This is a genomic window from Rothia sp. HMSC061E04 (assembly GCF_001813685.1).
GTDB classification, from domain to species: Bacteria; Actinomycetota; Actinomycetes; order Actinomycetales; family Micrococcaceae; genus Rothia; species Rothia mucilaginosa.
In genome coordinates, this window is sequence record NZ_KV813701.1 from 57,372 (window position 1) to 103,355 (window position 45,984).

At 59.8% G+C, this 45,984-nt stretch carries 38 protein-coding genes, 1 tRNA gene and 1 riboswitch; of the genes, 24 read left to right on the forward strand and 15 right to left on the reverse strand.

Features of this window, described 5'->3' with window-relative positions; all coding sequences use genetic code 11:
- Positions 1-923: 923 nt before the first annotated feature.
- The 3 genes from HMPREF2927_RS04765 to HMPREF2927_RS04775 all read right to left on the reverse strand — a co-directional run bounded on the left by HMPREF2927_RS04765 (position 924) and on the right by HMPREF2927_RS04775 (position 4,281).
- Entirely contained in the window at positions 924-1,679 is a 756-nt protein-coding gene (locus tag HMPREF2927_RS04765) for an HAD family hydrolase (RefSeq protein WP_070685990.1), read from the reverse strand.
- A 203-nt stretch (positions 1,680-1,882) separates the two neighbouring features.
- Positions 1,883-3,304: an FtsX-like permease family protein gene (locus tag HMPREF2927_RS04770; protein ID WP_070685992.1), complete on the reverse strand. Its 1,422-nt coding sequence runs from the start codon at positions 3,302-3,304 to the stop codon at positions 1,883-1,885.
- Entirely contained in the window at positions 3,304-4,281 is a 978-nt protein-coding gene (locus HMPREF2927_RS04775) for an ABC transporter ATP-binding protein (protein ID WP_070686064.1), read from the reverse strand. The genes HMPREF2927_RS04770 and HMPREF2927_RS04775 overlap by 1 nt, the downstream gene beginning before the upstream one ends.
- A gap of 265 nt (positions 4,282-4,546) precedes the next feature.
- Between HMPREF2927_RS04775 and HMPREF2927_RS04780 the strand changes: the two genes are divergently transcribed.
- The 7 genes from HMPREF2927_RS04780 (at position 4,547) to HMPREF2927_RS04810 (ending at position 12,962) form a co-directional block, all read left to right on the forward strand.
- Entirely contained in the window at positions 4,547-5,836 is a 1,290-nt protein-coding gene (locus HMPREF2927_RS04780) for a histidine phosphatase family protein (RefSeq protein ID WP_070685994.1), read from the forward strand.
- Positions 5,826-6,290, forward strand: coding sequence for a VanZ family protein (locus tag HMPREF2927_RS04785; protein ID WP_070685996.1), 465 nt, complete (start codon positions 5,826-5,828; stop codon positions 6,288-6,290). Before HMPREF2927_RS04780 ends, HMPREF2927_RS04785 begins: the two co-directional genes overlap by 11 nt.
- A gap of 422 nt (positions 6,291-6,712) precedes the next feature.
- Entirely contained in the window at positions 6,713-7,504 is a 792-nt protein-coding gene (locus HMPREF2927_RS04790) for a DeoR/GlpR family DNA-binding transcription regulator (protein ID WP_005504500.1), read from the forward strand.
- Entirely contained in the window at positions 7,504-8,454 is a 951-nt protein-coding gene (locus tag HMPREF2927_RS04795) for a 1-phosphofructokinase family hexose kinase (protein WP_070685997.1), read from the forward strand. The genes HMPREF2927_RS04790 and HMPREF2927_RS04795 overlap by 1 nt, the downstream gene beginning before the upstream one ends.
- A gap of 191 nt (positions 8,455-8,645) precedes the next feature.
- The gene (locus HMPREF2927_RS04800) at positions 8,646-10,655 is read left to right on the forward strand and encodes a PTS fructose transporter subunit IIABC (RefSeq protein WP_070685999.1); all 2,010 of its coding nucleotides are present in this window, start codon (positions 8,646-8,648) and stop codon (positions 10,653-10,655) included.
- A gap of 100 nt (positions 10,656-10,755) precedes the next feature.
- A complete protein-coding gene (ptsP, locus tag HMPREF2927_RS04805; protein ID WP_070686002.1) occupies positions 10,756-12,450 on the forward strand; it encodes a phosphoenolpyruvate--protein phosphotransferase in 1,695 nt (564 codons plus the stop codon).
- A 233-nt stretch (positions 12,451-12,683) separates the two neighbouring features.
- Positions 12,684-12,962, forward strand: a complete 279-nt coding sequence (locus HMPREF2927_RS04810; protein WP_005504506.1) for an HPr family phosphocarrier protein — start codon at positions 12,684-12,686, stop codon at positions 12,960-12,962.
- A gap of 82 nt (positions 12,963-13,044) precedes the next feature.
- On the opposite strand, the gene HMPREF2927_RS09025 is transcribed toward HMPREF2927_RS04810, so the two are convergent.
- Positions 13,045-13,281 (reverse strand): hypothetical protein, encoded by a 237-nt coding sequence (locus HMPREF2927_RS09025; protein WP_141754877.1) that lies wholly within the window; start codon positions 13,279-13,281, stop codon positions 13,045-13,047.
- 99 nt (positions 13,282-13,380) lie between these two features.
- Here HMPREF2927_RS09025 and HMPREF2927_RS04815 point away from each other — a divergent pair, with 99 nt between their 5' ends.
- Positions 13,381-15,519 (forward strand): threonine/serine exporter family protein, encoded by a 2,139-nt coding sequence (locus HMPREF2927_RS04815; RefSeq protein ID WP_070686004.1) that lies wholly within the window; start codon positions 13,381-13,383, stop codon positions 15,517-15,519.
- A gap of 139 nt (positions 15,520-15,658) precedes the next feature.
- Here HMPREF2927_RS04815 and HMPREF2927_RS04820 read toward each other — a convergent pair whose 3' ends face one another.
- Complete coding sequence (locus HMPREF2927_RS04820) at positions 15,659-16,330, reverse strand: uracil-DNA glycosylase (protein WP_070686006.1); 672 nt, start codon at positions 16,328-16,330, stop codon at positions 15,659-15,661.
- A 170-nt stretch (positions 16,331-16,500) separates the two neighbouring features.
- Here HMPREF2927_RS04820 and HMPREF2927_RS04825 point away from each other — a divergent pair, with 170 nt between their 5' ends.
- The 4 genes from HMPREF2927_RS04825 (at position 16,501) to rlmC (ending at position 20,992) form a co-directional block, all read left to right on the forward strand.
- Entirely contained in the window at positions 16,501-16,824 is a 324-nt protein-coding gene (locus HMPREF2927_RS04825) for a DUF3263 domain-containing protein (RefSeq protein ID WP_070686008.1), read from the forward strand.
- A 261-nt stretch (positions 16,825-17,085) separates the two neighbouring features.
- Positions 17,086-17,658 (forward strand): LytR C-terminal domain-containing protein, encoded by a 573-nt coding sequence (locus tag HMPREF2927_RS04830; RefSeq protein WP_070686010.1) that lies wholly within the window; start codon positions 17,086-17,088, stop codon positions 17,656-17,658.
- Positions 17,659-18,028: 370 nt separating this feature from the next.
- Positions 18,029-19,651, forward strand: a complete 1,623-nt coding sequence (gene groL / locus HMPREF2927_RS04835) for a chaperonin GroEL (RefSeq protein ID WP_070686012.1) — start codon at positions 18,029-18,031, stop codon at positions 19,649-19,651.
- A gap of 207 nt (positions 19,652-19,858) precedes the next feature.
- Positions 19,859-20,992 carry a 23S rRNA (uracil(747)-C(5))-methyltransferase RlmC gene (gene rlmC / locus HMPREF2927_RS04840; protein ID WP_070686014.1) on the forward strand — a complete coding sequence of 378 codons (1,134 nt, stop codon included), beginning with the start codon at positions 19,859-19,861 and terminating at the stop codon, positions 20,990-20,992.
- 103 nt (positions 20,993-21,095) lie between these two features.
- Here the strand turns inward: rlmC and HMPREF2927_RS04845 are convergent, their stop codons facing one another.
- Complete coding sequence (locus tag HMPREF2927_RS04845; protein ID WP_070686016.1) at positions 21,096-21,602, reverse strand: mycothiol transferase; 507 nt, start codon at positions 21,600-21,602, stop codon at positions 21,096-21,098.
- 246 nt (positions 21,603-21,848) lie between these two features.
- Between HMPREF2927_RS04845 and HMPREF2927_RS04850 the strand changes: the two genes are divergently transcribed.
- The 4 genes from HMPREF2927_RS04850 to HMPREF2927_RS04865 all read left to right on the forward strand — a co-directional run bounded on the left by HMPREF2927_RS04850 (position 21,849) and on the right by HMPREF2927_RS04865 (position 26,199).
- Positions 21,849-23,258 carry an FAD-dependent oxidoreductase gene (locus HMPREF2927_RS04850; RefSeq protein WP_070686018.1) on the forward strand — a complete coding sequence of 470 codons (1,410 nt, stop codon included), beginning with the start codon at positions 21,849-21,851 and terminating at the stop codon, positions 23,256-23,258.
- 308 nt (positions 23,259-23,566) lie between these two features.
- The gene (locus HMPREF2927_RS04855; RefSeq protein ID WP_070686020.1) at positions 23,567-24,268 is read left to right on the forward strand and encodes an isochorismatase family protein; all 702 of its coding nucleotides are present in this window, start codon (positions 23,567-23,569) and stop codon (positions 24,266-24,268) included.
- Positions 24,265-25,032 (forward strand): SDR family oxidoreductase, encoded by a 768-nt coding sequence (locus HMPREF2927_RS04860; RefSeq protein WP_070686022.1) that lies wholly within the window; start codon positions 24,265-24,267, stop codon positions 25,030-25,032. Before HMPREF2927_RS04855 ends, HMPREF2927_RS04860 begins: the two co-directional genes overlap by 4 nt.
- Before the next feature lie 63 nt (positions 25,033-25,095).
- Positions 25,096-26,199, forward strand: coding sequence for an isochorismate synthase (locus HMPREF2927_RS04865; protein ID WP_070686024.1), 1,104 nt, complete (start codon positions 25,096-25,098; stop codon positions 26,197-26,199).
- Between the two features lie 133 nt (positions 26,200-26,332).
- On the opposite strand, the gene HMPREF2927_RS04870 is transcribed toward HMPREF2927_RS04865, so the two are convergent.
- Complete coding sequence (locus HMPREF2927_RS04870; protein ID WP_070686027.1) at positions 26,333-27,325, reverse strand: 4'-phosphopantetheinyl transferase family protein; 993 nt, start codon at positions 27,323-27,325, stop codon at positions 26,333-26,335.
- 174 nt (positions 27,326-27,499) lie between these two features.
- Here HMPREF2927_RS04870 and HMPREF2927_RS09390 point away from each other — a divergent pair, with 174 nt between their 5' ends.
- Complete coding sequence (locus tag HMPREF2927_RS09390; RefSeq protein ID WP_070686029.1) at positions 27,500-28,960, forward strand: RNase H family protein; 1,461 nt, start codon at positions 27,500-27,502, stop codon at positions 28,958-28,960.
- 224 nt (positions 28,961-29,184) lie between these two features.
- On the opposite strand, the gene HMPREF2927_RS04880 is transcribed toward HMPREF2927_RS09390, so the two are convergent.
- The 4 genes from HMPREF2927_RS04880 to HMPREF2927_RS04895 form a co-directional block, all read right to left on the reverse strand.
- Positions 29,185-29,475 carry a WXG100 family type VII secretion target gene (locus HMPREF2927_RS04880; protein WP_005504526.1) on the reverse strand — a complete coding sequence of 97 codons (291 nt, stop codon included), beginning with the start codon at positions 29,473-29,475 and terminating at the stop codon, positions 29,185-29,187.
- 414 nt (positions 29,476-29,889) lie between these two features.
- Positions 29,890-31,377, reverse strand: a complete 1,488-nt coding sequence (locus HMPREF2927_RS04885) for a sensor histidine kinase (protein ID WP_070686031.1) — start codon at positions 31,375-31,377, stop codon at positions 29,890-29,892.
- Position 31,378: 1 nt separating this feature from the next.
- The gene (locus HMPREF2927_RS04890) at positions 31,379-32,083 is read right to left on the reverse strand and encodes a response regulator transcription factor (RefSeq protein ID WP_070686033.1); all 705 of its coding nucleotides are present in this window, start codon (positions 32,081-32,083) and stop codon (positions 31,379-31,381) included.
- A 74-nt stretch (positions 32,084-32,157) separates the two neighbouring features.
- Positions 32,158-32,430 (reverse strand): hypothetical protein, encoded by a 273-nt coding sequence (locus HMPREF2927_RS04895; RefSeq protein WP_070686034.1) that lies wholly within the window; start codon positions 32,428-32,430, stop codon positions 32,158-32,160.
- A 141-nt stretch (positions 32,431-32,571) separates the two neighbouring features.
- Between HMPREF2927_RS04895 and HMPREF2927_RS04900 the strand changes: the two genes are divergently transcribed.
- The 3 genes from HMPREF2927_RS04900 to HMPREF2927_RS04910 all read left to right on the forward strand — a co-directional run bounded on the left by HMPREF2927_RS04900 (position 32,572) and on the right by HMPREF2927_RS04910 (position 35,747).
- Positions 32,572-33,336, forward strand: a complete 765-nt coding sequence (locus HMPREF2927_RS04900) for a DUF3027 domain-containing protein (protein WP_070686035.1) — start codon at positions 32,572-32,574, stop codon at positions 33,334-33,336.
- 208 nt (positions 33,337-33,544) lie between these two features.
- Complete coding sequence (locus HMPREF2927_RS04905) at positions 33,545-34,249, forward strand: iron-dependent transcriptional repressor DtxR (RefSeq protein ID WP_070686037.1); 705 nt, start codon at positions 33,545-33,547, stop codon at positions 34,247-34,249.
- 699 nt (positions 34,250-34,948) lie between these two features.
- Positions 34,949-35,108, forward strand: a riboswitch (cyclic di-AMP (ydaO/yuaA leader).
- Positions 35,109-35,747 carry a C40 family peptidase gene (locus tag HMPREF2927_RS04910; protein WP_070686039.1) on the forward strand — a complete coding sequence of 213 codons (639 nt, stop codon included), beginning with the start codon at positions 35,109-35,111 and terminating at the stop codon, positions 35,745-35,747. It abuts the riboswitch before it with no gap.
- A 180-nt stretch (positions 35,748-35,927) separates the two neighbouring features.
- Here the strand turns inward: HMPREF2927_RS04910 and HMPREF2927_RS04915 are convergent, their stop codons facing one another.
- Positions 35,928-36,959 (reverse strand): DUF4031 domain-containing protein, encoded by a 1,032-nt coding sequence (locus HMPREF2927_RS04915; protein WP_070686041.1) that lies wholly within the window; start codon positions 36,957-36,959, stop codon positions 35,928-35,930.
- 119 nt (positions 36,960-37,078) lie between these two features.
- Here HMPREF2927_RS04915 and HMPREF2927_RS04920 point away from each other — a divergent pair.
- A tRNA-Arg gene (locus tag HMPREF2927_RS04920) sits at positions 37,079-37,151 on the forward strand.
- A gap of 109 nt (positions 37,152-37,260) precedes the next feature.
- Here the strand turns inward: HMPREF2927_RS04920 and HMPREF2927_RS04925 are convergent.
- Positions 37,261-38,118 carry a VOC family protein gene (locus HMPREF2927_RS04925; protein WP_070686049.1) on the reverse strand — a complete coding sequence of 286 codons (858 nt, stop codon included), beginning with the start codon at positions 38,116-38,118 and terminating at the stop codon, positions 37,261-37,263.
- A gap of 144 nt (positions 38,119-38,262) precedes the next feature.
- Between HMPREF2927_RS04925 and HMPREF2927_RS04930 the strand changes: the two genes are divergently transcribed.
- From HMPREF2927_RS04930 to sucD, 3 genes are all read left to right on the forward strand, one after another.
- On the forward strand, positions 38,263-41,262 hold the full coding sequence (locus HMPREF2927_RS04930; RefSeq protein ID WP_070686052.1) for a UvrD-helicase domain-containing protein: 3,000 nt from the start codon (positions 38,263-38,265) through the stop codon (positions 41,260-41,262).
- A 459-nt stretch (positions 41,263-41,721) separates the two neighbouring features.
- Positions 41,722-42,888 (forward strand): ADP-forming succinate--CoA ligase subunit beta, encoded by a 1,167-nt coding sequence (sucC, locus tag HMPREF2927_RS04935; RefSeq protein WP_070686054.1) that lies wholly within the window; start codon positions 41,722-41,724, stop codon positions 42,886-42,888.
- Positions 42,889-42,917: 29 nt separating this feature from the next.
- Positions 42,918-43,835, forward strand: coding sequence for a succinate--CoA ligase subunit alpha (sucD, locus tag HMPREF2927_RS04940; RefSeq protein WP_070686056.1), 918 nt, complete (start codon positions 42,918-42,920; stop codon positions 43,833-43,835).
- Between the two features lie 77 nt (positions 43,836-43,912).
- Here sucD and HMPREF2927_RS09030 read toward each other — a convergent pair whose 3' ends face one another.
- Both HMPREF2927_RS09030 and HMPREF2927_RS04945 read right to left on the reverse strand, forming a co-directional pair.
- Positions 43,913-44,434: a hypothetical protein gene (locus HMPREF2927_RS09030; protein WP_168165223.1), complete on the reverse strand. Its 522-nt coding sequence runs from the start codon at positions 44,432-44,434 to the stop codon at positions 43,913-43,915.
- Positions 44,435-45,682: 1,248 nt separating this feature from the next.
- Positions 45,683-45,984: hypothetical protein (locus HMPREF2927_RS04945; protein ID WP_168165224.1), on the reverse strand; the 302-nt coding region annotated here is incomplete at its 5' end.

The following is a 45,984-nucleotide window of genomic DNA, read 5'->3' on the forward strand; positions in this document are numbered from 1 at the left end:
TTTGCTGATTGATATCATAAAAGTGTTCCGGTTCATATTAAGCTAGAGATATCATCAACAGCTAGAGAAGGACAGGCAATGAAAAATTTTAGTAAGTCAATCGTAAGTTGTATTTCTGCAACTGTAGCGATAGGTATATCTGGGTTGGCGAGCTATCCTGCTCACGCAGAATCCACTGCTCCACAAAGCGTCTCATCTGTTTCACCTACTTTAGGTAGCTTTTCTACAAACTCAAACGAAACGGGGTATACCACCGCTGAAAGCAAAAATTGAATAAATATCTGAGGTGATTAAGTTGGTCGATACTAGATACATACCGGTACCTGAATTATGTTTCGCAGGTTATTCTTTCTATTATTTTACATCTTCGCATGATTCAATGTTTTATAATGTTGCCGGTATTTTAATTCTTTGTGGATTTGTTGGGTACTCTGCATATCGTGCAAATAAGAACTACGTACAACCTGCGGCATCCTTCATAAAATCCGTATTTTTTATGTTGGCTGTGGTAATTTTACAAGTGTATTGGCTTGACCCTTTGGCTCAGGTTGTAGTTCTACTTATGAGTATCCTGTACGCTTTTGTTTTCTATAAGCAACAGCCGAAATAAGCATCCTTGGACTTCTAAAACACCTAGCATCACGAGAACCTGCCAATGTTCAGGTTCTCGTGATGTTTTGTATTGGTACCGTTTAGTGAGACTTTGGAAAAGTAGCGCTCCGCGAGAGTGCTGATGAGGTCAAAGGGCTACAAGAGCGGGTGCTAGAGAGGCAGCTGATAAGCATAGAAGACCCCCGGTCTGCTCCTTGAGGAGCGGGCCGGGGGTCTTTCTTGATGCTGCCTGCCAGGTGGGGCGGTGAGGCGGTGAGGTGTCTACGGTAGGTGCTTAGCCCTGCTGCTTAGCCCTGCGCCGCCATAGACTGCTATGCCTCAGACTGCTGTGCCGCCTCAAGCTTGGCGATCCAGGTGCGTGCCGCCTCCCAGAGCTGCGGGTCATTGAACGAATCGAAGCGCCCAAAACCGGCCGGTGCCTTTGCCGGGTCGGTGCCTCCCGGAACGTAAATCATGACCTTCGTACCGGCGTCACGTGCCGCCTGCGCGCCCGCGGGGGAGTCCTCGAACGCCAGCGCCTCGTGACCTTCAAAGCCGAGGCGACGTGCCGCCTCCAGGTACATGTCCGGGGCGGGCTTACCGGTCGGAACGTCGTTGCTGCTGACCCAGGTGCGCACCAGCGGGGCGTAACCGTAGCTTTCCATCTTCAGGGTCAGAATGTTCGCGGTGGAGTTCGACGCCACCGCAACCGGCATGTGCTCGCTCAGGAAGCCCAGGAACTTCTGCGCACCCTCAATCAGGTCCACGCCGGAGCTGATGACCTCGTGCTCGGTGGTGAGCAGGTCCTTCATCACGCGTTCATGGTGCTCGGCGTACTCTGCGGAGGTGGTGTCCGGCTTCTGGCCGTTCTGCGCCTCGTAGGAGAGCAGTGCAAGCTCCTCGGCGACATCGGCTGCCGCCAGGCCGGTGAGGCGGTGCTCGACCTCTTCGGTGAAGGGAACAGACCAACGGGCGAAAAGCTCACGCTGCACATCGTTCCAGACGGTCTCGGAGTCGAGGAGGATGCCGTCGCAGTCGAAGATTGCGCAGCGGGGGAACCAATCGGAGGGTACTGTGTGTTCAAACATAATGTCAGTCTCTCACAGGGCTTTAGGCTATGGAAGCGGTGGCCCGGTGCGTGAGAAAACATGCAGAGCGCAAACCGGGTGAGGGTACAAAAGCACGCACTATAAGCACACAACACAAAAGCACACAGCACATCAGCAGACATAAAGAAACCCTCCCGCCGCATCCAGAACGGATGCAACGGGAGGGCAGAAGCTAAAACAGCTTAGAGAGCGGACACCGGCTTATGAGTCACCTGACGCATAAACGGAATGGTCGCCAACAGGCCCACATAGACCAGTGCCAGACCCAGCGCAATAGCGCCGAAGGTCATACCGAACATCTTCGCCAGAATCTCACCGGAAAGACCCTGCGCCGCAATCAACGCCGTCAGCGGCAGACCCAGTAGCGCAGAAACCACGCTAATGAGCACCAGCGGACCGAAAACCACGGTAAGGCGCGAAGCCTGCAACATCCTTGTGGGGGTACCCATCATATTCAGCGAAGAGTACAGCGAACCACGCTCGTAAATGGCGGCGCTCTGGTTCAACACTGCGGAGAGAGTGACCAGCAGGTACGAGAAGAACAGCATGAGCAGCATGCCCTGGAACATGTCCGACATGATGGTCATGAAGGGACCGGCGGCGGGGCCTACCTCCTTCGCAGTTTTGTTCATCTCACCCGCCAGAATCAGGATGGGGCCGAAGAAGGTCACCAAGAAGGTCGACAGTGCCACACCCGAAACCTGACGCCACGCCCCGCGCGGGGACTCTAGCACCGCACGATAACCCAGCAGAACCGACGCCTTCTGGGTCATGCGCACACGAATCTTTGCGTACGCCCACACCAGGAAGGTACCAATCAGGTCGATAGCAACCATCATCAGCAGACCCGGCAGAGCAATGAAAATCGCTAGGTTCTTAATCGCGCTATCGGCACCGCCGTCCTGGAAGGGTGAGAACATGCTAAAACCCTTCGAGGTCGAAGCCAGAATCATCACGGCAATGACCAGAACAACACCGATACCCAGAGCAATGTAACCGGCGGAACCAGCCTTCGCGCGGGTACGCACACCCAGCGGGCTGATGCTGACCTTCGCCAAACCGAACAGGGAGCTCAGAGCCGCCAGAACCATACAACCCAGGAAGCAGTAGAAAATCACGCTCACGGGCAGGAGCATATTCTCAGCACCCAGCGGAACGTTCATGAAGTGCATGGCACCGAACGGGAAAATCAGCACCAGGTAAAGCAACAGACCGATGATGAAGCCCACGAGGGAGTACACCAGCGCGTCCGCAACCGACAGACCCACAATCAGGGTCGTGGAGGCACCAATCAGGCGCAGGGACGCCAGACGCTCATCACGGCGGCGGGCACTCAAACGAGCAGCCGAAGCGCCCAAGGTAAAGAGCGGAACAATCAGCACCAGAGCGGCAACCCACGCCAACCCCATGTAGAGCTTCTGAATGCCCATCAGGTTCACCAGTTCGTGGTCAACGTTGGCGGCGTGGTCAAGCCAGGTGCTCAGCGCCTGAACACCACCGGCAACCGTCAAAAACAGTGCCGAGGAGGCGGCAAAAGCCAGCACGGGAAGAATCGCCTGCGAACTCCATAGGGTTCGTTTGGCGAGTAGAGCGTAGATTTGCATTATGCACCTGCCTGAGACTGAGCGCCGAGGTTCTGGGCACCGGGGTTCTGTGCGGGAACACCGCCCTGGTTATTGCGCTGGTCGCTCACAATCTGACCGTCCTGCAGGTACACCACGCGGGAGCACGCCGCCGCCACGTTCGGGTCGTGAGTAACCACCAGCAGAGTCTTGCCCTGCTGCGGAATCATGGTCAGGAGCAGAGCCATCACCTCACGGGCGGTCTTCGAATCCAGCGCGCCGGTCGGCTCATCCGCGAAAGTCACGGGGGCACCGTTCACCTGGGAACGGGCAATCGCCACACGCTGAGCCTGACCACCGGACATCTCACCCATACGACGGTCCAGCATCTGCCCCAAACCCAGACGGTTCAGCAGGTCAGCGGAAATGGAACGCGCCTGCTGGCGGGGAACACCGGCAATCATCGCGGCGAGGGAGACGTTCTCCTCCGCAGTCAGCTCGGGAACCAGCAGACCCTGCTGGAACACGAAACCAAACGAGTTAGCGCGCAGGGAGGTTCGCTCACGCTCGCTGAGGGACTCCACCGCCACCTGACCGGTGGGGCCATTGAACAGCACAGAACCGGCATCGAGCTTGATAATGCCCGAGAGTGCGTGCAACAGGGTGGTCTTACCGGAACCGGAAGGACCCATAATCGCCACGGACTCACCGGGGAAAATATCCAGGCTCACATTACGCAGCACCGGGTTATTGCCGTACGACTTGTGCAGGTTACGGGCAGAAATAATCGCGCCGCGCGCGAAGGGCGCCTGCTGCATCTGCTGAGGTGCCTGAGCCGGGTAGCCCTGCTGGCCCTGATAGTAGCCCGCCTGACTCTGCTGGTTAGGCTGACCGGGCTGAGCGGAATACTGACCGGCAGGCTGCGCCGCCTGCGGAGGGGTCATTGAATACGGGTTCTGAGCCTGGAACTGCGGGTTCTGGGTTTGAGGATGGTTCTGGGATTGAGGATTCTGCGTCATGACAACCTTCATTGGGTATGAACTAACGGAAGTACACTTCTATCATCTCAGCTTCTTGGCGGCTCACCCCTCCGTCTGGGGGCTGAAAAATATGGGAAAACCCTGAAAAAATTCGCCCGACCCGGCGCTCAACCACCCGGCAGCTCATACCGCGGTATGAGTGCGCCTCAGCAGAAGGGATAAGCCGCGCACCCCTTGAACTGCACCGAGGCTTTGAACTGCGCGGCGGCCTTGAACTGCATGGAGGCAGTGCCATACTAGAAGGATGACCGACGCACAGAACACCCCCATCATCACTCCGGTAGCCGACCCCGAGGCAGGAACCCGCATCATCTTCCTGCGCCACGGCCAGACCGACTGGAACATCGACCACCGCTTCCAGGGAGGCACCGACATCCCCCTCAACGACACCGGCAGAGAGCAGGTCCGCACCGCTATCGGCGCCCTGCAACAGGCAGCAGCTGAGGGCACCAGGGTGGACGCTATCGTCTCCTCGCCGCTCTCCCGCGCCGTAGAAAGCGCCGAAATCGTAGCCGAAGGCCTGGACGTACCCTACCGCGGTGCCGTTGACGGCTTCCAGGAACGTTCCTTTGGTGACCTGGAAGGCCAGATCGCTACCCGCGAGCTGATTCTCGCCTCCCGCCAGTCCAATAACGCGTACAACGTGGAGCCGAAGAAGGACTTCCTCGCCCGCTCCCTCGCGGCGCTGAACCGCGTCCGCCGCGAATACGAGGGTCAGACCGTTGTGGTCGCCGCGCACGGCATGCTGATTGCTATGACCATGACCGCGCTGGTCGCTGAGCGCCACCCCGAACTGCTCAACGAGGACGGCATCTACCCGATTCCCGTGAACGCTTCCCTCACCGAGGTGCCCCTGCAGTACCTGGACGATGCCATCGACCGCCTGGTCGTGCAGCATCTGGAACCTGAGCTGGGCCCCGAGGAAGTACCGGCGGGTGCCGAGAACACGATCCTCACCCTGATCCGTCACGGCCAGACCGACTGGAACAAGGCGAACCTGATGCAGGGCATCACCGACATTCCGCTCAATGACACCGGCCGCGAGCAGGCACGCACCACCGGCAAGAAGCTCGCCGACATGGGTCTGGAATTCACCGTGCTGGTGTCCTCGCCGCTCTCCCGCGCCCACGAGACTGCGCAGCTGGTCGGTGAGTACTTCGACCTGCAGGTGCACAAGACCTACCCCGAACTGGTGGAACGCGCCTACGGTGCCGGCGAGGGCCTGGACATTCCCGCCCCCGAACGCCGCGCCCCGGAACGCTACTACCCGAACGTGGAATCCGAACATGACGTATACATTCGTGCGGTGCGCACCCTGCGCAATATCGTGTGTGAACTCTCTGAAGCCTCGGGCGAACAAAAGATTATTGCCGTCAGCCACGGCAGCTTTATCCGCCGCGCCCTCTCCGCAGCAGCCGGTGAAGAATGGACCGTGACCGTGCCGAACGCCGAACCGCTCACGATTGACGTGCCGGGCCTGTTCGCGTGGGACTCGACCAAGCAGTTCGACGAGGTGGGTCGCCTTGTTTGGTAAAGGTTGGTCTGGCGCTCGCGTGTGGCGGCTGATTCTCTGGCCGGTCACGGCGCTGTACTGCGCGGTGGTGGCGAGTATCGTGTTCGCCCCCGTACACGTGGACGATAACGAGATGGGAGGCCGCCTGGTGCAGCTGCTGGATACCGGCCACGCCGAGGGCTGGCTGCCTGCGTTCATCACCTATTCGAGCATCGAGCAGCTCTCGAACGTCATCATGTTCATTCCGGGCGGTTTTCTTTTCGTCCTGCTGCTCAAGCCGAAGGTTCGCCCGCACGTGCTGTACTCGGGATTTTTGGTCAGCGCCTGCATTGAGACGATCCAGAGTTTCATGCCTGATCGCACCGGCGACCCGGTGGATGTGCTGATGAACGGTTCGGGTGCCCTGCTGGGTGCGGCGGGTGCTTTGGGCGTGCATCGTTGGCGTCGCGTGCGTCGCGAACGCAAGGGCAAGTAAACGAGCACCCAAATAAGCGCGCATTAATTGCATATGTTCTGCTGGTGGAGGCGCCGGTTCCGAGGGTTTCTCGGGGCCGGCGCCTTACGCTTTTTGCTCTGCTGTGGGTGTGCTGGCGGGGCCTATCAACACCGTGGGTGGTGGGGGAGAGGTAAAACCCAACAGTTCATTAGGTCAAACAGACATAAACAGGCAATAGCTCGCAAATAGGTGTGGTTTCGGTAGGGAACAATCGGGTAATATTCCGGCAAATACAGCGTTTTATATTGACTTGCCCACAAAAACCCACATAAAATCAAGTATTACCCTAAAGCGTTCTGTCGGTTCACTGAAACCATGTCTCTCACGGTCCTGAAAGCCGAGCAGAACGCAGAAAAGAACGCACAGATTTCCTCCCACTAGCCCAAAGGAACACCAGATTTATGTTCGCAGAAGAACGCCGTGCCGAAATTGCAAAGCTTGTTGCCTCCGCACGTCGTGTCAACGGCGCTGACCTTGCGCGCCGTTACGATGTGACCATGGAGACCGTGCGTCGTGACCTCGCCGCACTGGAAGAGGCAGGTAAGCTCCGCCGTGTCCACGGTGGTGCTGTCACCATTGAGCAGTCCACCTCCCTGGAGTCCTCCATCTCCTCCCGACAGGGCATGAACACCCCCGAAAAGCGCCGCATTGCCACCAAGGCATACCAGATGCTGCGCGACTCCGAGGCAGGCTCCATCGTCCTGGACGCAGGCTCCACCATCGAAATTCTCGCCGACCACATCGGCGCTGAGAACTTCAGCCTCAAGACCGGCAATGACCGCATCGTCATCACCCATGCACTGCACATTGCAGTTAAGCTCGCCGAAGCCGAAGGCGTGACCCTCGAGCTGGTCGGTGGCCAGCTGCGCAAGATGACCTGGGCTGCTGTTGGCGCACGCGCCGCAGAGCATTTCGGCACCATGCGCCCCGATATTGCTTTCATTGGTGCCAATGGTATTGAAGCCCACTTCGGCATCTCCACCCCCGGCATGAACGAAGCCATCGTCAAGACCGCAATTTGCAAGGCAGCCCGCCGCGTGGTCTTGCTCTGTGACTCCGCGAAGTTCGGTCAGGAATCCCTGGTCCGCTTCGCTGGATTTGAGGATATTGACACCCTCATTACCGATCGCGAGCCCGAAGGTGCCCTCCGTCAGGCACTCGAGGCCGCAAACGTTGAGATTGTGATTGCCTAATGATTATTACTCTGACCGCAAACCCCAGCCTGGACCGCACCATTGAACTCGGCGCGCCCCTGGCCCACGGTGCCGTGCAGCGTGCTGTCGGTGCCGTACAGGATCCCGGTGGCAAGGGCGTGAATATTTCCCGCGCCCTGCAGGTTTCCGGCGTGCCGACCCTCGCCATTGTGCCCGGTGAAGCCACCGACCCGGTGCTGACCGCACTGCAGGCTGTGGACGTTGAGTTCGCTAACCTGCCCACCGGTGAGCCGATTCGCTCGAACATCACCGTGGTTGACCCGGACGGCACCACCACTAAGCTGAACGCCCCCGGCACCGTTTTTGATGCTGAACTGCGTCAGAAGCTGGACGAGCTGGTGGTTGAGCGTTCCAAGGGTGCCGACTGGGTGGTTTTGGCTGGTTCGTTGCCTCCGGGCCTGGAACCGGCCTACTACTCCGAGCTGGTTGCGGCACTGCGCGCCTCCGGCTACGAGGGCAAGATCGCTATTGATACCTCTGAGGCGCCGCTGATTGCGACCGTCGCCGGTGAGCACAAGCCCACCCTGATTAAGCCCAACTCGGAGGAGCTGGCTCAGCTGACCGGTAGCGATAACTGGGAGGAGCTGGAGGCTAGCCCCGAGCTGACCGCCCGCACCGCCCAGAAGCTGCTCGGCGACGGCATCGAGTACGTGCTTGCCACCCTCGGCGGCGGCGGTGCAGTGCTGGTCACTGAGCAGGGTATCTGGCATGCTGTGCATGAGCCGATTCAGGTTCGTAGCACTGTGGGTGCCGGTGACTCGTCGCTGTCTGGTTTCTTGATTGCTCACACCCGTGGTGAGGATGCCCCCGGTTGCCTGGTTCAGGCGGTAGCTCACGGTTCGGCTGCTGCTGCTCTGCCCGGTACTCGCATGCCTTCGCTGGAGCAGACCACTCCTGAGAAGGTCACTGTTCGTCAGCTGCAGCTCTAATTCGGGCTGTTTTCGCACCTCCAGCTTTTATTCTCAGAAGGGAATATAAGCTGGGGTGCTGTGCGCATATGTACACACATATACGCACGCTACACACTCAACACACACTGCGCACACTTTGAACTCATATAGGGGAGAAGCCCGGCACCACTGAGCGAATCCCCGCCCCAACACATACCCGAGGAGGGAATATGTCTGATCTGATCACCGCAGATCTCGTCCTGCTGGACGAGAACCTCGGCGAGACCCGATTCGACGTAATTGCCAAGCTCGCCCAGGCAGTCGTAAATGCCGGACGCGCTACCGACTTCGAGCAGCTCTACGCGGCTGCCGAGGCACGCGAATCCAAGACCGACACCGGTATCCCCGGCGGTATTGCGATTCCGCACTGCCGCAGTGCCGCCGTCACCGAGCCGACCCTGGCAATGGCACGCCCCAACCCGGCAGTTTCCTTCGGTGCAAAGGACGGCCCCGCCGACCTGATTTTCTTCATCGCTGCACCCGATGGCGCTGACCAGGCCCACCTGAAGCTGCTCTCCACCCTGGCACGCTCCCTGATGAAGAAGAGCTTCACTGCGTCCCTGCGCGAAGCCTCCTCGGCTGAAGAGATCGTCGAGCTGGTCAACGGTGCGCTCGGCGTGGGTGAGAAGAAGGCAGAGACTAAGCCCGCCGAGGATGCACCCGCCGCCGCACCTGCCGCCTCCGCTCAGGAAACCCCCGCTGCTTCGGCTCCGGTGAAGAAGATTGTTGCTGTGACCGCATGCCCCACCGGTATCGCTCACACCTACATGGCTGCCGACGCCCTCAAGTACGCTGCTGAAGAGCTCGGCTACGACCTGAAGGTTGAGACTCAGGGCTCCTCGGGTAATGAGAAGCTGGCTCAGGCTGATATTGACGCCGCAGACGCCGTGATTTTTGCGGTGTCCGTGAACGTGCGTGAGCGTAACCGCTTCGCAGGTAAGCCCTTCGTTGAGTCTCCCGTCAAGCGCGGTATTGACGAGCCTAAGGAAATGATTGCGGAGGCTCTGGCTGAGGCTGAGAACCCCAACGGTGCACGCGTTGCCGCTGCCGCATCCAGCGGTGAGGACAGCACAGGTGCTACCGAAGGCGCTTGGGGCTCGCGCATCTACAAGGCCGTGATGACCGGTATCTCCTACATGATTCCGTTCGTTGCTGCCGGCGGTATTCTGGTCGCCCTGGGCTTCGTTTTCGAGGCAATTACGGTGCCGAACCTTGGTGATGTGAACACCAAGGCGATTCTCGACTCGGCAACCCTGTTCAACCTCGGTGATGTGCACTGGACCCTGTACCTGGGTGCTGTTCTGCAGACCATCGGTGGTTTCGGTCTGAGCCTGATGGTTCCGGCTCTTGCCGCGTACATTGCGTACGGTTTGGCTCAGCGTCCCGGTATTGCTCCGGGCTTCATCGCCGGTTCGGTGGCTCTTGCGGTGAACGCGGGCTTCCTTGGCGGTATTGTTGGCGGTATTCTCGCCGGTCTGATTGCGTACGCTCTGGGTACCCTGAAGCTGCCCCGCTGGCTTGGCTCGATGATGCCCGTGGTCATCACCCCGCTGGTGACTTCTCTGGTTGCCGGCCTGGCAATGTACCTGCTGCTCGGTGCGCCCCTGGCGTGGGTTATGACCACCCTGCAGGATTGGCTGACCTCCATGTCTGGTGGTTCCGCTCTGCTGCTGGGCCTGATCCTGGGCGCCATGATGGCTTCTGACCTGGGTGGCCCCATCAACAAGGCTGCTTACCTCTTCGCAACCGCTGGCCTGTCTTCGGGTGCGACCGTGAACCAGGAAATCATGGCTGCCGTCATTATTTCCGGTATGGTTCCGCCGCTGGCTATGGCTCTGGCAACCACCCTGCGCCCCAAGCTGTTCAACGAGAACGAGCGTGAGAACGGTAAGGCTGCGTGGCTGCTGGGTGCATCCTTCATCTCTGAGGGTGCTATTCCCTTCGCTTCGGCTGACCCGGCTCGCGTGATTCCTTCGACCATTGTTGGTGGCGCTATTGCCGGTGCAATCTCCATGGGTGCGCACGTGGCTTCCCCGGCTCCGCACGGTGGTATTTGGATTATTGGTCTGGCGCAGAACCCGCTGATGTTCCTGGCGGCTGTTGTTGCCGGTACCGTCGTTTCGGCGCTGCTGTACGTGGTGCTGAAGTCCCTGGGTGCCCGCTCTAAGGCATCCGCATAATGGCCGTATAACCTCACCTTCATTTGATCGTCTGTTTGCAGGCGTGAGCGTGAAAAAACACGTTACACTGTAGACAAACCACAGATAGGACATGAACTCTATGACTACCTACAAGGGCGTCGGCGTATACACCGGCCGCGTTATTGGCCCCGTTCTTCAGATGCCTAAGCCCATCGAGGAACCCAAGGACGGTCTGCGTCTGAGCGGTGAGACCGCTGAGGCTGCAGCGCAGCGCATCAAGGACGCATCGGTCCGCGTCAAGGAAGACCTGCTGGCTCGCGCAGAGAACGCAGGTCGCGACGGTAAGGCTGTTCTGAAGTCCACCTCTCAGATGGCTACCGACCGTGCACTCATCAAGAGCGCTATCAAGCTGGTTGAGAGCCAGGAGATGGCTCCCGAGCGCGCAATCTGGGAGGCTGCGACCTCCTTCGCAGACCAGATGGCTGCCCTGGGTGGCTACATGGCTGAGCGCGTCACCGACATCCACGACGTGCGTGCCCGCATCGTTGCTGAGCTGACCGGCCAGCAGGCTCCCGGCATCCCCGTTTCTGATGAGCCGTTCATCCTGGCTGCTATTGACCTGGCACCGGCTGATACCGCGACTCTGGACCCCGAGAAGGTTATCGCCCTGATCACCTCTGACGGTGGCCCCCAGGCACACACCGCTATTCTGGCTCGCGGCCTGGGCCTGCCCGCTATTGTGGCGGCTAAGGGCGTGACCGAGATTGCTGACGGCACCATCGTCTACGTGGACTCCAACGAAGGCATAGTTGACACCGAGCCCACCGACGCTGACCGCGAAGCAGCAATCAAGTACGCAAACCGTAAGCCCGTCGCTGACTTTGGCGGTCAGGGCGTGTTGGCTGATGGCACCCGCGTTGAGCTGTACGCAAACGTTGGTGACGGCAAGTCCGCGGAGAAGGCTGCAAGCCTGAAGGCTGAGGGTGTTGGCCTGCTCCGCACCGAGTTCGGCTTCCTGGGCCACGACTCTGAGCCTTCTATCGAGACTCAGGCTAAGACCTACAAGTCCGTGTTTGACGCATTCCCCGGCAAGCACATTGTGGTTCGTACCCTGGACGCTGGCGCTGACAAGCCCCTGCCGTTCCTGAACGTGAACCCCGAAGAGAACCCCGCACTGGGTGTTCGTGGCTTCCGTACCGACTGGACCGTTCCGGGCGTTCTGACCCGCCAGCTGGAGGCTATTAAGGCTGCTTCGGAGAACTCCGACGCTGACATCTGGGTTATGGCTCCGATGATTTCGACCACCTCCGAGGCACGCAACTTCGCGAACATGCTCAAGGAGATTGGCCTGCCCGTTCACGGTGTGATGGTTGAGACCCCCGCAGCTGTGATGAACGCTGAGGCAATCCTGGGCGAGGTCGACTTCGTGTCTATCGGCACCAACGACCTGACCCAGTACACTATGGCGGCTGACCGCCTGCTGGGCGACCTGGCGCACCTGAACAACCCCTGGCAGCCTGCAGTGCTGAAGATGATTAAGATGACCGTTGAGGGTGCTCAGCGTGCATCGGTCACCGCGGGTAAGAAGAAGTACGTGAGCGTCTGTGGTGAGGCTGCGGCTGACCCGGCTCTGGCTGTTGTTCTGATTGGTCTGGGTGTTGATACCCTGTCCATGAACGCTGGCGCTATCCCCGCTGTGGCTGCGGTTCTGAAGTCCGTGACCAAGGAGAAGGCACAGCAGATTGCGGCTATCGCTCTGCAGCAGATTTCTTCTGCTGAGGCGAAGGAGAGCGCACGCAAGGCTCTGCCGATTCTGGACGAGCTGGGCCTCTAAGCTTAAAACGATTTCGGGGCTGCCTGCCGCTCCTTGATGGGGTGTGCTGGGCGGTGCCTGAGTCCATAAAAATGCCGGGTGTAGAGTTTTATTTCTGCATCCGGCATTTTTGGTACTTGTTAGCGTATGGCTGAACGGTACAATTTATAGAGTAAGGGCGGGTCCTGAAGCGCCCCGTTCATTTAGAATAGGTACTGATATATTTTCGGTTCCTTGATCAAAGGAGAAACATAATGGCAGAGCGCGAAGCCACTATTGCAAGCCGTGTTGGCCTGCACGCACGTCCGGCAGCTATCTTCGCTGAGGCAGCTGGCGACCTCCCCGTTGAGGTGACCATCGCTGCTAAGGGTGAGCCCGCAGATGAGGCTATGGACGCTGCATCGATTCTGTCCCTGATGTCCCTGGGTGCAAAGCACGGCGATGTTGTTGTCCTGCGCGCTGAGGGCGAAGGTGCTGAAGAGGCTCTGGACTCGCTGGTTAAGATCCTCGAGACCGACCACGACGCTGAGTAATTGACTTTCGCCTCTGAGGTGACCCCGAGCGGTGCGCTTCAGATGCTGTGAAGGCTAATGGCCTTAAGGCGTGAATATCCCGTCACTTCGGTGGCGGGATATTTTTTGTTATGAATAATTCATATTTTATTGCTCTATGGGTGGAGACATAAGGGGTTATTTCCCAGCTAAATCTTAATGTGTAAATAACCTTTATTTTTCCCTTTGAAATACCCGCATAAATATTCCCCAAAATATTTTCTGTACAGTAGTGACCTGGATTTTTCTTCATATCAATGAAGCTTTCTGCCGTAAGTGCCGCAGAGCGCTTTTTGCTCACAAAATCACCGGGCAGAAAAGTGATATTTCTGCTCTTCAGTGCTACCGCAGAATCGTGCCCTTGTTAGACTAAAAAGGCACTGTCTATCTGGGAGGGACATTGGCAGAATCGAGGAACACCCCCGCGACCCCCACATCGCGGGAAGCTTCGCATGCAGGCGAAGCAAACACTGCCGCAACGGAAGGAAGCGAGCAGAATACCACCGCGGGCTATATCGCCGGTAAACGCGGTTTTCCCCTGGTTTCACTAGACCAGGTCACCGACGAGAAATTGCGCCGCGTGCTGGCTCAGCAGGCCGTCTCCGCGACAAACCAGGAGGGCACCGTCGCTGCAGAAGCTGTCAGTGATGTACTCCAGGAAGCCGCAGCGGATATGGGCATCACCGCGCAGGAGCCGGTTGAGCCCGCCAGCGACCCCGAACTCACCCCTAACGGCCACGGCGCGCGTACCGTCATTGACCCCTCCCTCGTGCCTGATGATGATCTGGACGCCTACCGTGAAGACCCGAACCCCGTCACCTCCAGCAACTTGGTAACCGAGGCGGCGCTGACCCGCCCCTCCCAGCCGGTGCCCATGACCGGCATGATTCCGCAGGTGCCCAACTCTCACGCAGCCCGACGCTACGGTGCGGATCCTACCGCCGTGCCGAAGACCGGGCCCGTCTCGATGCCCACCACCTCCGTACCGCTGGTTGAGGGCGGCTCTCGCGGCCTGTTTGGGCGCGGTAGCGGTGGTCGCTGGGGTTCGCGTCGCTTCCGCTCCTTCGTGCGCACTGAGGAGGCGGCACCCGCCGCCCCGCGCGGTGCCCAGCGCATCGCGCAGCGTCAGTTCGTGCCGACTATCCGGTCTGACGAGCATGAGCGCCGTGAGGCGTTCCGCCGTGAGAAGGAGTACGCGCGCGATACCCTGAACTTCACCCTGCGCCTGGCGGAGGCGATGTTCCACTACGGCGCGGACGCAATGGATGTGGACTCGGCGATTATTGCGGTGTCTTCGGCGTACGGGCTGGACTCGGTGGAAGTCGACATTACGAACCAGTCGGTGACCATCAACTACACGTCGGACCCCGATATTTACATGGAATCCCGCATCGCCAAGCGCAATGCGAACGCTGACGAGCGCTTTACCCATACCCTGGTGCGTGTGGTGCGTTCCTCTACGGAGAACTACGAGGCGCTTTCTGAAGTGTACGGCCTGATCTACAAGATCACTCGGGGCGGTATGACTCTAGAAATCGCCGATTTGAAGCTGAACCAGATTACGCACCGACCCAAGCCGTTTCCGCCTCTGGTGGTGTGGTTGGCGAACCTGGCGTGTGCTGGAACCCTGACGGCGGCGCTGGGTGCAAGTTTTGCGACGGCGTTGAGTGCGGCGATTATTTTTATTCCGGTGTACCTGCTGATTCAGTGGTTGAGTTCGATTGGTATTCCGGCGTTCTTCCGTATGGCTGCTAGTGCGGGTCTGATGACCTTCTTGGCGATTTGGCTGGGCGGTGAGGGATCCATTCTTTCGGTGTTGCAGCGTCAGGGGGAGGCGATTTCGGCGCCTCTGGTGGTGGCTGCGGGCATGATTATGTTCTTGCCAACACCGCGTCTGGTGGGTGCCGTGCAGGATGCGATTAATGGCTTCCCGGTGACGGCTGCGGGTCGTTTCGTGTCTACGGGCATGAGCTTCTTGGGTCTGGTGGTTGGCATTGCGACCGCGGTGAGTGCGATCAATATTTTCAACGGTCCGACCCTGGATATTGAGCAGCTGCGTTTTGAGCCGACGACCCCGCTGGTGGCGTCGTTCTTCTTCCTGGTGGCGATTGCGACCTTTGCGATTACCTTGCAGACGAAGCTGGTGAAGGTCGGGTGGCTGATGGTCATCACGGGCTGCGGTCTGGCGGCGTATTACGGTTATGAGCTGCTGGCTGGCCCGAGTACTGGTCGCGGTCCGACGGCGTGTGCGGCGGTTGTGATTGGTGCGTTGAGCACGTATTTTGCGTACCGTCTGCATGTGCCTCAGGCGATTTTCTCGATTCCTGCGATTACGTTCTTGTTGCCGGGTCTGTCGTTCTTCCGTGGCATGTATTTGTTGACGGTTGAGACGGACGTGATTCTGGGTATGCAGAATATGATTACGGCGGTTTCGATTGTGGTGGCGATGGCTTCGGGTGTTGCGTTGGGTAATTACACGATGCAGTATGCGCTACAGCGTTTTACGACTCCGCGAAACGTGGAACCGGCGGATTCTTAGCCCTCTTTCACGGGTATATAGCCAATATTGCATATATTGGATATTGGGAAGGGGCGGTAGCTTGCAAGTTCAACTCACAGGCTACCGCCCCTTCACTATCCCTATTGCGCCAGCTCATACACTGGCTCATGTGCTGCGCCTAGCGGACCGTCCAATCCACCGGCTCTTCCCCCTGCTGCACAAGCAAAGAATTCACCGTCGAAAACGGGCGCGAACCAAAGAAACCACGACGAGCAGACAGCGGCGAAGGATGCGCCGACTCCACGCTCGGGTACGGCTGCAACATGGGTGCGCACTTGCGTGCATCCGCACCCCACAGCAGACCCACCAGCGGCTGGTTACGCGCCACCAGGGCACGGATAGCGCACTCGGTAATCTCCTCCCAACCCTTGCCGCGGTGCGAACCCGCATCAGACTCACGCACCGTCAAAACCCTGTTGAGCAGCATGACGCCCTCATCAGCCCAACAGGACAGATCGCCGTGATCAGCCGGGGCAATACCCAGATCGTCCTCAAGTTCCTTGTAAATATTGTTCAGCGAACGAGGCAACGGCATACCGCGGTGCACCGAGAACGACAGACCCATCGCATTGCCCGGAGTAGGGTAGGGGTCCTGACCAATAATGAGGACCTTTACCCCGCTCATCGGGCGGCGGAACGCATTGAAAATATCGGCAGCAGGCGGGAACGTACGGTACCCCGCCGCGTGCTCCTCACGCAGGAAAGCGCCCATGGCGTGAATCTGCTCTTCGACGGGGGCAAGTGCTGCCGCCCAATCCTCGCTCATAATGTTGCTGAGGGGCTGGTTCATAAATCTCCTCGGGGAATCTCCTGGTGCTGATGCGACCCGGACGGTGACGGGGCCGGGTGCGGGCTGAATGTTTCTCCTCTAGACTGAGTTTCTCTTCTAGACTAGGGGATGACGGATGCACGCGCTAGGAGACGCCAGCCGCGGCAGGCGAGCTACAGACAGGAGGGAACATGACAGAACAGGAATGCGCCGAAAACACTGAGATCCAGGCAGAGGCAGGGGCTCATGCGGAGGCAGAGAACCAGGTAGAAACACAGAATCAGCCGGAAGTGCAGCAGCAGCCCGGCGGCCTGACCCCGGTGGAGCGCCGCATCCTTGAGGTGGAGCGCCGCCGCTTCAAGCACCAGGGCTCCAAAGAGAAGGCGATTATCGCCGCCGGATTTACTCCGATTGCCTACTATCAGCGCCTGAACGTGATGCTCGATGATGAGCGGGTACGTGCCGCAGCGCCGCAGATTATCGAGGTTCTGCGCGCCCGCCGAGACGCTGACTAGGAGCTCGAACTGGGGGAGCTGTGGGAGCTTTCCAACTCCTGCTTTCAACCCCGCGCACCTCAAGTTCAACCAGAGATTGAACACTGTGCGGTGTCCGTCTCTTTCACAGCCGGTTGCGGGGCGTTCACGTTGGTTCTCGCTAGTTGAGCCGGTACTCTAGGTACTAGAACACCAAGACCGCACCTTCCGTAGCCGCGCCCGCGCGCCCGGTAGGGCGGTACGGTACCAGCCGGTAAACAGAGACCCGTGAAATGAGGATAAATGAGCTACCCCCGCGACGAATTTGACGAGGTAGACGAAAATACCGCCCGCCGCGGAACCTACCGTGCGGTCAATGCTGACCCGGCAAAGAGCCCCAAGGGCGCTATCCCCCTGGTAGCTGCAGGCGTAGTTGGTCTGCTCATCGGCGGCGCAATGTACGTGTACGCGCCGCGCACCGCCTCCCCGCAGTATTCGGCGTCCACCGCGAAGAGTAGCTCCGCCCCCGCAAGTGCGTCGGCGTCCTCTGCGCCGGCTAAGGCTTCCGCATCGGCAAGCGCTACGAAGACCGGTCTGGCTGAGTCCATCTCTGTGGCGGTCTACAATGCGGCGGCTCCGGCGGGTAGCGCATCCGGTGCGGCGGCACTGCTGACCGGTTATACCATCAGCGAGACGGCAAACTACACGGGTGCGGCACCGGCAACCAGCGTGGTCTACTATGCTGAGGGCTACCAGTCGCAGGCGCAGAGCATCGCCTCGAAGCTGGATATTTCGCAGGTACGACAGGCAACCGCCAGTGTTGAGATGGGTAACCACGAGGTGATTGTGGTGCTGGCTTCCGATTACACCGGCTAGGCCCCGGCGTCCGCCGCTTTGTAATTACAAACTTTCATCAACCCCACTCGTGCAATTCCACTGATGCGCCGGGTGGGGTTGATGCTTTTAACACCCCTCACGCGCCCCCCGGCGGGCACACCGATAACGCCCCTTTTGGCGGGGTTGATGAGCGCAGATTAAGCACTGGGCGATTAACCCTTCAACCTTGGGCTTAAACGTTTGCTCCATGCCGGTGCGGGTGCCACAATTGATGTAGCATTCGGGTGCTTTATGCCCTACTCTGCCCGCGCCTGCGTAACGGGGGCGTTGTGGAGGGGCAGCCACCCGATTTAGATGTACCGCACCCGCAGGGGTGAAGGAAAAAATCCGATCGTCCAGGAGGACACTTATGGCAAAGCTCATTGCTTTTGACGAAGAGGCACGCCGCGGCCTTGAGCGCGGTTTGAACACCCTCGCCGATGCAGTGAAGGTGACCCTCGGCCCCCGCGGCCGCAACGTTGTGCTGGAGAAGGCGTGGGGCGCCCCCACCATCACCAACGACGGTGTCTCGATCGCGAAGGAAATCGAGCTGGAGGATCCGTACGAGAAGATTGGTGCGGAGCTCGTCAAGGAAGTTGCTAAGAAGACTGACGACATCGCAGGTGACGGTACCACCACCGCTACCGTTCTGGCTCAGGCACTGGTTCGCGAGGGCCTGCGCAACGTGGCTGCTGGCGCTGACCCGCTGAGCCTCAAGCGCGGCATTGAGAAGGCTGTTGAGGCTGTGACCGAGGCTCTGCTCTCCTCCGCAAAGGAAGTTGAGACCGAGGAAGAGATCGCTGCAACCGCGTCTATTTCCGCTGGCGACGCTGAGATCGGCAAGCTCATTGCTGAGGCAATGGAGAAGGTCGGCAAGGAAGGCGTCATCACCGTTGAGGACTCCAACACTTTCGGTCTGCACCTCGAACTGACTGAGGGTATGCGCTTCGACAAGGGCTTCCTGTCCGGTTACTTCGTGACCGACCCGGAGCGTCAGGAAGCAGTCCTGGAGGACCCCTACATCCTGGTTGTGAACCAGAAGATTTCGAACGTTAAGGACCTCGTCCCCGTCCTGGAGAAGGTCATGCAGTCCGGCAAGCCGCTGCTGATCGTTGCTGAGGACGTTGAGGGTGAGGCTCTGGCTCTGCTGGTGCTGAACAAGATGCGCGGCTCCATCAAGTCTGTTGCTGTGAAGGCTCCGGGCTTCGGTGACCGCCGTAAGGCTCAGATGGCTGATATCGCTATCCTGACCGGTGGCCAGGTCATTACCGAAGAGGTTGGCCTGTCCCTGGACGCAGCAACCTTGGACATGCTCGGTTCCGCTCGCAAGGTCGTTGTGACCAAGGACGAGACCACCATCATTGAGGGTGCAGGCGATGCAGTGGCTATTGAGGGTCGCGTGGCTCAGATTCGCGCAGAGATTGCTAACTCTGACTCCGACTACGACCGTGAGAAGCTGCAGGAGCGCCTGGCTAAGCTCGCCGGTGGTGTTGCTGTGCTGAAGGCTGGTGCCGCAACTGAGGTTGAGCTGAAGGAACGCAAGCACCGCATTGAGGATGCTGTGCGTAACGCTAAGGCTGCTGTTGAGGAGGGTATCGTCCCCGGTGGTGGCGTTGCTCTGATTCAGGCTGGCGTGAAGGTCTTCGACAAGCTGGAGCTGACCGGTGACGAGGCTACCGGCGCGAACATTGTGCGCGTGGCTATTGATGCACCGCTGAAGCAGATCGCTGCTAACGCTGGTCTGGAGCCGGGCGTTGTGGTTGACCGCGTTCGTTCCCTGCCTGCTGGTACCGGTCTGAACGCTGCGACCGGCGAGTACGAGGATCTGATGGCTGCTGGTATTGCTGACCCGGTGAAGGTGACCCGTTCGGCTCTGCAGAACGCTGCGTCGATTGCTGGTCTGTTCCTGACCACTGAGGCTGTTGTTGCGAACAAGCCGGAGCCCGCTGGTGCGGCTGCTCCCGGTGCGGACGCAATGGGCGGAATGATGTAGTAAAAATTTATCCCTGATGGGGTAAATTTCTACGGAATCCGTGGCACGCGAAGCGTGACCCGGTGGTGACCTAACGCTGGTACCCAAACCGGCGCAGGTCCACGCATCCGTATGAGGCGGGGGCGGCTACCCATGAAGGGTGGCCGCCCCCGCTTTTGTGTGCCCATGCGTCCTGTCCCGGCGGTGGAGGCGGTAGAATGGCTCCTTATGGAATGCGCCTATTTTCGTGATGACCTCTGCTCCTCCTGCCCCAGCATTGAGACCGCCTACACCGCGCAGGTGCAGGCGAAGCAGGAGCACGCCCGCGCCCTGCTCGCTAACTACCCGCAGCTGCAGTGGCTGGACCCGGTGACCAGCGCGGAGGCGGGCTTCCGCAACAAGGCGAAGCTCGTGGTGGGTGGTTCGGCGAAGAACCCGACCCTCGGCATCGTGGATTACCGTACGGGCGCCTCCACGGATCTTGGCGCATGCCCGCTCTATATGGAGCCGATTCAGGCGGCTATTCCGGTGCTGCGTGAGCTGATTCAGCGCGCGGACCTGACCCCCTATGACATTCCGAATCGTCGCGGTGAGCTGAAGAATATTCTGGTGACTGCTTCGGCGGCGGGTGAGCTGATGGTGCGTTTCGTGTTGCGTTCGAAGAAGCTGCTGGTGCCGATTCGCCGTCAGATGGACTGGCTGCAGGAGCGGCTGCCGAACCTGGCGGTGCTGTCGGTGAACCTGCTGCGTGAGCCGGTGGCGCGCGTTGAGGGTGATGAGGAGATTATCCTTTCGGAGCGTCAGACTCTGCCGATGCAGGTGAACGACCTGACTCTGCATTTGCGTCCGCAGAGCTTCTTCCAGACGAACACGAAGGTTGCTGAGGCGATGTACGCGCAGGGTCGTGAGTGGGTGCGTGAGGTGGCTCCGCGCTCGCTGTGGGACCTGTACTGTGGCGTGGGTGGTTTTGCTCTGCATGCCGCTTCGGTGATGGACGGCGGCTCGGTGACGGGCATTGAGATTAGTGCGGAGGCGGTCGCTTCGGCGCAGCGCACGGTCGCTGAGTACGGCCTGGAGGGTGTGGACTTTTCGGCTCAGGATGCGCCGGAGTTCGCGGTGTCTTCTGGCACGGTGCCGCAGATGCTGGTGGTGAACCCGCCGCGCCGCGGTATTGGTGAGAGCTTGTGCGCGTGGATTGAGGGTTCGGGTATTGACCGCGTGGTATATTCGAGCTGTAACGCCGTGACTTTGGCGAAGGATCTGGGGCGCATGCCCTCGTTTGCGCCGGTGCAGGGCCGTGTGCTGGACATGTTCCCGCATACGGACCACTACGAGGTCATGGTGCTGCTGCAGAGGCAGTAGCGGCTTTTAGATGTGTAGGCGGTGGCGTCTCGGACGGTTGTGTCCGAGGCGCCACCGCCTTTTCATGCCCCCTAGCGGGCGTGAAATCCTGCGCCGCGAAATCCTAGGCGGCGAGAATACCCGCCACGTACGCCGCCTGACCCACGTGCTGCGCCGCATCGTCAATCATGCTGACCAGACGCACACCGCGAGTCACCGGCGGAGTCCACGAACGGTCAATAACCTCACTCAAATCAGCCTCGCTCAGCGTCTGTGCGTAGGCCGCGAGCGCCTCGCCGGTCGCCACAAGGTACTCCACCAGCAGGGCAGAATCTTCAACCACGATGGAACGCGCCTGCTCTGCGGCGTGGCTGTAGCCCATGGTGTCGCCCAGCTCGCCCAGGTTGAAGCGTTCCCTGAAGCCCTGAGCCTCCCAGATCTGCGGCTGACCGTTGAGGGCGGAGAGCTGCATGTCCATCTGTCGTCCGGCGTGCCAGAGCAGCCAGGCGATAGAGTTCGGGTGCCCGCCCGGGTGGGCGTTGAGCGCCTCGGGGGATAGCCCCTTGACGGCTACGGCGGCTTCGATACCGGGGCGGCTGGCGGCGTCACGCAGAATATCGTGGGTGTTCATGGAGTTCTCCTGAATTTGCTGGCTTCCTTTAGGCCGGCTTCTTGTAGGGAGCCGGGTAGTTTTAGTCTACGCCCGCGCGGGCTCTGAGGGGTGGCTGTGGAAGAAGGGAGGGGGCTTTGCTCACTTCCTAGCGGTGGGGGCGTGAATTGGGGTGGCAAGAAAAAATGTGGTGCACGGGAATAATGCTCATTTCTTTGCGTTGAACTCTGTGAAGACATCATCATCTAAATTTCACAGGAGAATATTATGACCACCCCCGCTCAGCTGCACTTTGACATGGTCGTCATTGGCTTCGGCAAGGGCGGCAAGACCCTCGCCGGCGCATACGCTAAGACCGGCAAGAACGTTGCCCTCATCGAACAGTCCACCGGCATGTACGGCGGCACCTGCATTAACATCGGTTGCGTACCCACCAAGGCGCTCGTGCACCGCGCCGACGAGTTCCGCGCCAGCGGCGAGCGTAGCCTTGAAGAGGCAAACGCTGCCTACGAATCCGCCGTGGTTTTCCGTGACAAGCTGACCGGCATGATGCGCGCCAAGAACCGCGAGATCCTGCTGTCCAACGAGACCGCTAAGCTCATTGACGGTCACGCACGTTTCATCTCCGACACCGAGGTTGAGGTCACCGCGGGCGAGGACACCCTGCGCGTTACCGCCGACTACTTCATCGTCAACACCGGTGCCGTGTCGGTTATCCCGCCGATTGAGGGTATCCGCGAATCTGAGCGTGTGCTCACCTCCACCGAGCTGCAGAAGCTCACCCCGCGCCCCAAGCGCCTGGGCATTATCGGTGGTGGCCCCATCGGTGTTGAGTTCGCCGGTATTTTCTCCTCCTACGGTACCGAGGTGACCATTCTGGACGGCGTACCCGCCCTCTTCGGCCGCTACGATGAGGACGTTGCCCAGATTGCCCGCGAGATTATCGCAGACCAGGACATTACCGCTCACACCGGCGTGCGTGTGCAGTCCTTCAAAGACGGCGCTGACTCGGTGACCGTGACCTACCTCGACTCCGAGGGCGCTACCCGGGAGCTGGAGGTGGACTACGTGATGGTTGCGACCGGCCGCAAGCCCGCCACCGAGGGTCTGGGCCTGGAGAACACCAGCATCGAAACCAACGACCACGGCGCAATTGTCGTGGATGAGCACCTGCGCAGCACCGTGCCGAACATTTTCGCGCTCGGTGACGTGAACGGCGGCCCGCAGTTCACCTACATCTCCATGGATGACTACCGCGTGGTGCTCTCCCAGCTGGTCGGTGACGGTTCCCGCTCCACTAAGGATCGCAAGGCAGTGGCTTCGACCATTTACATGAACCCGCCGCTGTCTTCCGTGGGTCTGACCGAGCGTGAGGCGATTGAGGCTGGCCACAAGGTGAAGGTCGCTTCGAAGCCGGTTGCCGCGGTTGCCGCGATGCCGCGCGCGAAGACCCAGGAGAACCCGCGCGGCATCATGAAGTTCGTGATTGACGCGCAGAGCGACCAGATTCTGGGTGCCCAGCTGCTGGTAATCGAGTCCATGGAGGTTATTAACCTGGTGGCTCTGGCGATGCGCCATGGCATTACTGCTTCGCAGCTGCGCGATGAGATTTACACTCACCCCTCGATCACTGAGGGTCTGAATGAGGTTCTTGCCGTCGCGGCGCCCGTGAACTAGTTGAACTAGAATCGCGGCTGAATTCCCGGTTCGTATAGCGTTTCTGCTTGTCTGAGTGCTTCCCTGCCCGTTCCGCCCGTTGTGCTATCAACGGGGGTGCGGGTGGGGAAGCATTTTTGTTAAAGTTCAGATATACCTTGTTGCTAAGTATGCCCTAAGATGGTTATGAGATAAGCGCAAGCTCACCGATTGGGTGGTCAGCGCGAGAGGGCTCGGAGGAGACACCCACTCGCTGCTACACCCACCACAGCGCACTGCCTGCGCCGCGCATACAACCGAAAAAACCATAGGCACGAACCGGGAGAATCATGGCACTGCCCAAAATCAAGCCCTACACCTACGTCGACCGTGAACACAGCAACCGCGTGAGCTGGCCCGTAGACCCCTCCCGCGCTGTACTGCTCGTGCACGACATGCAGGTACACTTCGTCCAGGCTTTCGAAGGCGCCAACCTGGGTGAGAGCAACGGCAACCCGGACGCCCAGATCAACATCGCCATTCGGAACCTGCGCCGCCTCATTGACGCCGCCCACGCCGCCGGAATCCCGGTCTACTACACCGCGCAGCCGCCGCGCCAGAACCCAGAAGACCGCCGCCTGCTCATCGACTTCTGGGGCGACGGCCTGCAGAACGACGAGTCCGCCCGTGTGCTCGACGAACTGGCACCCACCGACCGCGACACCATGCTGACCAAGTGGCGCTACTCCGCGTTCGTGCGCAGCCCCTTCGAAGACCTGCTCAAGGAGTCCGGTCGCGACCAGCTCATTATCGGCGGTGTGTACGCGCACATTGGCTGCCTGACCACCGCCCTGGAGGCGTTCATGCGTGATATTCAGCCGTTTATGGTTGCGGATGCGCTCGCCGACTTCTCGGAGGAGGAGCACCGCATAGCGTGCGAGTACGCTTCGGCTCGTTGCGCCCGCGTGCTGAACACCGCCGATGTACTCGCCGACCTGCATGCTGCAGAAGGTGCTGAGAAGGCTGAGACTGCTGAGGAGGCGCGCGCATGAGCTGGGTCATTGTGACCGGCGCGAACGGCGGTATTGGTGAGGCAACCGTCCACCAGCTCATTAAGAACGGCTATTCGGTGTTTGCGGCTGACCTTGCGGAGCAGCCCATTGCTTCCTTCGGTACCTACGGGGACGCGATCTTCCGCTACCGCACCGTAGACGTTACGAGCGAAGAGTCCGTCACCGCCCTCGCCAACGCTGTAGCGGCACTCGACGAACCCATCACCGGTGCCGTGCTCGCCGCGGGTATCGCCCACAGCCAGCCGCTGCTGGAAACCAGTTTCGACACCTGGAAGCGCTTGCACGCGGTCAACTCCGACGGCGTGTTCCTGTGCCTGCGCGAATTCGCGCGCATCATGATTGACCAGCAGGAAGCCGACCCGGCGAACAGTCGCTCCCTGGTGACGGTCGCCTCCAACGCGGCACGTGTGCCCCGCGCGGAGTTTGGCGCTTACGGTGCATCGAAGGCGTCGGCGGCGCGCGTGAGTTCCAGCTTCGGCCTGCAGCTTGCCGCGCACGGTATTCGCGTGAACTCGGTCTGCCCCGGCACCACCCGAACCCCCATGGTGACTGACGCCTGGGAGGGGGAGGACCGCTCCGCCCTGCCGGTTGCCGGTAATCCGCAAACGTTCCGCCTGGGCATTCCGCTGCGCCGTATTGCCGACCCGGCGGATATTGCGGCGGTCAACGCTTTCCTCATTTCTGAGGCGGCACGCCACATCACCATGCAGGAGATTGTCGCCGACGGCGGCGCGACCCTCTAACGGCACCCCGTGTCCGGCGTTTAGATGCCCGGCGCGAACCCACACACCACTGATAGAAGTACGATGACGAACCTTCCCGACTTTATCTTTGCCACCGGCACCCGCGTCCTGCGCGCATCCGGTGCGATGACCCCTGTCACCTTCGATAATGCCCTGGACGAGGCGAAACGTGCCGGTAGCGCCGTCGTGGGTCTGATCCCTTTTGACCCCGATATGCCCGCCTACCTCTTCGTGCCCGAACGCCTGGAGGAGCAGCAGGTGCCGGTCCCCGAGCAGACCGTGGCGCTTGCCGAGCCGGTATCGGTCACCGGACGGCAGAACGACCGGTTCCGTGCCGCCGTTGCGACCGCCGTGGAGCGCATGAAGGCGGGTGAGCTGAGCAAAATCGTGCTTTCGCGTGTGCTCACCGCCCGCTACGCACCCGGCGCTCTCAACCTGGAGGCGCTGTACAACAACCTGCGCGCCCAGCAGCGTTCCGCGTTCAACTTTGCGGTGCGCCTGCCCGAGGGTGAGCGCGGTATGAGCGGAAGCTACCTGATGGGCGCCTCCCCGGAGCTGGTGTTCCGCACCGAGGGCCGCGCATTTAAGACCCACCCGCTGGCCGGCAGCGCCCCGCGCATTGCCGAGCCCGGTAGCGCCGAGGACGAGGCGATTCGTGACCGCCTGTTCGCCTCCCCCAAGGACCGCCACGAGCACGCCTACGTCATCAACGATATTTCCGAGCGCCTGGCACCCATTGCCGAGGAGCTGAACGTGCCGCAGGTGCCTTCGCTGCTGCAGACCCCGCAGCTCTGGCACCTGGCGACCCCCATCGACGGCGTGCTGAAGGAGGGGCTGACCTGCTTGGACGGTGCCCGCGCGATCCACCCGACCCCCGCGATTTGCGGTGCCCCCACTGAGAAGGCGCTGGAACTGATTCGCCAGCTGGAGTCTTTCGAGCGCCGTTACTTTGGCGGCCTGGTCGGCTACATGGACGCCGAGGGTAACGGCGAGTGGGCGCTGGTGTTGCGCTGCGCCCAGGTCAGCCCGGACGAGGCGGTGCTGTACGCGGGTGCGGGTATTGTGGCTGAGTCCGACCCGGAGCTGGAGCACACGGAGACTGGCACGAAGCTCGGTAGCTTTGGTCGCGCCCTGGGCGTGGAGACCCTGGGTGAGGATACCCCTTAGGTTCTGCCTTGAACGCCTTGACGAGGCAGAATAAAACGACTGAATACGATGACTGAATAAAACGACGGAACGCGCTCGCTGGCATGGCGGGCGCGTTCCGTCGTTGTATCAGGTGTTAGGGGATTGAGCGCGGCTAATCGGTGAGCAGGCGCTTGAATTCCAGGGGAGTAGCCACCGGCAGAAGCTGAGCCTCAACCTGCGCGGGCTCACCCTCGGCAGGGTTCTCCACTGCCAGGGCGATGAGCATCTTCTGCGCGTGCTCGGGGCTCTCCGCGTCGGGGAGCGCTACGGGTACCCACTGCAGGCTAAAGCTTCGCTCGGCAACCTCGCCGCCCTGACTACTACCAGGGGGCGCGCTAAAGGTCGCTTGGGCGGTCAAGCTGTCCTGAATCAGTACGCGCAGGGCGGTCGGCTCGGAAGCGTTGCTGCCCAGAGGGTCCCCCGGGTCCTCCTCGTTCATGGCAAGTTCGAGCGCATCCAACAGGTCATCGGTGAGCTGCACCCGAACCAGGGACGGCACCACGCTCAGGCCGTGGCCGGTCGCCTTGAGCACCGCTTCCTTAGCGGTCCACAGCGCCACAGAGAGCAGGTGCAGTACGGGGGCGGGGCGTTCCTGCGCCACCCGCTCATAGAATGCGCGTTCTTCATTGGAGAGCGCCAGGCGCGCAAAACCGGAGAACAAGCGCGCATCCAGGGTCTCAACATCCACGCCAAGCACCGCCGAAGAATTACGACTAAACGCGCCCACGACCAGCGGATTCACCTGCGACATATTGAAATTCACGCCCGCAATACGTGGCTTACCGTGCTTCTTACCGCTGGTGCACAGGGTGCAGGAACGATCCACCTCAATCTCAGAAGCGGCGCTGGATGGCACATCCAGACGTGCCGCAGCCATGGCGCGCATGAGCGCCTGAGTGCTCAGGTAGCTGACCGCCGCCGTGGAGGTCGGCAACTGCGCCGCATGCTGCTGCTCAGCAAGCCCCAGGTAGCTCAACCAGCTAAAACGCAGGGAACCGTACATCGTACGGGTGGGAAGAGCGAAAATCTGCACGCGCTCGCTCGGACGGGCGGTAGGGCGCTCCGGGCGCTGTGCGCTGGGTGTTTCGGGGGCAGAATAGCTCATAGGTTTAGTGTACCCGCCCGGCATTACGGCAATTTGCGTTGCGAGGCTACTTGAGGTTGTCCACAGCGGCGACCATGCGCTACGCACCCTCGCCGCCGGTGCGGTAAAGTCATCACAGACATCATTACGGACAGCCGCCCGCACAATAGAGCGGCGGTACAGAAAGAAGGTACCGTGAACAGCACGCAAGAAATCATTGCCGCCGCAGACGGCTCGGCGCTGGGCAACCCCGGACCGGCGGGCTGGGCATGGTATATCGACGATGACCACTGGGCGAGCGGCGGCTGGGCGCACGGCACCAATAACATGGGTGAGCTCAAAGCTGTCCTGGACCTGTTCGAGGCGACCGCATCCCGCCCGGAGGCGAAGCTGCGCGTGTACTGCGATAGCCAGTACGTCATTAACTCGCTGACCAAGTGGATGTCCGGCTGGAAGAAGAAGGGCTGGAAGAAGTCTGACGGCAAGCCCGTGCTCAACCGCGATCTTCTGGAAGCGCTGGATCAGGCGCTGACTGGCCGCGACTACGAGTTTATTTGGGTGAAGGGCCACGCGGGTCACGAGCTCAACGAGAAGGCGGATTCCCTGGCGAATGGTGCTGCGCGCGCCTATCAGGAGGGCCGCGAACCTGCGCACGGCCCCGGCTTCGGTGCGGCTGCTGAACCTGCTACTGCGGCTGAGCCTGTGGAGGCTCCGGCTGTTGAAGTGCCGATTGTGAACGCTCCGTCCGCAGAACCTGCACTCTCTGACGTTGCCCTCTCTAAGCTGGCGCCCTCCGAGTCTTCCGCGGACGCCCACCTGCCCGTGCAGGAATTCACCGCAGCCGAGATTGAGAACGCCCAGCGAGGCGTGGAGAGCCTGCGCCTGTCCGGTCTGCTGCGCCCCGCCTCCGCGGTGAATGCCCCCGATCCGGAGGTGGTCCGCACCCGCAAGGAACAGCTGGCGCTCGCGGCAGAGCGCGCCGCCGAGCGTGACGCAAAGGCACTGGCGCGCCAGCAGGAAACCGCTCAGCAGGCATCCAGAGCCGCGCAGGCGGAAGAAGAGGATGACCTGACCGGTCTGGAAGAGTTCGCGGGCCTGGACCCGAACGATGTTGACCCGGCGGAACTTCTGGGCGAGACGGAAGAACATGCAGAAGAGCAGGCGGTAGAGCCCGCTCTAGAGCCCGCCGCGGCGCCCGCACAGACCGTAGAGCCCGCTCAGCCTGGTGCGCCTGTCCAGTCTGTTGCGCATACTCAGCCTTCTGTGCCTGCGCCCGTTGCTCCCGCCGCGCCTGCCCCGAACCCCGTTGTCCTGAACCCTGAGGAAGCCGCCGCCGCAGAACAACTACTCGAGAGCCGCGGCTCCGTCATGGAGGCGGCGCAGCTGGAGTCCATGCTGCACGAGCGTCTGGTGTGGGTGACCGCCACCGGCAAGTCGGTGTCCCGCTCCTCGGTGCTGCAGTACCGTGAACGCGCCTTCACCCAGCAGGGTGCCCCGCTCAAGCAGGGTGTGCAGGTGCTGGATTCTTCCAGCGTGCTGGTTATGGCGGCGGTTGCCACCGCGCGCGGTCGCGTGAGCCGTTCGAGCATCTGGCATTACGACGCTGAGCGCGGCCTGTGGCGTCTGCGTTTCCGTCAGGAGACCCCCGCCGCATAAAAGGTTCAATCGCCTGGTTCACGGGCTTCTGAGCTCTCAAAATTTCCGTACAATAAAACCCCGCCGCATCCTCAAATTGCGAGGATGCGGCGGGGTTTTTCTCAATAGATGTTCGCCGCCTTCTGGCGAATCTGGCAGGCGGTGTGCAGTGCGGTCGGGACCTTTTAGCTGCCCGGTCTGCCGTCTGCCTGCGGGTGGGCCTTAGAACCTGTAGCCCTGACCCCTTAGCCGACGAACATGGAGGCGTTAGCCTGCTCGGTGTCTGCGTAGTTTACGCCTGCACGGGTGAGTGCCTCGTTGATCTGGGTGATGGATGCTTCGACCTGGCGCTGGGTTGCGTGCCACTGGTCCAGTACGCCCTGGAAGTTGGCGGATGCGGAGCCGGTCCAGGAGCTCTGCAAATCGTGCAGGGATGCGGTCATACCGTTGACGTCTGCGGTGATGGATGCGACGTAGGATCGTGCCTGTGCGCTCTTGGCTGCGATGACTTCGGAATCGACATTGAACTGTGCCATGGTTTTTCTCCTTTGAGATTAGGTGGGGTGGGGTGGCTGCCCCGTTGTGGCGCTTGGGGTGTGGATCTCTGGAAGGGTTGAGTTCCTGACCGGAAGCTTGTTATCACTATATCTTTCAAAATGTATCAAATGAGCTGAAAAGTGATTATTAAATAAATCTGTGGATAAACCCGCCAGATTCACTCCAGCATCTCGAAAAAATCGAAAACCCTCCCGAAAATGACGCCGCCATGACGCGCGCTAGGTTGCCCACCCCCGCTGTTCTTGAGCCGCGCAGCTTCTCCTAACTCGCGCTCTCTTTACTCGCGCCGCCGCGAGCCATAGTCCCGCCTCCGGGGCACAGCAAAACCCCCGAACCGTAGAACACTCAAGTTCCACAATCCGGGGGTTTATGTATCAGTGCTATTTCATCAGCTAATCATCCGAGACGGGCGGCGGATAGAACGGCAAAGAAATCACGAAGGTAGCGCCGCCACCATCGGTCTCTTCAATGTGAATCCTACCCTCGTGCTGCTCGACAATCGCAGCCACAATGGACAGACCCAGACCCGTACCACCGGTCTCACGCGAACGTGAAGCATCGGTGCGGTAGAAACGCTCGAAGACGCGCTCGCGGTCTTCGCCGTGAATACCGGGGCCGTGGTCGCGCACCTCCAGCACGGACAGCGGGAAGCCGTGAACCTCTTCGCGTACGCCCACCGCAATCTCCAGGGGAGAGCCGTCGGGGGTGTAGCGCATGGCGTTGGTCAGCAGGTTCGCCACAACCTGACGCAGACGTGATTCGTCGCCGAGCACGGTCGCGGAGGTCGGCGCGACCTCTTCGTTCAGACCCACCAGGGACACCGCACGATCGGGTGCCGTAGCGTAGGCGTCGTTCGTAGCGTCCACCGCCAGGTTGAACAGGTCGAAGGGCGCCAGCTTGGATTCGCGGCGCTCATCAATACGCGCCAGGGTCAGCAGGTCTTCCACGAGCTGACCCATACGCTTGGACTCCGATTCGATGCGGCTCATCGCGGTAGCGACGGCCTCATCGGTCGGTAGCGCGCCCTGACGGTACAGCTCCGAGTAGCCTCGAATACTGACCAGCGGGGTGCGTAGCTCATGCGAAGCGTCACCCACGAAGCGGCGCATTTTCGCCTCGCTCTTCTCGCGGGCTTTGAAGAGCATTTCAATCTGGGTGAGCATCGTGTTCAGCGAAACCGCGAGGTTACCGATCTCGTTGCTGGGGTTGTAGTCCTCAATACGTTGAGAGAGGTCACCGGCAGCGATCTTGGCGGCGGTCTGCTCCACGCGAGCTAGCGGCTCGAAGGTGCGGGTCACAATCACCCAGGTCATCGCAATTGCGGAGGCGAGAGTCGCCAAGCCAAACGCGAAGGTCAGCACACCCACGAGGGCGACCACCTGGTTCGTTTGTTTCAGCGGCATGGCAATGATGAGGGAGGCCGCCTCCGGCAATCCTGAAGAGTCGTTGGCTTCAATGGGCACGGCGAGCACACGCCAATCGGAGGAGCTTCCCACCGAGTTGACGGTGACCGCCTCCTCGTTTTGCTTGCGAACCTTCTCTTCGGTCCAGCCCTGCAGCACCGGCTCGCTGAACTGACCGCTGTCCTCGGACTCGAGCGAGTACAGTACGTTGCCGTCCTTATCGAGCAGGTACAGGCGGTAGGTGCTCAGGGATTGTTCCTGATTGCCGGAGGGGCGCACGGTCGCCAGCTGCACGAGTGAGGGGGCGCTGTTCTTCATCTCTTCGTCTAGTTGGTGCACCATCTGGGCGCGCAGTGCGGAAATCGCCACCAGGCTCGTTACCGCAATGGAGAGGGCGATGAGCATGGAGGTGATGAGCACCAGCTGGGTGCGAAGGGAGAGAGACTGGGGGATCCGGTCGAGGGGTTTGAGCGCCACGTTAGCCTCGAGAACCGCGAATCATGTAGCCCACACCGCGCTTGGTGTGGATGAGCGGCTCGTGGTTTTCGCGGTTATTGTCGATCTTGCGGCGCAGGTACGAAATGTAGGACTCGACAATGGAGGAGTCGCCGTTGAAGTCGTACTCCCACACGTGGTCGAGAATCTGCGCCTTGGACAGCACGCGGTTGGCGTTGAGCATCAGGTAGTGCAGCAGGTTGAACTCGGTGGGGGAGAGGTCAATCTCTTCGTCACCGAGGAACACTTCGTGGGTGTCCACGTTCAGGGTGAGGGCGTCAACGCGCAATACGGCGTCGTCCTCCTCCTGGACGCTGCGGCTACGGCGCAGAATGGCGCGGATGCGGGCGATTACCTCGTCGAGGGAGAAGGGCTTGGTGACGTAGTCGTCGCCGCCGGCACCCAGACCGGTCACCTTGTCCTCGGTGGCGTCCTTTGCGGTCAGGAAGAGCACGGGGGTGGTGGTGCCGTTTTCGCGCAGGCGGCGGGTCACCTCGAAGCCGTCCATGCCGGGCATCATGACGTCCAGGACAATGAGGTCGGGTTTTTCGGCGTGCGCCTTTTCGAGGGCTTCGCGGCCGTTGCCGGCGGTAACTACTTCAAAACCGGCGAAACGCAGGGAGGTGGCGAGCAATTCAAGAATGTTGAACTCGTCATCGACGACTAGGAGTTTTGCTTCAGCAGACATACTCTATCTTTCTCTCTGAATGGCAGGCTGTACTGGATAAGTGAATGATGTGTGTGAGCTTGCGGCCCAAATCTTTATGCCCTGTTGCGGCGCATGACCGACAGGATGAGTGCGGCCATGAGTGTAATAAAGGCGACGGGGAGGAGGACCAGCGGAATCTGGCTCATGAGGGCGGGCGGCGCTGCCCCAACCCACTTCATCACGAGCATGGCAACTCCGGTGAGCAGACAGAGCAGGGCGAGAATCGCGCCGCCTGCACCGAGCCAGCGGATGGCTCCGGCGTAGGGCAGGGGTGCAGGGATCTGCTCTGCAGTGTTGTGCTTATCCTGTGCGGGTTCATTACTCATGGATTTAACGGTATCAGCTCACACACAGCTGTTCGTGGGCGAAGCCCCAGATTTAGCGGTTTGAGACCCAAATTCACAGCGTATGTGAAGCTTGGGGGAGCGGCCGCACTGTTTGCGCACGCGAGATGCTTTAATAGGGGTATGTCTGAACAGGTTATTGAACTGCTCCCCGAAACTACGCCCGCTACTGACGCGCCCGCAGAGTCCGTTGTGCCTTCTGCCGCGCCTGAGAGCGCTGACGAGGGTAGCGCTGTACCTGCTGAGACTCAGCCCTCCGTGAACGCTGAGGAACCTGAGATGGCTGAGGCACCTGCTGAAGAATCTACCGCTGAGGAATCTGCCTCCGGGGAATCTGCTGCCGAAGAAACCGCACAGAACGAAGACTCCACCCCCGACCCCTTCACCCCGCTGGATGAAGAGGTGGGCACCCCCTCCCTGGGTGTTCCGCACAAGCTGCGCCGCACCTCCAAGGTGGATGAGATTCTTGCCGCCGCTAAGGACGTAGCGTTGCAGGGTGTGCGAGAGATCGCCCCGGCACACGCTATCGGTCTGGTTCACCATGTGCGCGCCGAGGAAGAGCGTCTGAGCACTCACCTGTTTGAGTGTAGCCTGCCCGGTTACCGCGGCTGGTTCTGGTTTGCGACCCTCTCGCGTGCGCCTCGCTCCCGCGTGGCAACGATCTGCGAGGTGGGCCTGCTACCCGGCGACGATGCACTGATTGCGCCGGATTGGGTGCCGTGGGCTGACCGCGTTCGCCCGGAAGACCTGGAGGAGAACGCCGCGCAGGAGAACGCAGAGTCTGCTGAAACCGCTGAGGCAGAGGAATCTGCTGAGCTTGCAGGGAACAAAGCGGAAGAGAACGAATCTGCCGTGGAAGAAACCGCTGAGGCTGAGTCCGCAGAGTAAGCCTACCGTCTACTCCTCTTAATAAGGGGTGGGTTAGCAAAAGCGTATATATAAAGTGTCTTGAGTCGTCCAATGAGTTTTCATTGGGCGACTCAATGACTTAAGCCGTGGCAAAAGCCGCTGAAAAAGTACATAATAGATTATTGAATAAGTAACGACTTAGGCAGTGCTATCTAAGCACTGTTGCGGTGAAAGCTGGGAGAGATATATGACAGACCTCATCGATACCACAGAGATGTATTTGCGCACCATCCTCGAACTGGAGGAAGAGGGCATCGTCCCCATGCGTGCGCGCATCGCTGAACGACTCGAGCATTCCGGCCCGACCGTTTCCCAGACCGTGGCACGCATGGAGAAGCACGGCCTACTCACCGTTGAGCCGGATCGCCACCTCGAACTGACTGAGGAAGGCCGTCACAAGGCGGTCGAGGTCATGCGTAAGCACCGCCTGGCTGAGCGCCTGCTCTCCGACATTATTGGTCTGGAACTTGAGTACGTGCACGAAGAGGCATGCCGCTGGGAGCACGTCATGAGCGACAAGGTGGAGAAGCGTATCCTGGAGATGCTCAAGGATCCCAAGTTCTCCCCGTACGGTAACGCTATCCCCGGCCTGGAGGATCTGGGACACACTAGCGAGAAGAATGACGAGCGCACCGTGCCCATGTCCCTGGCTGCACGCGACTCCGGTCCCGAGGATCGTTTCACCATTTCTCGCTTCCCCGAGTCTATTCAGACTGACGTTGAGCTGCTGAAGTTGCTGGCTGACGTAGGTATTGTCTACGGCGCTTCGGTGTCCGTGGTTGCTGGCCAGAATGATGACGTGATTGTTCACGCCGATGGTGAAGAGGACACCCTCTCCCTGGATATGGACGTAGCAAACGCAATTGTGGTCAAGCGCGGTGGCAGCCTCTAAGTTCCAGTTTTGAGAGTCTACTAACCCGCTTCACGCTTTAAACGGTGGTACCGCCTTCTTACTTGAGGAGGCGGTACCACCGTTTTTTGTGCTGTTGATTCCCCGGGATCCGGCGCTGTCTTAGATAGTGGACGATTTAGCTCAATAATCGGCGCAAAACGCCGTATATAAGGGAAGAACCGGGCAAAAGCGGAGGAACGCGGCGTATTCGGGTTACAAAAGGTGGACTAAGCGACGTATATCAGTAGTTCAGACTACCCTCACGTGAGCGAGTATATACTCCTCTCTTAACTTTTTGGCAACTGCGCTTGAGTGCATTTTTCGTGTTTTTCGCTTAAATCTGAGGTTGAAATTGAGAGACACGCCGGCTTCTGGGCGAGTGATAGGGGCAAAACCTTAAGAGACGAGGCTCATTTTTAAGAGTTTTGAATCATGTCTTCAAGGGGCGGTAGTGCATTAAAAGCGAATGTGTATCCTTGTGAAACGCCTAGTCAAACGCCTTAAGTTGCTTAAGTGCCCGCAAATAAACGGGGTTCTGGTCGTCCAAACTCGCTCCGTTCCACCGGGGATGAAAGCTCAAAATTTAAGTCTGAATGAGGTGACAACTGGGAGTTTTCTGTGTATTCTCGATTTGTGCCAAAATCCTAATCGTAAGAGGGCACCGTCGAAGTGGTTCCGCTGAGTTCTGCCAACGCTTCGATGTAACGTCTACCCAATATGGCAGAAGCGGGGGACCCAATCCCCAAGCTGGGATACGGCTTCTCAATCGAGAAGCCTCGGGGCTAAGCCACTTCGGTGGCCGAGCGAATCCATGCTCGAGTCCGACAGCTTACCTCGTCAGGCAATGGAGGAATTACCAATGGCTAACAAGATCGTACGTACCGCAGGTGCAACCATCGCAGCAGGCGCACTCCTGCTCGGTTCGACCGTTCCCGCGAACGCATTCGCACAGATCCCCGCTGCAGCTGATCTGTCCTACGATTACACCAACTACGAATTCGACTACACCAGCTACAACACCCCCGCAACCACCTACGTTGCTCCCGCAGCAACCACGGCACCCGCAGTTGAGACCACCTACGTAGCACCCCAGGCTGAGACCCAGCAGGCTTACGTTGCACCCGTTGCAGCTCCGGCACCCGCAGCTTCCACCGGTAACGCATCCCGCGACGCAATCGTTGCAACCGCAATGAGCGGCCTGGGCGGTGCATACGTTTGGGGCGGCAAGACCTTCGGTGCATGGGACTGCTCTGGCTTCACCTCTTGGGTTTTTGCTCAGCACGGCATCAAGCTGACCGCTTTCACCTACGCAATGAAGAACGAGCTGCGCCCGACCGCTAACCCCCAGCCCGGCGACATCGTCTTCCAGAACGGCTACAGCCACGTTGGTATCTACCTGGGCAACGGCAAGATGATCTCCGCTCTAAACCCCACCAACGGTACCCTGGTGCACCCCACCTCCTGGATGTCCGTTGACGGCTACTACACCGCTCTCTAAGTCTTAGCGCATAAGAGCTGGATCTAGCCCAACATACTTCAAAAAGGCGTCTACCTCGCACGGGGTGGGCGCCTTTTGCGTACCCGAGATTTGCGTACCTGAGAGATTCCAAGAAAATACCGCCGAGAGTGCACCTTAATGTGGGCGCATTCTCGGCGGTATGCGTTGAGGCGTATGCGGCTAGGATGCCAGAGCCTGCAGAAGCCTCTGCGGGTCCAGTCCCCACTCGCTGAGCTCAGCATGCAGATTAGCCTGTGCGGGCTCCTCCCAGAGCTGCAGAGCCTCTTCGGAGAGAAAGATGCGCTTGCGACCCAGGATGGAACGCAGGAAGTTCGTACGACCGGTACGGAACGCCTCATCGTCAAAATGGGAGTACTCGCTACGCACCCCGCGCAGGTAGCGACGATAGCGTGCCGAATCAGCCGCCAGGATAGACATATCGGCATCGAGGAAAAACTGAATATCTGCCGGTTCATAGCCCGCCGGTAGGTCGGTAGACTCGGGAAGCTCGTGGGTTGCCGTGGCACGCACCAGAAGGCTCACCATCTGCAGCTCGTGTCCGGTAAGTAGACCCGCGGTGACTAGTGGTGCCAGGGAGGCGCTCGCCAGCTGCTCGCTGCGGCGCTCATCCTTACCCGGTGCGCCCTCATAGACCGCGTCGTGGAACCACGCCGCCAGAATCAACGCCAGGGGAGTAGAACCTGCCTGCGCGCGATGTGCGTAGAGGTGGTCCAGGTCGGTGAGCATCTGCGAAAGGTGCCCGCTGTGGTGGTAGGCGCGGTGCGGTTGCTCCCACGCCTGCAGCAGGCTCTCACCCAGTTCCGCCACCTGCGCCGTGAGTTGAGCTTGGTTCACGGCAGGGGCCTCCACATGCTTGAGGCGGGGTGTATTAAGGCGGGGCGCAAACGCCGCCTCCCAGGCGCGAAGCAGACGCGGGCGAATCTTTTCCGGGCGTTCCTTCAGGGGAATCCGTAGACCGCTGGCAATGAGCGTGCGAGTCAGCTGTGCACCGCTGAGCTCCTTTGCGCCCGCCCGAACCAGCTCATCGTAGAGGTGCGCCGGAACATCATAGTGGTCGCGGTCGAAGGCACGCTCACTGATGCCCGCCGCTGCGGCGAACTCGTGCAGTTCCGCCAGGGACACATCGGAGATGAGGTGTGAGAAGACGGTGCCGTGCGCGGGCCAGGTGGGTGGGTCAATGTAGATGCTCATTCGTATATTGTAGGAGCGGTTCTGCCGCCGGGTGCGGGTGTCTTCGGGCGGTGAACACAGGGCGGTGGACAAGGGCTGTGCTGACCTGCGGTGCGGAGTGCTTTATACTGGATAGGTACGCCCTCGTAGCTCAGGGGATAGAGCACTTCTCTCCTAAAGAAGGTGTCGGACGTTCGAATCGTCTCGGGGGCACACAGAACCGGCATTCACGCCGGTACGAGAAACCGCTCGTCGCTTGCATTAGTAGGCGCGGGCGGTTTCTCTGTTTCTGCACGTAACGAGTACTCAAGAAAACACGTTGTTATAGCTGAGACAGGTCAATCTTGCCCATCAGCAGGATCTTCTCGCGAGCGGCCTTATCCGTCATCAGCTCAGCAATATTATGCGGGACAACCTGCCAAGAAATACCCCAGCGATCTACACACCAGCCGCAACGCTCCGCCTCAGGTATAGCCGAGAGCTGCTCCCAATAGTAATCAACCTCCTCCTGAGTACGGCACGAAAGAACTACCGAAACCCCCGGCGTGAATGTGAAATCGTGGAAAGTGCCGGAATCAGCAGCCGCCATCCAGGTGCCGTGCAGGTTGAAGTCGGTAAACATGACCGCATCTGCCTCAAAGGGGCTACCTTCCGGATAGTGGTACAGGGTGCCGCAGCGGGCATCATCAAACATGGAAATCCAGCCGTTGGTGGCTTCTTCTGCATTGCCGTGATTCGTGCCGCCAAACATGAAAGAAGGCACGACGAAGGGTCGCGGGTCGCCTGCAGGATTGGTAAGCATCAGCTGCCAGGTCATACCGAAACGATCACGCACCCAGGCGTAGCGTGGGGAGAAAGGATACTCACCCAGTTCCATCAGCACACCGCCGGTACTTAGCTCTTCGTAGAGTTCATCGAGGTATGCTCGCGCTTGCGCCTCACCACCGAAGAGGAGCGGGTCAAAGTTTAGGATGCAACTGATGGACTGGTTCGGGACGTACCGGTCATCACCGTTAATGAGCGAGAGCTGGAAGCCGTGGATGCTTAGAGTCGTGAGTCCGGGCATCTGTTCCATGATGGAAGCATCGCGAAAAACCCTGGTATAGAACTGTGCCGCTTCGTCGGCTGAGCCATTGCACCATAGGGCTATTGAGAGGCTCGGAGATAAGGTCTGGGTCATGCGGTCATCCTAGCATGACTATTCTGTGCCACCGGGGTGCCGTTGCCGATTTAGGTTGTGAGGCTGATTGACTGAACGGGTGGGAGCCGCGGAGTAAATGCGGTAGCATGGAATATCGAACGTGTATTCTAGGCAGCGAGGTAGATGATGAGTGACAAGCCCGAACAGCAGAAGCAGCCCTTCATCGAACAGGACGGCCTGTTCGCCGCCGAACTCGTCACCCCCGCAGTACCGGTAGCAGATGATGAGCCGCCCTTCGACCCCTACTACGACGTACCCCCTGCCGAGGACGACTACTACGCCCCTCCCATGGACGCCGCAGTGATGGATGCTCCGGTGATGGAGGCGCCTGCACAGGACGTACCCGCCGCCCTGCCTACCGGCATGCCCGCCTACGGTACCCCTGCTACCAGCGCCCCTGCTACCAGTGCGCCCGTTCCTGAACCCGGCGCACCCGCAGCCTTCACCGCAGCAGACCCGCTCGGCGACTTCATGCCGCCCGCCTACCGCGTCGGCGGCTACGGCGAGGACTTCGACCCCGCCGACCCCTACGGCGAACGCGCCCACAGTCTCAACGCTGTGGACCCCGGCTCCCTCACCGTCGGGCTCAATGAACGCCAGGAAGAGGCCGTACTGCACTCCGGCTCGCCTCTGCTCATTGTCGCGGGCGCTGGCTCCGGCAAGACCCGCGTGCTCACCCACCGCATCGCCTACCTGCTCGCAACCCACCGCGCGACCCCCGGCCAGATTCTCGCCATCACCTTCACCAACAAGGCTGCCGCCGAAATGCGTGAACGTATTGAGGCACTGGTTGGCCCGCGCGCCAAGCACATGTGGATCTCGACTTTCCACAGCTTCTGCGTGCGTGTGCTGCGCCGTGAGGCCGCCGCCCTGGGCTTGAAGTCCACCTTCACCATCTACGATTCGACCGATTCGCAGCGCCTGCTGAGCCTCATCATTAAAGAGCTCAACCTAGACACCAAAAAGTTCACCGCCAAGGCAGTGGGTAACCGCATTTCTGCGCTGAAGAACGAGCTGGTCAGCGCCGAAGCATACGCATTCCGCGTGGCGATCGATAACCCGTACGAGAAGACTATCTCGCAGATTTACACCGTTTACACGCAGCGTCTGCGCGCCGCCAACTCCCTCGACTTTGACGATCTGATTGGCCGCACCGTCTTCTTGCTCAAGAAGTTCCCCGAAATCGCGAACTACTACCGCCGTAAGTTCCGCCACATCCTCGTGGACGAGTACCAGGACACCAACCACGCCCAGTACCAGCTCGTGCGTGAACTGGTCGGCGCCCACACGAAGGCCCCGGCTGACCGCGGCCCCTACCCGGACGCCGTGCCCCCTGCCGAGCTGACCGTGGTGGGTGACTCCGACCAGTCCATCTACGCCTTCCGCGGCGCTGATATCCGCAATATTACGGACTTCGAGAAGGACTACCCGAACGCCCACACGATTCTGCTGGAGCAGAACTACCGTTCCACGCAGAACATCCTCTCCGCGGCGAACGCGGTCATTGAACGCAACTCCGACCGTCGCCCCAAGAAGCTGTGGACCGCCTCCGGCGCGGGCGCGAAAATCATCGGTTACGTCGCCGAGTCTGAGCACGCCGAGGCACGCTACATCACCCGCGAAATTGACCGCCTTGCCGATGAGCACGGCGTGCAGCCCGGTGACGTCGCAATCTTCTACCGCACCAACGCGCAGTCCCGAACCCTCGAGGACATGCTCATGCGTGCCGGCCTGCCCTACCGCGTGGTCGGTGGCACCCGCTTCTACGAGCGTAAGGAAATCAAGGACGCCCTGGCGTACCTGCGCGCCCTGAGCAACCCCGATGACGACGTGAACGTGCGCCGCATCCTCAACGAACCCAAGCGCGGTATCGGTGCCAAATCTGAGTCCGTGGTGGCGGAGTACGCGAGTGCGAACCGCATCTCCTTCTACGCCGCCGCACGCCAGGCAGCCGACATCCCCGGCCTGGGCGCCGCCGCGGTCAAGAAGTACGCCGAGTTTGTGCGCCTCATGGACGACCTGGCGCAGATTGCCCGCACCGAACCCGCCGCAACCTGCCTGGAAGCGGTCCTGGAGCAGACCGGGTACCTGGCGGCTCTGCGCGCCTCCAAGGATATTCAGGACGAATCGCGCGTGGAGAACCTCTCCGAGCTACTTGACGCCATGGTCGAGTTCGAGACCGAGAACCCCGGCGCCGACCTGGAGCAGTTCCTCGAACACGTGGCTCTGGTCGCTGATGCCGACTCAATCCCGAACCGCCCCGCCAGTGCGGAGGGCGAGAACGCCTCCGCCGCACAGATTGCCGCCGAAGCCGCCGAGGCGAAGGCACAGGGCATGGTCACCCTCATGACCCTGCACACCGCCAAGGGTCTGGAGTTCCCCGTGGTGTTCCTGACCGGCATGGAGCACGGCCTGTTCCCGCATCAGCGTGCCCTGACCGATGAGAAGGAAATGAGCGAGGAACGCCGCCTGGCGTACGTGGGTCTGACCCGCGCCATGGAGCGCCTGTACCTGACCCGCTCGGAAACCCGCACCATGTGGGGTAAGAGCCAGTTCAACCCGCCCTCGCCCTTCCTAGAGGAAATTCCGGAGGAGCTCATCGAGTGGAAACGCACCGCCGGTTTCTCGGGTTTTGGCGCCTCCGGTATGGGTGCGTATGGCGCTCGCGGCAGTTCCTATGGCGGCAGCTCCTACGGCAACTCGTACGGTGGCGGCTATTCGGGTGGTTCCCGTTCCGGCTACGGTTCCGGCGGCTACTCGGGTGGTTACAGCTCGGGCGGCTATGGCTCGAGCGGGTACAGTTCCGGTGGCTCGCGCGGCTCATACGACCCCTACGAGTCTCGCCCCGCACGCCGCTCCGAGCCGTCCACCGCGGATATTAACGGCTCGGCAAGCTACGGGCTGGCGGCGGCCACCTCGAAGGTGACGAACCGTTCCCGCGTGCACCAGAGTAAGGAAATCCCGACTCTGGCGGTCGGCGATACCGTGCGCCACACCAAGTTCGGTGAGGGCCGCGTACTCGCTGTTGAGGGTAGCGGCGATAAGACCGTGGCGAAGGTTCGCTTCGGCTCGGAGGAGAAGCGCCTGCTGCTGCGTTACGCGCCGCTGGAGAAAGTGAGCTAACGCGTCAGGGGCGAGAACCTGACAACGCCGGTGGAGGGGCGGGTATCTGAGGGTGCCCGCCCCGCTTTTGTGCGCCGTGTCGGGCGTGTTGTCCGCCTGCGGAGAAGGGCGCGGGGATGCTTCGGCGCTGGGCGGTAAAGGTTGCGTGTTCGCCGGTATTTCGCGGCGAATGAGGGTGCCCGGAGACGGGCGTATCTTCCGGTATGTGACCTTTGGGTGAAACCTACCCAAAATATTTGTGAGCTGAGTCGCTAAAATCTCAGATTTGGGGTTCCGTGAGTGCGAGCTCATGCCGAATCCGATAGAGTAGAGACGAGAGAAATTCCCCGCGTCAATGATGCGTGTGCGCCGGGTGCGAGAGACCCCTATCGCACCGTAACGGGCACACGGGGGAACCTCCTCTAATGACCAGGCCGAGTGCACCAGTACTCGGCACCACTTCGAAGAAGAAGGACACCTGTGGACCTTTTCGAATACCAGGCGCGCGATCTCTTCGCAAAGCACGGCGTACCCGTGCTCAAGGGCATTGTTGCGACCACCCCTGAAGAAGCAAAGGCAGCAGCTGAGGAAATTGGCGGCCTGACCGTCATTAAGGCTCAGGTTAAGACCGGCGGCCGCGGTAAGGCTGGCGGCGTTAAGCTCGCAAAGTCCCCCGAAGAAGCTTACGAGCACGCTAAGGCAATTCTCGGCATGAACATTAAGGGCCACACCGTTCACCGCGTGCTGGTCGCTGACGGCGCAGACATCGCCGAAGAATACTACTTCTCCCTCCTGCTGGACCGTGCAAACCGCTCCTACCTGGCAATGTGCTCGGTAGAAGGCGGTATGGAAATTGAGCAGCTCGCTGCTGAGCGCCCCGAGGCACTGGCAAAGATCGAGGTTGACCCGCTGGTCGGCCTGGACCAGGCTAAGGCTGAGGAAATTGCTAAGGCAGCAGGTTTCTCCGCAGAACTGCAGGAGAAGGTTGTTCCCGTTCTCGTCAAGCTGGGCGAAGTCTACACCAAGGAAGACGCAACCCTGGTTGAGGTTAACCCCCTCGTTCTGACCCCCGAGGGTACCATCCTCGCCCTGGACGGCAAGGTCTCCCTGGACGACAACGCAGAATTCCGCCAGCCCGAGCACGAGGCTCTCGTGGACAAGTCCGCTGAGAACCCGCTGGAAGCTAAGGCAAAGCAGTTCGACCTGAACTACGTGAAGCTGGACGGCGAGGTCGGCATCGTTGGTAACGGTGCAGGTCTGGTTATGTCCACCCTGGACGTCGTTGCATACGCTGGTGAGAACCACGGCAACGTCAAGCCCGCAAACTTCCTTGATATTGGTGGCGGCGCGTCCGCTGAGGTTATGGCTGCCGGCCTGGAAATCATTCTGGGCGACGAGCAGGTCAAGAGCGTTTTCGTGAACGTCTTCGGCGGCATCACCGCATGTGACGCAGTGGCAGACGGCATTGTGAAGGCTCTGGAGATTCTGGGCGACGCAGCAACCAAGCCCCTGGTTGTGCGCCTGGACGGCAACAACGTTGCTGAGGGTCGCCGCATCCTCTCCGAGGCGAACCACCCGCTGGTTGTTCTGGCTGAGACCATGGACTCCGGCGCTGACAAGGCAGCAGAGCTCGCTCACAAGGCGTAATCGCCAGCAAAGGATTTCAAGGAAGTAATATGTCTATCTTTGTGAACAAGGACTCCAAGGTCATCGTTCAGGGCATCACCGGTGGCGAGGGTACCAAGCACACCGCACGCATGCTCGCAGCAGGCACCAACATTGTGGGCGGCGTGAACGCTCGCAAGGCTGGCACCACCGTCACCCACAAGGCGAAGGATGGCTCCGATATTGAGCTGAATGTGTACGGTTCCGTAGCTGAGGCTATTGAGAAGACCGGCGCGAACGTCTCCATCGTCTTCGTTCCCCCGGCTTTCACTAAGGCAGCAGTTCTCGAGGCTATCGAGGCTAAGATTGGTCTCGTTGTCGTCATCACCGAGGGCGTTCCGGTTCAGGACTCTGCAGAGTTCTGGGCAGCGGCTAAGGCATCCGTGGACGAGAACGGCAAGCAGATCACCCGCATCATCGGCCCCAACTGCCCCGGCATCATCTCCCCTGAGGAGTGCCTGGTTGGTATTATCCCGGCGAACATCACCGGTAAGGGCAAGATTGGTCTGGTCTCCAAGTCCGGTACCCTGACCTACCAGCTGATGTACGAACTGTCCGACATTGGTTTCACCACCGCTATCGGTATTGGTGGCGACCCGATCATCGGCACCACCCACATCGACGCTCTGGAAGCTTTCGAAGCTGACCCCGAGACCGAAGCAATCGTCATGATTGGTGAGATCGGTGGTGATGCTGAGGAGCGTGCTGCAGAGTACATCAAGGCGAACGTGACCAAGCCCGTCGTTGGTTACATCGCAGGCTTCACCGCTCCTGAGGGCAAGACCATGGGCCATGCAGGCGCTATTGTCTCCGGTTCCTCCGGTACCGCTCAGGCGAAGAAGGAAGCTCTGGAAGCAGCAGGCGTGAAGGTCGGTAAGACCCCCTCCGAGGCTGCAAACCTGATGCGCGAAATCTTCGCTAACAAGTAGGCAACTGTCTGTTCTAACTAGCAGTAAGGCCCCCAATCTCTTGAGGTTGGGGGCCTTACTGCTATATCTCAGCAAGGCTACATCAGCGATTTAGCTTCCGTTAGATCACTAAAACCCTTATAACTGTAGGTAAAGCTCGAAATATTGCCAGAAATGTAGTTTTTGCAACCGGTTGAAGTTGTGGTGTATGTGCCCCCTGTGCCAGTAGAGTTAGAAAATGAAACTGACCAAACAGGTGCTGAATAGATACCTTCATCAAAGGTAAAACTCTGGGTACTGGTTGAACCAGTAGCAGTATAGTTCCAGCCATTTGTGGGGGTGTAGTTTACACTGGTGGTATATGCAGTAGGATCGTGGTAGCCGGTGGGCATAGCATCAGCAGCAGGTTGCTTGTAGTCTTCGACATAGATAGTGAAAGCTGAAGAAGTTACGGTCTCATTGGGGGCGAGAACTGTAATCTCGAGCTGAGTGCTGTTCAAATCCCAGTAAGCGCCTGTGGCAGAAGTAGTTTCGGCTTCACCCCAGAAGAAGTAGGTACTGCCGCCCTGCATCATGGCCTGGGGGTCACCGCAGATAGAAGCTGCGTAGGCGGGAATCACGGAGGTGGCAACCACTGCGGGGGTTGCCCAGGCTGTGCCCTTAACGAGTGTGCGGCGGGGAGTGTAGTAGACACAGGTATCCTCTAATATCTAAGTATTGTGCTTGTGAAACCCTGTTAGTCTATCGAGAAATCCCTGTTCCTCCTCCGCGTCTGTAGCACAAAACTCACATGAATAGAGCAATAGCTGTCCAGTAAATTGATACGGGAGGGCTCTGGCTTAGATTTGTGCCTGGCCGGGCTGCCGTGCTATCGACTAGCCCGGGGCAGAACAATACAGATACTTAGATATGAGTATCGGCCAGAATTCTAATCATATTCATCTATCGGGGTGTACTGCCATGCTCCGTCAAAGGTGCCGGAAGCACCGTTATCTGTCGTCCAGGTACCCATGTAGCGGGCATGGTAATAGTCGCGGGCAGCTGTTGATACAGGGATGCAAGAATCCGTGAGATAGGAGGTGACGGCTAAGTTACTTCCAGGCCAAGCAATGGTTTGTGAAGAAGCGGTTGTCTCGGTCATTGAACTAGCCCAGGTGAAAGTAAAAATATCCAAGGCCACCCCCCCATTGATGGTTTGATTACGCTGTACCCCCGAGTACACCCAGTTAGCGTTTTGACTGGTGAAGTAGTCGATAGTTCCGGCAGAAAGGCAATCTGAAAACGGAAATTATTAGACAGCGTCACGGTGGTCTGCGGCGCTACAGGGTTCTCGGGGACGATGGTGAACCCGTTAGGGCCCGGTGCTTCCTTGTAGTAGGAGGTGACCCTATTTGTATAGATCCTTGCATAGCCGCTGTTGCAGTTTTTGTACGTGTACTTCGGCCTACGTACCAGGTTGCATTGAAGACGTAGGACTGTGAGGCGGCATAGGTGGGGATGGCGGTGGTTGCCAGCACGGCGGGGGCTGCCCAGGCAGAGCCTTTTGCAAGTCTGCGGCAGAAATGGTGGTCATCGGGGATTCCTAGGGTGAAGGAGTGTGTAGCGTGAGCGGGGAGCTAGTAACACATTAGGGCGTATGAGTTATTAAAAATAGCCAAGAAGTGCATTTTCCCCTGTATTTTTAAGGATTCCCCTGGGTTTTAGCGCCCTAATGGCGCATTTAATCAATATAAACGTGTTGTTAAATTTTAGTTTCTAGGGTTCTTGAAGCGGGTGCGAAGTCGATGATGCTCTCTAGCGGAGCGTGCTGAGATAGTGCTTTCGGTCAGAAAGAAAGCCCCTGTCGCGCTGAGCGACAGGGGCTGAGATTACGCAAAGTTGGTGCGCTGGATGAGAGATATGTCCTCGAAGCTTCGCCCGTTATCCAGGGTGGCGCTGAAAATGTAGCCGCCGTAGACGTAGTTGTTGGTACTGCGCGGCCTGATTCGTGACGCGAATCGCAGCGCTATTTTGGTGCCGGGCCAGGTTGCAGATGACTTTTCTTCGACAACCTTATTGGTGAGCGGGCCGGTAAAGGTCATCCGGTAGACGTTGAATCCCGACGTGCTGAATTCTACTCCATCGATCGTCGGTAGCGTAGGAAGGTCGACCCGGGTGGGGGCTGTCCAGG

Bases quoted from the DNA above. Each gene is read 5' to 3' on its own strand.
- HMPREF2927_RS04765 (WP_070685990.1), bottom strand. From the start codon at position 1,679: ATGTTTGAACACACAGTACCCTCCGATTGGTTCCCCCGCTGCGCAATC.
- ptsP (WP_070686002.1), top strand. From the start codon at position 10,756: ATGACTACCTACAAGGGCGTCGGCGTATACACCGGCCGCGTTATTGGC.
- HMPREF2927_RS04825 (WP_070686008.1), top strand. From the start codon at position 16,501: ATGACAGAACAGGAATGCGCCGAAAACACTGAGATCCAGGCAGAGGCA.
- HMPREF2927_RS04860 (WP_070686022.1), top strand. From the start codon at position 24,265: ATGAGCTGGGTCATTGTGACCGGCGCGAACGGCGGTATTGGTGAGGCA.
- HMPREF2927_RS04910 (WP_070686039.1), top strand. From the start codon at position 35,109: ATGGCTAACAAGATCGTACGTACCGCAGGTGCAACCATCGCAGCAGGC.
- HMPREF2927_RS04900 (WP_070686035.1), top strand. From the start codon at position 32,572: ATGTCTGAACAGGTTATTGAACTGCTCCCCGAAACTACGCCCGCTACT.
- HMPREF2927_RS04855 (WP_070686020.1), top strand. From the start codon at position 23,567: ATGGCACTGCCCAAAATCAAGCCCTACACCTACGTCGACCGTGAACAC.
- HMPREF2927_RS04925 (WP_070686049.1), bottom strand. From the start codon at position 38,118: ATGACCCAGACCTTATCTCCGAGCCTCTCAATAGCCCTATGGTGCAAT.
- HMPREF2927_RS04780 (WP_070685994.1), top strand. From the start codon at position 4,547: ATGACCGACGCACAGAACACCCCCATCATCACTCCGGTAGCCGACCCC.
- HMPREF2927_RS04915 (WP_070686041.1), bottom strand. From the start codon at position 36,959: ATGAGCATCTACATTGACCCACCCACCTGGCCCGCGCACGGCACCGTC.
- HMPREF2927_RS04865 (WP_070686024.1), top strand. From the start codon at position 25,096: ATGACGAACCTTCCCGACTTTATCTTTGCCACCGGCACCCGCGTCCTG.
- HMPREF2927_RS04845 (WP_070686016.1), bottom strand. From the start codon at position 21,602: ATGAACACCCACGATATTCTGCGTGACGCCGCCAGCCGCCCCGGTATC.
- HMPREF2927_RS04775 (WP_070686064.1), bottom strand. From the start codon at position 4,281: ATGACGCAGAATCCTCAATCCCAGAACCATCCTCAAACCCAGAACCCG.
- HMPREF2927_RS04830 (WP_070686010.1), top strand. From the start codon at position 17,086: ATGAGCTACCCCCGCGACGAATTTGACGAGGTAGACGAAAATACCGCC.
- HMPREF2927_RS04890 (WP_070686033.1), bottom strand. From the start codon at position 32,083: ATGTCTGCTGAAGCAAAACTCCTAGTCGTCGATGACGAGTTCAACATT.
- sucD (WP_070686056.1), top strand. From the start codon at position 42,918: ATGTCTATCTTTGTGAACAAGGACTCCAAGGTCATCGTTCAGGGCATC.
- HMPREF2927_RS04850 (WP_070686018.1), top strand. From the start codon at position 21,849: ATGACCACCCCCGCTCAGCTGCACTTTGACATGGTCGTCATTGGCTTC.
- HMPREF2927_RS04930 (WP_070686052.1), top strand. From the start codon at position 38,263: ATGATGAGTGACAAGCCCGAACAGCAGAAGCAGCCCTTCATCGAACAG.
- groL (WP_070686012.1), top strand. From the start codon at position 18,029: ATGGCAAAGCTCATTGCTTTTGACGAAGAGGCACGCCGCGGCCTTGAG.
- HMPREF2927_RS04790 (WP_005504500.1), top strand. From the start codon at position 6,713: ATGTTCGCAGAAGAACGCCGTGCCGAAATTGCAAAGCTTGTTGCCTCC.
- HMPREF2927_RS04870 (WP_070686027.1), bottom strand. From the start codon at position 27,325: ATGAGCTATTCTGCCCCCGAAACACCCAGCGCACAGCGCCCGGAGCGC.
- HMPREF2927_RS04820 (WP_070686006.1), bottom strand. From the start codon at position 16,330: ATGAACCAGCCCCTCAGCAACATTATGAGCGAGGATTGGGCGGCAGCA.
- HMPREF2927_RS04800 (WP_070685999.1), top strand. From the start codon at position 8,646: ATGTCTGATCTGATCACCGCAGATCTCGTCCTGCTGGACGAGAACCTC.
- HMPREF2927_RS04810 (WP_005504506.1), top strand. From the start codon at position 12,684: ATGGCAGAGCGCGAAGCCACTATTGCAAGCCGTGTTGGCCTGCACGCA.
- HMPREF2927_RS04880 (WP_005504526.1), bottom strand. From the start codon at position 29,475: ATGGCACAGTTCAATGTCGATTCCGAAGTCATCGCAGCCAAGAGCGCA.
- HMPREF2927_RS04895 (WP_070686034.1), bottom strand. From the start codon at position 32,430: ATGAGTAATGAACCCGCACAGGATAAGCACAACACTGCAGAGCAGATC.
- HMPREF2927_RS04905 (WP_070686037.1), top strand. From the start codon at position 33,545: ATGACAGACCTCATCGATACCACAGAGATGTATTTGCGCACCATCCTC.
- HMPREF2927_RS04795 (WP_070685997.1), top strand. From the start codon at position 7,504: ATGATTATTACTCTGACCGCAAACCCCAGCCTGGACCGCACCATTGAA.
- rlmC (WP_070686014.1), top strand. From the start codon at position 19,859: ATGGAATGCGCCTATTTTCGTGATGACCTCTGCTCCTCCTGCCCCAGC.
- HMPREF2927_RS04770 (WP_070685992.1), bottom strand. From the start codon at position 3,304: ATGCAAATCTACGCTCTACTCGCCAAACGAACCCTATGGAGTTCGCAG.